Genomic DNA, 57671 nt, shown 5'->3' on the forward strand with positions numbered 1-57671 from the left:
CAATCATCACTAAACGACGCGTATCCTGATGGCGACCAAAATCACGGTGATCGGCGGCATGCGTCACACGCTTGGTACTTAAAATCTGACGTGCAATGTTCTGCCCATCTAAAATCAAACACACATGGCCATCACCCAAAATCGTTGCACCCGCAATTGCACCAATGCTGGCAAACTGTTGTCCAACCGGCTTCACTACAATTTGCGCACGTGAACCAATCAGCTGATCAACCAACAATGCAATGGTTTGTCCACTGTTGCCTTTAATTAACAACACTGGCAATGAATGTCCAATATTACTCAAACGCGGAATCGGCTGATTGGATAAAAACTCAGATAAATAGCGCAGTTTATAACTCACACCATCAATTTTGAATTGGTCATCTTTGCTGTGGAAATAGTGATCCAGTGCTGTTGGAGCAATACGCACAATACGATCAATCTGCGCCAATGGAATCGCATATTGTTGATCACCGGCTTTCACCATCAAGGCATCACTCACCGCTACCGTAGTCGGTACGCGAATAATGAAGGTCGTACCGAATCCAATTTCCGATTCAACCGTGACATGTCCGCCCAGTGCTTTAATTTCACTTTGCACCACATCAAGACCGACACCACGTCCAGAAATTTGCGTCACTTCTTTGGCCGTACTAAAACCCGGATGGAAAATAAACTGCAAGATTTCCTGTTTATCTAGCACTTGATCGGTTTTAATTAAACCTAAATTTAGCGCTTTCGCTTTAATCGTGCTTTCATCAATACCCTTACCATCATCTTTAAAGCTGACGATAACATCCGTACCTTGACGGCTAATGTTCAGCTCAATTTGGCCTGTGGCTGATTTTTTCGCAGCACTACGTTGTTCCGCATCTTCAATGCCGTGGTCGATTGCGTTACGTAGCATATGCTCAAACGGTGTAACCAAACGTTCAAGAATCGTACGGTCCAATTCACCTTCGGTGTTATGGACGACCAGTTCTGTCGGACGGTTCAAGGTTGATGCGGTCTGACGTACAATACGCTGCAAACGTGGCAACATACGTGAGAACGGCACCAAACGTGTACGCATTAAGCTTTCTTGAATCTCCGCTTGGATACGGGATTGTTGTAATAACAAACCTTCCGCATCACGAATTTTCTCAGCCAAAGTGCTCTTAAAGTCGACCAAATCCGAAGCTGATTCGGCTAAGGATTTAGACAATTGATTCAGCGATGAATATTGGTCCATTTCCAAGGGGTCAAAGTCTGCGTAGCGCGAGTTTTCAGAACCATGCTTCGCAATAATTTGACTCTCAAGCTCGCCTTCCATTCGACGTAACTGATCTGCCAAACGCTTAATTGCAAGCTCCATCTCGTTCAACGTATTGCCGAGTTGACCTAAATCCATTTCAATACGTGAACGGTTAATTGCATTTTCACCTGATAGGTCGATCATTTTTTCAACCAAATCAGCTGAGATACGGATCATCTCATTACCGCCATCCAAGTGAGTCGTTTCTTTCCACTCACCCAGCATTGCTGGCGGCTCCGTACCATCACCCTGCACAAACTCAAAACTTGGTACCGCATTGAGTAAATCAATTTGAGTTACACGCGTCGGTAATTGCGCAATCACATCCACATAATCAATAGATGCTAAGCTATTTTTCAAACCATCATAATTACTGAAATCACGTTTGAAGATGGCTTGTTTTAACCATTCAAATGCAGTTTGCAATAATGGGTCATACACGTTTGAACTGAAATTATGTACAGCAAATTGCTCAAATGTGGTTTCTAGTTCATAAGCAATCGCACCAACGGGTTCATTCTCCGCCATACGCGCGCCGCCTTTTAAGCTGTGCGCAGCACGTTGCAATTGTAGTAACACACTACGGTCACTACGTTGTTCAGTCCACTGTTTCAGTAAGCCATCCGTAGTCGCTAAAATTTCTTCAGCTTCTTCCAAGAAGGTTTCTTCAACAATTGATAAAAGACTAGCTGCTTCTTCAACAGCGCTGACTGCTTCTTCTTGGACAGGTGACGGAGTATCCAGCTGTTCAACGACAGTAACGTCAGTGTTATCAACTACACTCGGCTCTTCAATCGCAGTTGCTGACTCAACCGCAGCTGCCTCAGCTTCAATCGTTCTATCTATATTAGATAAAGGTTCTTCAACTGCCGCAACAAACGCTTCAACTAAAGGCTCGGATACTGTAGTTGTAACAGTCGTACCCTCAACTAAGCTCTGAATGTTATGCAGTACATTGATCGTCGCTGTTGCTGGATAATCAACCTTATCGGTACGAATGACCTGAATTCGGTCTGCGACGTCATCCTGTACTAAGCGAATGATGCTGATCAACTGTGGCGTTGTGGCTATTTGCTGACGAATCACACGTTCATAAATAGACTCTAATTCGTGTGCAATCGAACCAATAAAAGGTGCAGAAATCATATTGGCACCACCTTTTAAGGTGTGCAAATAACGCATTAAATTATTGAGTGCCGCGGTATCATTGCCATTTTTAGACCAAGTATTGAGATCCTGATCCATCCCCATCAATAATTCTTCGGCTTCTTCCAAGAAGATATCGAGCAAATCATCATCAAAATCGGTATTGGCTGTATTCGATTGCTTGTACTGATGATCCGAGGCAATTTGCTGCGAAATCTGCGCAAGATCAAGGCTTGGTTGTAAAGTATTTCCAGAAACAATAGCCTCAGCAACAGGTTCAACTACCGTCATCGAAGTCGAATAAACATCTTGCTGTACAAAGGCCATTAATTCATTCAGAACTTTATGCACTTCTTCAGTCAGAATGACGCGCTGACCCGCAGCTAAAGTGTCAAATAAATGGATAAATTCTTGATGTGCCTGACCAAATAATTCGTATGCATAATCTACATTGAGTAATTCAGGCTTTACCAGTAAGGCTTGATAACCCGCGTATAGCTCAGAAGTAAAGTCATGAATGCCTTGAGCAGCACGGTTATTGGTGAATTCCAGCAATTGTTTGGCTTGTTCACCTAAATGCTGAATATAGTCTGGATATTCAACTTTCGCACGCTGATCAAACTCAAACTCGGCATCAAGCAACAGATCAATATTTAACTCGATCAGCTTCGAGACCATACCTTGTGGGTTTAGCTCATCATCTACGTCTTCTATACTGAAACCATAGTTATCCCAAGCCGTAGTGAACGTGGCGTAAATTACATCAAGTTGTTCGTTCGTACCACGCCCAAGCACGTGTAAATAGTCACGTACAAATTCAGCATATTGGGTGAGTAAAGAGATTTCCTTCGAGGTAGAAACGATCTCTTCTTGAACCAAGGTTTTAAATAGATTTTCGACTTTTGAGCTCGCATTAAAAACATGCTCAATTTGCGCCATAGACGAACTACCGCGCAATGTATGTAAAGCACGGATTAAACCATTGTAATCTTGTACTTTGGTTTCATCTGCATTTAGGAACCGATCGATAGTCGCTAAATGGTCTTCCGCTTCTTCAATGAAGATCGCTAAAGTTTCTTCAAGGACATCATGCACTTGATCATCCTGTTCAGAAGCAGCTGCAACTTGTGGCTCAGAGTCAACCACATCGATATCGATCAACTCTAATCCCGTCACGACATCATTACTATTTAGATGATTAGACAGTTGTAGCAACTCTTCTAGAGCAGGTTCTAAACTTTGATTTTGTTGTAATTGTTGTCCAATTAAAACCAGTGGACGAAGATCAAGATCAATTTCCTGCACCGCTTTAAATATCGAATACAGTTTAAATTGATACAGTTTGAATACCGTTTTAGCAAACTTTTGAACCGTTGCCGTGAGCGGCACAGCCCCTGAAATCACACGATTTAAGGTATCTTCAACCGCCCATGCTGTTTCACCTGCTGACTTTGCCCCCACCATACGACCAGAGCCTTTTAAGGTATGGAAGTGACGACGTATGCTCAACAAGGTTTCTTGATGGGTCGGTTCAGCGTACCACTTTTCAAATAATGGATCTAACTCAACGAAGATTTCTTCAATTTCTTCAACAAAAATTTCAAGAATTTCTGCATCTTGATCTAGATAACTATCTTCCGGAAGCGTTGTCGTTTCAACTAAATGTTTTAATATTTCTTTCATAGCTAAGGCTTCTTGCGTTGTCAGCTACCCAAAAAAGGTGCATAAACTTCATTATAACCATCATCCCAAACCAGCCTTTTGGCTCAAGCTAATTGAGTTGATGTGTATCCTGATTTTGGTATGCTACTCAAGCGATGAGCAGCATACCTCCCCCAAAGCAAGCGCTTAATCAGGCAGTTTAAAGTCTGTTACAGACTCACGTAACGCTTCCGCCATGTTCGCAAGTTCAGAGACTGAACGTGCTGTATCGAACGTCGCAGTAGTGGTTTGTGAGGTAATTTCTTGTACGACGTTCATCGTAGTGGCAATATGACCTGCAGACGCTGACTGTAGCTTTGCTGCATCCGAAATGTTTGCAATCAATTTCGCCAAATTACCTGATACGTTTTGAATCTCATCCAGTGCAACACCCGCATCCTTAGATAAGTTCGCACCGCGTACAACCTCAGACGTGGTTTGTTCCATCGAAATTACAGCTTCGTTGGTATCGGTCTGAATAGTTTTTACCAGTGTTTCAATCTGCTTGGTTGCTGAAGCTGAACGCTCTGCAAGACGCTGTACTTCATCTGCAACCACGGCGAAACCACGACCTGCTTCACCTGCCATCGATGCTTGGATCGCTGCGTTTAAAGCCAAGATGTTCGTTTGGTCGGCAATATCGTTAATCAAGGCAACGATGTTACCAATCTCTTGTGAAGATTCACCCAAACGTTTAATACGTTTAGAGGTTTCTTGAATCTGCTCACGAATGATATCCATACCTTCAATTGAACGGTTTACAACGTTCGCGCCATTTGCAGCAATTTTTACTGAACGTTCTGCTACCACCGCTGATTCTTCAGCGTTTGAAGATACTTGGTCAATTGACATTGCCATTTCATTAATCGCAGCAGATGCACCCGCAATTTCTTGCGCTTGGTGTTCAGATGCTTCGGCTAACTGGTTGGTAATCCCCTGCGTATTTGCCGTATATTGCGCAACCTCTTGAGATGTTTCGGTAATACGCGATACAAGGTCACGCAATTGGTCAATTGCGAAGTTAATCGAGTCGGCAATTGCACCCGTGAAGTCTTCAGATACCGTTGCATATGAACGTAAGTCACCATCTGCAAGATCGGCAATCTCATCCAGTAAACGTAAAATCGCGTTTTGGTTACGGTCATATTCATCTTGTAGGCGAGATACACGTTTTTTATCTGATTCGCCACGAAGTACGAGTAATTTAAATACACAGAATAAGAAAGCAATCAGGGCTAGAATTAAACCTAAGGCAGGAATTGCAATGGCTAAACCTGTACCACCTGACAATTTGTTCAAATTGCTTAACAAAGCATCCGACTGTTCAAAAATCGATGATGACGCTTGGCGTACTTTAACGATTTGTGATGAGTTCTTTAAGACGGTTGCTGCTGCTGACTTCAGTACAGCATCATATTCAGACTGAATACTGGTTAGAGAGTCGCGCATTTCAGGATCATTAATCCGTTCCACACCTAAGTCAGCACTGCCATTTAACTGCGCATTTAGGTAAGAAGCGAAAGTTTCTGTATCTGAGCTAAAGTCATCTGCAGATTCACGTGAGTTGTCTGAACCCGTCAATACCGAACCAATCGAACGAAGAATACGTTCAGCAATGAATACTTGGTTCTTTGCAATCACGACTTGGTTGGCTGGCACATTTTGACGTGCCATTTGGTCAACCATTAAGTTATATTCGGCCTGAATACCAGGAATTGTTTCACTAATTGCGATGTTGGTATCGTACAATTGATTAATAATTTTTTGTTGTGAGGCAATTAAATCAATATTTGCAGAAACTTTCGTCCACTGCGCATCTACTTCACGTAGCGCATCTGTACTTGCATGAATATCTTTAACAATTTCTAGGTTTTCAGCAAACGACTTTTGCGATTCGGTCAATTTTTTAATCGCTTCAGGCGTACCTGATGCTGTAGCTTCAGTCGCTTGACGTGAAATGGTTTGCGATAAAAGACGTAAATCACCCAAGCTACGGGTGAATTCGTTATTTCGAGGTACGCTATAGAATAGGTACAACAGCAAGAAAATTGCCAGTACGATACAAAATGCCGCACCCAAAATTAATGGCTTGGACTTTTCACTATCACCAAATACACGTGAAAACTGTTCCGTCTGTGATTGAAGTTTTGCTACTAAAGCATTTCCACCTGAGCGGTTACTGCTTCCATCCGTATTTTTCTTTTTAAGTTTAAAGCCCATGCAGCTTCTCCCCGATTTACGCCCTTATAATTTCGCGCGCGACAATGATATTAATTTATAAATTTTATAGATGCGTTCATATACTTTGGATTGTCTAATAAGCGACTGAATAAGAAAACATGCCATTGTTGGTTGTGTTGGTGAAAATACCCTTGGCAATATTCTTTTAAATTCCGATCTAAATCTTCATGTTTAGAAAAGAAACTTTTCTTATTAAAGTGCTGAATCCCCAGAACCTGATCTACAACTAAACCGACATAGTGGTCATTGTGACTAATACAGAGTACTTTTTGAGTCGGCGAATATGCACTGCGATGCCCTGATACATAGTGCGCTAAATCGGCAACAGAAAGTAAACGCCCCCGAATATTGGCCAAACCCACAACCCAAGGTTGAGTATTTGGCACTAAGGTATATTTCGGAGGATAAATCACCTCTGCAACTTCACCTAATGGCGCAACGAAATATTGCCCCATCATCTCAAAAGCAATGCCCGACCAGCGGTTTACCTCATTTTCGTTTGAAACGTAGTTTTTATTACCACGTTTAGCAAGTCGAAGTAATTCGATAAATCCATTTGCTGCCATAGAGCTTATCCTGCGTTCAGGTGTTGCTTAATCACATCAATCAGTTGGTTTTCATCAACAGGCTTGGTTAAATAATCACACGCACCTTGACGCTTACCCCATACACGGTCTGTAGCCTGATCTTTAGTACTGACGATCACTACGGGAATGTGTTTTGTTGTTGCGCCACGCGCAATTTGACGGGTTGCTTGAAAGCCATTAACGCCTGGCATCACCACATCCATCAAAACAAGATCAGGAAGTTCAGCTTGAGCCATGGTTACACCATCGGCACCATTCGACGCTTCAATCACTTCAAAACCGTGTTTCCCCAAAATTTCTTTAAAGCGGAATGTCTCTGTAGGTGAGTCATCCACAATTAAAATACGCGCCATAATTTTTTCCCCCAATTACACTTATATTATTTATGCTGAAACGTGATTACGAATCGCATTTAATAATTCATCTTTACTAAACGGCTTTGTTAAATATTCATCTGAACCGACAACACGCCCTTTGGCTTGGTCAAATAGACCATCTTTGCTAGAGAGCATTACGACAGGAATATTTTGATAATTTTGTGAATTTTTGATTAATGCACACGTTTGATAACCATCTAGTCGTGGCATCATAATGTCGACAAATACGATATCAGGATTGGCTTGAGCAATTTTTGACAATGCGTCAAAACCATCGACTGCAGTCACCACTTCACAACCTTCACGTTGCAATAATGTTTCAGCTGTGCGACGAATGGTTTTTGAATCATCAATGACCATTACTTTTAGATTCTGGAATTTATCGTCCATTTAATATGACCCTTCCCATTTTTAGAATGTTTGTAGAAACAGATTCGTAGACGCTTTACAAGTTACGTACACTTTTAACATATATTTACTTATATTTTCAACGAACAGTTTCCGCATAAAACCACACTTCATCTTCTTTTTAAGAACGGCTTCACACTTTCCTATACCCGTCGATTTTTTTTTGACTGATTATATTTTTTATTCCTAAATTTAGGACTAATATAGCACTATTTATTGCTTGTAAATAAGTAATTTAGTCAACTTTAAACTGGGGGTATCGATGCTTAGGGAGTTTAATCACAAACTTGCTTTGATCGTGAAAAAAAGGATGACTGCGAAAGTCATTTTGCTGGCTTTGCTAAGTTTGCAGACCATCTCGATTATGGCCGATCCACCTAAAGCGGTCTGGTATCGATATTACGACAGTAAAGGCATCGCGAACGTCAGTAGTAGTGTCACCCCCAACCATATTCGTTATGGTTATGAAGCACTCGATAGCAACATGCAAGTGATTCAACGGGCTCGTCCATACAACGCAGAAAAAGATGCGCAATATGCGCCGCAACGTGCAGCAGCAGCCAAGCAACGCGAGTCAGATCTTAAATTAAAACGCGCTTATACCAGCAGCCAAGTCGCCACTCAAAAACGCAATACTGCCCTTTCCTATATTTTAAAACAGATTAAGTTCCAGCAAGATGAATTAAAACAATTACAGAATGACCGTATTGGATTCTTACGCCAAGAAAAAGAGAACATGCGTAAAGGCAAAAGCAATCCGAAACCACTCCAAGATATGATTGACTATAATTCCAAAAATATTGTGATGAAAAAAGAGCAAATACAATCGTTACAAAGTCACTATCGTAATACCAAGGCTGAATACGACAGAATTATTGCTCGTTTAAAAACACTTGAATAATCTGCGTCTTATTTACAGTGTGCTGACTTTCGCCGCTAGACCAAAGGATTTGACTCAATGCAGGCTGCACTACGTATAAAAAACAAATTAAGCCGCCAAGTGCTCCCTATTTTAAAACTCAGTCCGCTGTGTTTGTGCTTACTCCTCTCTGCCTGCCAAAAACAAGATGAAGTCACCTCCCCTACTTCGTCTACAGCTAAAATCGAGCTGATAGCACAAGACTTGGTCCAGTTCCAAGAAGGGCCTTCTATCCAACGTACAGCCTTTACTGGTACTATTCGAGCCGTCAATCAAAGTTCCATTCAGGCTCAAGTGACAGCGACAGCCACCGCCGTCTCCGCTCAAGTTGGACAAGCCGTTCAAAAAGGCCAAGTACTGGTTCGATTGAATAATCAAGATAATGCTGCGCGTCTTGCCCAAGCTCAAGCCAATCTTGCATCAACCCTAGCCCAAGCCAATCTTGCAAAAAGCATGGTTCAAAGGAAAAAACGTTTACTCGATCAGGGCTTTATTTCTAAAGTGGAATATGAACAAAGCCTTGTAGACTATCAAGCTCAATTAGAAAGTGTTCGCGCACAACAAGCCAATGTCGATATAGCCGAAAAAGCAGATCGCGATGGCACTATTGTAAGCCCGATTTCAGGGTTTATTACTCAACGTCAGGTAGAACCTGGACAAACAGTATCCGCAGGACAAACCCTATTTGAAATCATTGACCCGAGTCATTTAGAAATACAGGCCAAAATTCCAAGTGATCGACAAGCAGCTTTAAGTTTGGGAGAAAAAATTGAATATCGGCTGCAAGGCAATCCCCAAAAACTGACAGCCAAACTTATTCGTATTTCCCCAATTGCTGACCCCGCAAGCCGTCAAATTGAGTTTTTTGCTCAGCCAAATGAAAGTATTAACTCATTAAGTATTGGAACCTTTGTAGAGGGGGATCTCCTTGGTTCACAGTCCATCTCAGGGCAAATTATCCCGCTTGATACCATTCAGGATATACAAAACTCACCTTATGTTTGGGTGATTCGCCACAATAAAATTGAACGTGTTCATATAAAAGTATTGGAACAACACTATAGCAATAACAGCGCTGTGGTACAGGGACTACAAACTAGCGACCGCATCAGTCGTATAAAGTTTAATGAAAAAGATTTGCATCAAATGGTGACAATCAATCCATAAAATAAGAAAAGGTTGTTGCTATGTGGTTAACCCGTATTAGTGTGAAATATCCTGTTTTTACCATCATGATGATGTTTTGTCTGATGGTTTTAGGCTTAGCCTCTTGGCAAAGAATGGGAGTTGAGGAGTTTCCTGATGTCGATTTCCCCTTCGTGGTGGTGTATACCACCTATCCAGGCGCATCCCCTGAAACAGTTGAGTCTGAAATCACCAAGAAAATGGAAGATCAAATCAATACCATTTCAGGTTTAAAACAGGTCATTTCTCAGTCTAGCGAAGGCTTATCGACCATTATTGCTGAATTTGATCTCGATGTTTCTTCCGCTATTGCCGCGCAAGATGTCCGCGATAAAATTGCACCGGTCACCGCTGAGTTTCGAGACGAAATTCAAGACCCGATTGTTGAACGTTACGACCCTTCTGCCAATGCCGTGATGTCAATTGTATTTGAATCACAAAACATGTCACTAAAAGAGCTCAGCTCTTATCTGGATCAGCGCATCGTTCCACAGTTTAGAACCGTTTCTGGTGTAGGGATAGTCAACTTATTGGGTGATGCCAAGCGACAAATTCGCATACAGATTGAACCCCACAAATTACAAAGTTTTGGGATTGGTATTGACCAGATCATCAACACGCTAAAAGCTGAAAATGTCGAGGTTCCGGGTGGAACGTTGAAACATGGTAACAGTGAACTTGTGGTCGAAATTAAGTCTAAAGTGATTCATCCTTTAGCCTTCGGCGATTTGGTGATTGCCAATAAAAATGGTGTACCGATTTATTTACGTCAAGTTGCAAGCATTTCAGACAGCCAAGCCGAACTTGAGTCAAGTGCCTATTTAGATGGTAAAACCGCGGTTGCGATTGATATTTTACGCAGTTCCGATTCAAATGTGATTGATGTAGTCGATGGTGCTTATGAGACCTTAGCAGATATCGAAAAACAGTTGCCTGAAGGCACCACAGCAAAAGTGGTGGTAGATTCATCCAAAGGCATTCGTAACAGCATCACCGATGTTGCACGTACAATTATTGAAGGTGCAGCACTTGCCGTTTTGATTGTCCTGCTGTTTTTAGGCTCGTTCCGTTCCACCGCCATTACAGGCATGACGTTACCAATTGCTCTCCTTGGCACTCTGACGTTTATTTGGATCTTTGGCTTTAGCATCAACATGATGACCTTACTGGCATTATCACTCAGTATTGGTCTACTGATTGATGATGCGATTGTGGTCCGTGAAAATATTGTGCGACATGCAGACATGGGCAAAGACCCTGTCACAGCAGCCCTTGATGGCACCAAAGAAATTGGACTCGCTGTTTTAGCCACCACCTTAACCATTGTTGCGGTGTTTTTACCTGTGGCATTTATGGGCGGTATTATCGGTCGCTTTTTCTATCAGTTTGGCGTAACCGTCAGTACTGCTGTGCTGATCTCCATGTTTGTCAGCTTTACTTTAGATCCAATGCTATCTGCACATTGGGCTGAAAAGCATAATCCACATAAACCACCCAATCGAGTCAAACGTTTCTGCAATTGGATTTCTGGCAAACTAGATAATCTCAGCCACGGCTATGAGAAATTACTCAAGCTTGCTCTGCGCTTCCGATTCATCACCCTCATGATTGCTGTGGCTTCGCTATTCGGCGCATTAGGCTTATCTAAACTAATTGGAACAGAGTTTGTCCCTGTTCCAGATAAAGGTGAGATTCGGATTAAGTTCGAAACACCTGTCGACGCCTCTTTGGAATATTCACAAGCCAAACTGCTGCAAGTCGATAAAATTATTCAGCAGCACCCTGACGTTCGAGCAACTTATGCGGTGATTAATGGCGTTACGGATCGTGGTAAAAACCATGTCAGTATTCGCGTAACCGTTACGCCACGCACAGAGCGTAAGAAAAGCTTAACCGACTTAAACAATGAGTTCCGCCAACGCCTACAACAAGTAGGTGGCATTACTGTGACCTCAATTGCCTCCGCAGATGAAACGGTATCGGGCGGACAAAAACCCGTGATGATTTCCATCAAAGGTCCAGACTTAGCCGAACTCCAGAAGATATCAGACCGCTTTATGACAGAAATTGCGCAAGTCAAAGGCATTGTCGACTTAGAAAGCTCACTTAAAGCCCCTAAACCGACTTTAGGCGTGCATATTAATCGGGTCTTAGCCAGCGATTTGGGCCTATCGGTCAACCAAATTGCCAATGTCATTCGCCCACTGATTGCAGGGGATGATGTCACCACATGGCAAGATGACAAAGGCGAAACCTATGACGTTAACCTGCGCTTAACTGAAAATGCGCGTAGCTTACCTAGTGATGTACAAAACCTTTACCTCACATCGCAAAAAACGGATGCCAATGGTCAAGCTTTATTGATTCCCCTTTCTAGCGTTGCGCATTTAGAGCAAAGTCTGGGGGCATCGCAGATTAATCGTCGCGATCTAGCACGGGAGGTTTTAGTCGAAGCCAACACCGCAGGTCGCCCTGCAGGCGATATTGGCGCCGATATTAAAAAAATTGAAGACAACTTTGACCTTCCAGCAGGTTATAGCTTTGACACGCAAGGTTCAAACAAAGACATGGCTGAATCTGCAGGTTATGCCATGACCGCAATCACCTTATCGATTGTGTTTATTTATATTGTGCTAGGTTCGCAGTTTAATAGTTTTATTCACCCTGCGGCGATTATGGCTTCCCTGCCACTATCATTGATTGGGGTGTTTTTAGCGCTCTTCTTATTTAACTCCACCATGAACTTGTTTTCTATTATCGGTATTATCATGTTGATGGGTCTGGTGACCAAGAATGCAATTCTATTGATCGATTTCATTAAAAAAACCATGGATCACGGCGTTGATCGTTATCAAGCGATTATTAATGCGGGTAAAACACGCTTACGACCTATTTTGATGACTACTAGCGCTATGGTAATGGGCATGGTACCTCTGGCTTTAGGACTAGGTGAAGGAGGTGAACAAAGCGCACCGATGGCACATGCAGTGATCGGCGGTGTCATTACATCGACACTGCTGACCTTAGTGGTGGTTCCTGTGATCTTCACCTATTTAGATGACTTTAAGAACTTTATGCTGCGTCAAGTACGTAAAATCATGTCATAATAATCGACATTTTTCTGAGGTGGTGTCGACATGCCTCCTCATTTTTTATCGTATAATCTTTGACTTTCAAAGTTTAAAATTTTAGGACAGTTTCCATGCGCGCGAGTCGCTTTTTATTTGCAACGTTAAGAGAAACCCCAAATGACGCAGAAGTGATTTCACATCAACTAATGCTACGTGCTGGGATGATTCGTAAATTGGCTTCAGGTTTATACACTTGGCTGCCGATGGGCGTTCGCGTATTAAATAAAGTTGCAGCGATCGTTCATGAAGAAATGAACAATGCGGGTTCACTCGAAGTCCTGATGCCCGTAACTCAGCCAGCGTCTTTATGGGAAGAATCTGGTCGATACGTCCAATATGGCCCTGAACTGCTTCGTTTCAAAGACCGCCATGGCAACCCTTTCGTGCTTGGTCCTACCCACGAAGAAGTCATTACCGATCTTGCGCGCAATGAACTCAAAAGCTATAAACAATTGCCTGCAAACTTCTATCAAGTACAAACCAAATTCCGCGATGAAATTCGTCCACGTTTCGGTGTAATGCGTTCACGTGAATTCATCATGAAAGATGCTTATTCTTTCCACGCAAACCAAGAATCACTGCAAGAAACCTATGACATCATGTACGGCGCGTACTGCAAAATCTTTAGCCGTTTAGGTTTAGATTTCCGTCCAGTACAAGCCGATACAGGTTCAATTGGTGGTTCAGGCTCACATGAATTCCACGTGTTAGCATCAAGTGGTGAAGATGATATCGCCTTCTCGACTGAATCTGACTATGCGGCAAATATTGAAATGGCTGAGGCCATTTTAGTCGGTGAACGTGCAGCGCCAACCAAAGCTTTAGAAGTGGTCGATACACCAAATCAAAAAACCATTGCAGATGTCTCTAACTTCTTAAAATCTGATCCTGCACACTCTGTAAAAGCCTTGTTAGTGCAAGGTATTGCAGCCGAAGAAGGCCAAGCAACACCGGTAGTGGCATTGTTCTTACGTGGCGATCATGAGCTTAATGAAATTAAAGCGGAGAAGCATCCGCGCATTGCATCACCATTAACTTTTGCAACAGAAGAACAACTTGCTGCACTGGGTTTAACCGCTGGTTTCTGTGGACCACAAGGCTTGGTAGAAAAAGGCTTAACGGTCATTGTCGACCGTGCTGCATCGGTACTGTCTGACTTTGTTGCGGGTGCAAATGAGGTTGATAAACACGTGACTGGTCTAAACTGGGAACGTGATGCACAGTTTACCGAAGTCTACGACTTACGTAATGTGGTTGAGGGTGATCCGTCTCCAGACGGTAAAGGTACACTGCAAATTAAACGTGGTATCGAAGTTGGGCATATTTTCCAACTCGGTCAAAAGTATTCAGAAGCTTTGGGTTGTAAAGTTTTAGGTGAAGATGGTAAGCCATTTACTGTAACCATGGGTTGTTACGGTATTGGTGTAACACGTGTAGTTGCCTCTGCAATTGAGCAAAACTTTGACGAAAAAGGCATTATTTGGCCTATGGCAATTGCACCGTTTGAAGTTGCCATTGTGCCGATGAATGCACATAAGTCTCCACGCACTTTGGAAGCAGCTGAAGCACTGTATGCTGAACTTACGGCAGCAGGTTATGATGTTTTACTGGATGATCGTAACGAACGTCCAGGCGTGAAATTCTCAGACCTTGAGCTTACAGGTATTCCTCACCGTATTGTGATTGGTGAGAAAGGCTTGGATGCAGGTACTTTTGAATATAAAGGCCGTCGTGACGCTGAATCTGTAAACATTTCTAAAGAAGATTTGTTGGCGAAAATTACAAAATAATTAATTTTAGATTAAAAAAATCCCGCGTATATCGCGGGATTTTTTATGGAATCATATATTTAACAGAACTTTAAACCACCGTAACAATTTGATCTAAAGTTTTGCCCTTGTAAGCTTAAATTGGTCAGTGGAAAATCCAAAGTCGTCGTATTCATTGGAACATTCCCAACAACTAAGGCAGAACCACCGACACATCCTGTTAAAAGATTACCGCAATTTCGAGGATTGTCCGTTAGATCTTTATTAATACCCGCAATGGTTTGTTTTAAGACTTCATTGGTAATTGCCACTTTGGTCGTTGGACTTAAGCTGCCCAGCTCGACTTCATCTTCCATCGCCAGCCACCAGCCTTTATTTGCTCCAACCGCAGCACCCGTCCATAGGATATCTTGTGATTGCAAAGATAATGATGCTGGGTTGTTTAAATACAGTGCATGAATTAAGCCTAAACTTTGGTTCACAGTGATATCTGTTTTAAGCCCAGTAATATTGCCGGACACCTGTTTATCTAAGTTTAAAAAACCGAGTACTTTAGCTGTTAATTGTCCACTAAAATCAATTTGCCCAACAGTACCCGTCCCTTTTAAAGTTACATCCTTCATTCGAGTCCCCGACACAACTGTCGAATTAATCGTAAAAGGCGCTGTAGTCGAAGATAAATTTAAATTATAAGTATCAGACGTATATGAAATATCATAACAAGGGTCTAAAAAACCACCTACACAAGTTGTCCCAGAACTACTTCCGAGTAATCGTCCTTGCACAATACCATTCATAGTTAATCCTGTATCCGCAAAGGTCATGCTACGAGCTGCTGTCACTGCAGTACCGGATGCAGTTTTGGTTTTCATATATCCACTAAAGGTATTAATTCCATTGGGTATCGCATTATTATTTGCATCTACATCATTATTGGTACCTAATGTCATCAAGCCTTTAATCTTTTCAGCACTCACACGAAAGCCTAACACCTCACGTGTTGCAGCTGAAGTCGGATTTTTAATCGCAAACTGAATAAATGGATTTGTGATTAATGCCGAAGTTGCTGCACGCTGATCCGATGTATAGTTCGCATCATCAGGTAGTCCACTTAAAGAAATATGATCGATATCAATATCACAACTGTTGGCTCGAATGGAATTGTTGTCGCCACCGCACCCCAACTGAAGCTTCTTAATATTGGCATTCAGCTCCAATTCCGCACTAAGGGCTAACTTATAAAAACCAATGTTCGATTGATTATATGCTTTTCCTTGTGCATCGGTTGTATTCGTCCCCTGCTGAAACTCTAGATTCATCAAAGATTGACCTTCAACTTCTGACAATTCCTCGTCATTTAAAGCGGTCATCGCATAACTTTGACTCAAACCTAATGTTGCTGTGATTAGAATTGAAATTAAAGACTTATTCATTTTATTTATTCCTTATCATTCTTTTTAACGCGGTGTAATCCCTAATGTGCTACGCATAGCCCCACCCGTAATAGCAATATCGGCAACCTTCTGCATGGTACCTGTTGGAGACAATGCGACCTCCGTCCTAAAGGCTGCTCCTTGTCCACCTGCTAATGCCTTATAGTTAAATTGCACTTGATTATCTATGACCACTGAGTCCTTTTGCATATGAATTTTGCCATTCAAACCTAAGTGACCTTGCATTTTGTTCAAGTTAAAACTTGAGGTTTTTGTTGTTGTTCCATTGCTATCGGTATTACTGAGGCTAATAAAACTGCCTTTTTTACTTTCATTACTCAGGTCTGTACTACTCAACGTATTAAACTCAAAATTGGATTTAAATGACAGATAATTGCTTTGCGGTGTTCCGCCTACAGCCTCAAGTCCTGGAATAATAAAGAGTTCACCTTTACCATCCAACATAAAAGCAATCGATGCGAGAACATCATCTTTTTTGGCAAAGTTATTAATCGGTACGACTTCTTTGGCACAACTATTTACCCCTGCTGGACAATTATATAGTGCACCTGGAAGCTGCCCAATTGCGATTTCCGCATTGGCAGCAAACAATAAGCTATCGGCTTTGATATAGATTTCATTTTCATTAAAACCAATCACACCATTGGCTTTAAAATATGAGTCAATATTACGTAAACCTGTATAGTAGTTAACTTCTTCGCCATGCTTACTCATTGCACCATCAATAACGATAATAGACGTTGTTTTAGGGTTGCCTTGACTATCTTCCCCGTAACCATCGGTTGATACCGCGATATCATAGCCCAAGCCATCCTTCACCGTTCCAGCGGTATTGGTATATTTCTTGGCAAAAAATGCAGCATTGGCATTCAGGTTATAAATCGGAATACCTAAGCCCCATGTCCCTTCGTTAGTATTGTTTACCGCAATAGAATTATCTGAAATAAAGCGAGCTTTACGTGCAATCGCTTGAAAATCGAGTCCACGTACAGCAATAAAAGCCACATTTGAAGCATTGCCCGTTGGTGATGGGTTATAAATCAACTCATAGTTTTGCGCACCCAATATCGTCTTAATTTGGTCATTGACCACAAAACCCATTGAGTTGGTGCGAATGTTATTGATATAAATCTGGCCAAAATCAATATAGGCATTTTGACTGTTTATTGCTGAATTAGGATCAGTGGAAGTACGTACATTCAGCGGTGATAAGTTTGAAAATTCGATGGCATAACTACCTGTACCAGTATGCCCTAATTCAAACGTTGTCGGTGTGCTAGCACCAAGCAAACTATTCCCTGCACGGGTAAAGTCAGCCGATACATTTAAATGTAAGCCGCCAGCATTCTTAAAACCATAACCTGCAGATGCAACCACCTCATTTTCTTGAACATTACCGTTAACACGGTTGACCGTATTAAACTTAGCAACACCAGTCTGGTCAGCATTTAATGCGATCTTGCCATTGGTTAAAGCACCTGATGCCCCTATCCGAATTAAGTTTCGATGAGTCGAGTTTGCTGAGCCATAACGTAAATCAACGTTTAACCCCGGATTTGTGGCATTGCCTACACGGCTGTCATGTACATCTGTCTTATCTTCCACTCGACCTAAAACAACAATATTATCGCCAACACTACCCTTTGAGGTGAGAACTACACCTTCCGTTTCATCGATATAGAGATATCCATCAGCAGATAAATTGAAGTTGAAATCTTTTAAGGTTAAATCTTGATTATTTTGTCCATAACTAATACTAGCATTCTGCAATTTAAAATCTAAATGCACCTTTGAGTCACGGTTAAACAGACCATTCGTCGTTGCTAAGTACACTTCAAAAGGTGAAATAGTTGAAAGCTTAATACTTCCTAAATTTTGATCCGTTTCACCCGTTGCACAATTTGGTGAACACATCAGCATGATTTGGGCAGCCGTTGCGGTAAAAGGTGACACACTGGCAGAGAGCTGAATGCCGACCCCTTGCGTACCATTGGCTAATTGTGTTGTTCCCACATCAAAATCGAGTTTGGTTTTAATGTTGTTATAACCAGTTGCCGTTTTCATTTCAATATTATGCAAACCCAGTTTTATCGGTGTTTTTCCGACTTCCGCAGGATCGACCCAATTCAATTGTTTAATGTCAACTTTTGAAGCTTCATGGGTAATTGAAATACCATCTTGACCCGTTACATCACTTAAAATCTGATCATTCAAAGCTTGTAATGCATAACTTTGATTCGCTGCACAAATACACAGTGTCAGAAGGTTTAGTTTTATTATTTTATGCATCTCAATATCCTTTTGAAACTATATGTCTAACAGCGGCTACCCGCAGTGCCCGAACAGTTATAGCTAAAGATTTTTAGATTTCCATCCAGATGTAAGTTTCCGTGAACATTTAAGCCCATAAAACCTTGTTCCTGACCTTTATCAAAAGTGGGTACAGTTTTACTCGTACCATAACTGTTATACGTTGAGGTATTGAAATATCCATTTTCACCACTTTCTACTGAAAGGCTGGCAAAACCTAAGTTTCTAATTTTAAGGGGTTTATCATCGAAAAACTTTAACATCATCGCAGTTTGTGGCTTACCTTCTTTATTCAGAATTGTGGTACCTTCCAGCGAAAATTTATCAATTTGCATGGTGCCTTGGAACTGCTTGAAAACCAGCCATTTTCGTTGCCCATTTTCCTTATGATTATTTGGAGAAATAGCGATACGACACAGTTCTAATAAAGCGCAATCTTGATTTGCACGCATTTGATAATAGGCTTCAGTGACAATAGCTCGCCCATTTGCATCTACACCATTGATCCTAGAGATCGTATTTAAACTCATATCATTGGCATATTGGTGGTTGATCGATAGGGTTAAGCTCAAATCTGCACCGCCCTGTCCAGTCACACCGACCAGTTCCTTATTATCCAAATCTACCAAACCCGCTTGAGACAACATGGATACCGACATCAACATGGTTACACATAATTTTTTCATCATGTCAGTATCCTATAACCCTGTGGTCTTAATTTTTAAGTGTTGGATCAATACACCATCTATAGCAACTGACCCTAAATTTACAGGAACTGCTGTTCCAATCCCGCGGAATACCACACCAGTTGACTGTGTTGCCGTATTGGCTTTAAGCGTATTGGTGGTCGGATCTCGTGTCACGCTACCAATCGAAATACTGCTATGTGTTGCGTTATTTCCTTGGTATTGAATCGCAGTACTCCCTGCCCCCGTTTGAACAAAATTCGAACCACAATAGGCCACATTACATGTTGATCCTTTATAGTCAGCATTGTTTCCACCCTGTACATCTGGGTAGTAGGTATAAATCTGCTTATAAATCTCAGGCACATTCGGAATACGCGTGACTTCGAGAATAATATTGCGTCCTTCCGAACCTACAACAAAAGGCTGATACATATTACCCAAGACCAAGTTAATATTTGGGCTGTATAAATAAAGTCCCTCGCTGGCATCAAAAATTGGAGCCAATGAACGATCTAGTGCAGGTGTGACTGCCGTACCGTCGTTGGTCGCAGCTGTGCTCAGACGAAGGACTTTAGCATTCAATAGCGCTTTATTTGCGTCATCGTTGGCATAGACCAATCCAGATGGATCATCATTGGTATTGATCCGAAGTAAGGCTGCCATCCCAAAGGTTTTATTTTGCTGGTCTAAGGTAGATGCTTGAGTTTGAAACATACGCACCTGTGAGCCATTTAAACTCAACCCATTGGCAACGGCCTGTAAACGTATTCTTTGATTTAAATTTAAATCAAGATCTGCTGCCGCGTTGGTTGTTGTTGGCGCACCAGTGATAGGGTCCACTTTATTTTGAGAATTCCAGCTACGCGAAAAAGCATCCAACCATAGACCTAATTTAATATTATTATCTGTGTCACTCGCTACAACCGTTGCTAAAGGCGCTTCCAGCCCTAGAAAACTTACATCTGAACTTGCATTCGACTGATGAAACTGTTTAATCCCCGTGGCTGTGCCAGCGCGAAATAACCAAGGATTAACATCGCTTCCCCATGTGAAGCCCTGATTACTGAAACGGCTATTGGCATTATTATCAGACCGCGAAAGCGCTAAACCATAAATAAAGATGTCTGCTTTGGTTCGTTTCGTGCTCAGATCATCTGCGTCGGTATACTTGGAGTAGTTCTCACCCACAGGAATAATACGAATAAAGCCCGTGTCGTATTGTTGTGGATTGGCCACGCCACGGTTGTAGCTAGAAGCCGTGGAGAGATCATTGGCCCCTTGAAACACCATCTTGAAGTTTTCAGGAAGTAAAGCAATGCCTTCACCCGTAGTATCCGCTAGATATTCATCGGAAAGTGACTCAAGGGCAAATGTAGACTGCGCAAGCATGAGTCCGACAAGACTAGCTAAACAGGATTTTTTCAATCCTGCGGGATATATACGATTCGTCATCTCGACCATCCTTATTATTTGATGCTCCGCATCTTTATGTACTGCATCCTTTGCTTGGCATTCTACTCTGCGCACTATAATTTTTATTTGCGTCAACCAAAGCACTCTAATTCACAATTTATTATGCTGAAACTCAGCACAAATGCAAAACCAACTGTCCGATAATATTTATTTTCCGATGAATGAATTGGCATAAAAAAAGCGGATCAATGATCCGCTTTTTTAAATATCTAAAACTTAGGTCTTCGGTAAAGTCACACCTGTTTGACCTTGGTACTTACCACCACGGTCTTTATACGATGTTTCACATACTTCGTCAGATTCGAAGAACAACATTTGTGCAACACCTTCACCCGCGTAAATACGTGCAGGTAAATTCGTTGTATTCGAGAACTCTAAAGTGACATGACCTTCCCACTCAGGCTCAAGTGGTGTGACATTTACGATAATACCGCAACGTGCATAGGTCGATTTACCCAAACACACAGTCAACACATTACGCGGAATACGGAAATACTCAACGGTACGTGCTAAAGCAAATGAGTTTGGTGGAATAATACAAACATCAGCTTCAATGTCGATAAAACTTTTATCATCAAAGTTTTTTGGATCGACAATTGCCGAGTGAACATTGGTAAAAACTTTAAACTCACGTGCACAACGAACATCATAACCATAGCTCGACACGCCATAAGAAATGAGTTTTTGACCATTTTCATCTAAACGAACTTGGTTTTCTGCATACGGTTCGATCATGCCGTGTTTTTCGCTCATTTCGCGAATCCAACGATCGGACTTAATAGCCATTTATTCTTTCCAAAAAGCTTAATTTCAATAATTGCGTTGTACTTTAACTGAAATCGCTTTCAATGAAAATAAGCGCGTTTAAGTTCGCAAAATTTCTGTCTTTAATTACTAAATTAAAAACTTAAAATCGCAGAATAGCTCAGTGGAATCGAAAAACTCATCAAGACCAGCGACGCTGTTTTTTGCAGGTTAGATTGGTTCAGCCAGCGAATTTTATTGGTTGCTAAAATTGACCCGATAAAAGTCCAAAAGAAAGCAATCGGAACAATCAAAACCAAGAACAGCGACATATGTGACAGATAATAATCCAGTTTTGTCCACGCAATAGTCGGGAAAATAGCTGAAGCAAACAATAATGCTTTAGGGTTCAACAATGTTGCCAAAAACAGTTCACGCGCCCGAATAGTCGGTTGATTAAAACTCACTTCAGCATCGGCTGTACGCCATAATTTGATGGCCAAATAAAGGATGTAGCTAGCGCTGAATAATTTTAAAATGATCGGCAATAAAGGTAAGTGTGTCGACACTTTTCCAATGAGGAAGCCCCATGCCGTGATTGAAATGAGATAACCAAAAGCTTCTGCAGGAATAAGACGCAAAGATTTACGAATACCGACTTGAATGCCCGAAGAGGCAAGTAAGGTATTGGTCGGTCCTGGAGTTAAAAGAATGGTTATCACTAAACCAATAAAAAACCAAGTGACCATATTCACAGACCCACATATATATAGCTATAAGCGTAATGACTTGCCTTGCTGAAAGCAATCAAATTTAGTGAACCGTGATAACAGTTTTTTTAATTTTCATTCAATAAGTAACATAAATGAAACGTAAGACCCTTACCCAATCTAGCTTTCATAAATATGACGCCATATGCTTTATTCTTTTTTCAAATCAATGATTTTATAAATCAAATAGACATAACTAATGAAAAAAAACTATTCAAATGATTTTTAATCAGTTACTTTTTAAATCATGCGTATTTTTATTCATCAATCTGATCACGCTAAGTCAAGGATAAAAGAGCCAAGTGAATGGCTTTGAAGATAATAAAACGAGGAAAAGTATATGAAAAAATGGACTCAACTCACGCTACTTTCAATTGCACTTGCAGGTCTAGGAGCATGCTCAAGTGACAATAAAACCACGACTTCAGGCGATGCTCAAACCGAAACCAATGCACAAGCATCCGACAAACTCCAAAGTAAATTTGTCAACATAGCGACAGGCGGCGCATCTGGCCCATACAATGTGATTGGCACCAGTTTGGCTGAAATTTATAATAAAACCTAGGGTGTAAATTCAAAAACCCAAACCACAGGTGCATCGGTAGAAAATCTAAACTTACTCAAACAGAAAAAAGTCGAAATGGCTTTTGTCATGAGTGACAGCTTAACTGAAGCACTGAATGGCACAGGCAGTTTTGCCAGTGGGAAAATTGATAATGTCCAACAAGTGGCAGCACTTTATCCCAACTATGTGCAAATTGTGGCGTCAAAAAAATCAGGCATTAAAAAGCTTGAAGACTTAAAAGGTAAACGCATTGCCGTCGGTGCACAAAACTCAGGGGTTGAAGTTAATGCGCGCACCCTCTTAAATGGTTTTGGTATTACTTACAATGACGTGAAGGTCGACTATCTAGGCTATGCAGAAGCCGCGGATGCTTTAAAGGGTGGGAAAATTGATGCTGCATTCTTAACCAGTGGTATCCCCAACTCATCCTTGATGGAACTGCAACAAGGTTTCGATTTACAACTGGTCGGGATCGATCCTGAGAAAGTGAAACAAATCGCCAAAAACCAAACCTATTTCCTATCTCTAAATATTCCAAAAGGCACTTATGGCAATGCAGAAGATATTCCAACTGCAGCTATTATGAATGCTCTAGTGGTACGTTCCGATCTTTCTGAAGATGATGTTTATAAACTAACCAAAACCTTCTTTGATAGTTTAGGACAGTTGGCCAACTCACATCAGGCAGCGACAGAAATTAATCTAGAAACGGCTCAAAAAGGCGTGGTTGCTCCGCTACACCCTGGGGCTAAGCGTTATTACGACGAACTCGCAGCGAAAAAATGAAGCTAAAAAAAAGTGCAGTGTTTACTGCACTTTTTCTACTCGGTTTATGCGGGCTGTTGTTCTTACCTGTTCGCTATAGCGAAGTGACTGTTGCTCAAATGCAGTGCCGAATTTCAACAGCACAATTTAGTTTGCAATGGAAACATTCAGTTGAAAAAACTCGTTGGGTTGAAAACTATCAACGAGAGCAACAGCACTTTATATTGCGCTACACCGACCTGATTTCTTTCGGTGCAGGCACACCGAATGACTACCCCATCATCTTTCAAAAGGACGGTATGGTCAGAATGAAAGTTAATCGGCGAATTGATCAAATCAACTGGATCATTTCCAAGAATATGCAAGGCAGTATCATTATTCACCAGAGCGTCTGGCCCATTTTTCAACAATATCCAGATTACACCTTGGTGCAAATTACAGCACAACAACAGCCCTTGTGGAAAGCATGGCAGATCGGAGAATGCCGATGACTCAAAATGAAGACAAAGTTACCCCTGAACAATTAGATGAGCAACAACAACAAGCCATTTTGGAAAAATTTGATCGTGAGTCAGTGACTCGTACCCCAAGCAACAAATCTGTGGCATGGTTTATAGCGGCGATTGCTATTTTCTATTCCTTATTTCATTTATTTATTACCTTTAATCCACTCCCCGAACTGATTCAACGTTCCGCCCATGTCGCTATTGGTTTGGTTTTAATCTTTCTACTTTATCCTGCGCGTCAGTCCAGTTCACGACAAAGCATCCCTTGGTTAGATTGGTTACTTGCCTTAGCCTCTTTAACAACCTTTTTATACATTTGGAAAGAATATCAAGCCATTATGACCACACGTGGGGGTATTCCAAACACTTTAGATATTGTTTTTGCCATTTTAGCCGTGGTGCTGGTGGTTGAAGGTGCTCGGCGGGTCATGGGATGGATGCTACCTATTTTAGGTTTAGTCTTTCTGTCTTACCCGTTTTTTAGCCACTATGACTGGGTCCCTGATCGTTTATTGACGCGTCCATATAGTATTAGTGATATTTTCGGGCAAATGTATTTAAAAACCGAAGGGCTTTATTCTTCCGCAATCGGTGCTTCAGTCACTTTCATTTTCCTGTTTATTTTGTTTGGTGCTTTTCTGGCAAAATCAGGCATGGGTAAACTGTTTAATGATCTTGCGATGGCACTTGCGGGACATAAACAAGGTGGTCCTGCAAAAGTTGCCGTCATTTCCAGTGGATTTATGGGCAGCATTAATGGCACAGCCGTGGCCAATGTCGTGGGTACTGGTTCATTTACCATTCCCCTGATGAAAAAAATTGGCTACCACAAAAATTTTGCAGGTGCTGTTGAAGCCAGTGCTTCTGTAGGTGGACAAATTTTACCCCCGGTGATGGGAGCCAGTGCCTTCATTATGGCTGAAACCACGGGTGTCAGTTATGGCACCATTGCCCTTGCAGCCACCCTTCCAGCTTTACTCTACTATTTAGGTGTGATGGCGCAGGTTCATTTCCGTGCTGGTAAAGACAATTTAAAAGGTGTCCCGAAAGCGGATTTGCCACGGGTTAAAGATGTCCTAAAAGAACGAGGACACTTGCTTATTCCGATCGTAGCTTTGGTGTTTTTCCTCTTTCAATCCATTCCTGTCAGTTATGCCGCGGTCTACACCATTGTCTTAACTGTGATTGTGGCGAGTTTCCGCAAATCGACCCGTATGGGCTTCAAAGAAATATTAGAAGCGCTCGCCGATGGTGCAAAACAATCCCTTTCAGTCATGGCAGCCTGTGCTGTGGTGGGGATTATTATTGGTGTGGTGAGCCTGACCAGCTTTGGCTCTGTCATGACCTCCTCAATTATGAGCATCGGTGCAGGCAGCCTATTTCTAACGCTGTTCTTTACCATGATTGCATCAATGATTTTAGGTATGGGACTTCCTTCGATTCCAGCCTATATCATTACCGCGACCATGGCTGCACCCGCTTTGGCAAACTTTGATATTCCCACACTGGTGGCGCATATGTTTGTGTTCTACTTTGGTCTGTTTGCCAATATTACGCCACCTGTCGCCTTAGCCGCGTTTGCAGGTGCGGGAATCGCAGGGGGTGATCCAATGCGCACAGGTTTCCAAGCCTTGAAACTTTCTTTGGCAGGTTTCATTGTCCCGTTCCTGTTCGTCTATAACCCTGCCATGCTGATGATTGATACGGCCAACGTCGCAGTCAATGCACGTGAGTTTGCCTTTCCTGCATGGACAACTATTGTGAGTATTGTCTTTACCTCAGTAGTCGGTATTTTGGCGCTGGGTGCAGCAGTTGAAGGTTACTTTAAAATTGGTTTGAATTGGTTCTGGCGGATTTTCTTAGGTGCAGGTGCTTTATGTATGATTATCCCTGAAACTGTGACTGATATTATCGGGATTGTGATGGTGGTGATTGCGATCAGCATTAATATTATGCAAGCCAAAAAACAAAATCAGTCCTATTCACTCTCCTAAAAAAGTAAAAAAAAGCCCAACTCAACAGGTTGGGCTTTTTTTATGGCTGATTTAGAAAATACGAGTCTGATCTTTTTCAGCCTGAGGCAGTGCGGCTGCAATTTTTTCAGCAATCTGCATATAGCTGTCTGCTGCACTGTCTTCCACTAAAACAGAAGGCTTACCCGCATCCGCATTTTCACGGATTTGTACATTTAAAGGCAAACGTCCCAACAGCGGAATATCATATTGCTCCGACAGTTGATCTCCACCGCCCGTACCAAAAATTTGCTCTTCAAATCCACAATTTGAGCAAATATGGGTCGACATATTTTCCACTACACCCATGACTGGAATGTGTACGCGATTAAATAGCTCAATGCCTTTGGTCGCATCCATAAGTGCCACATTTTGCGGTGTGGTTACAATCACCGCACCTGTCACAGGAATACGCTGCGCAAGGGTCAACTGAATATCGCCTGTACCTGGTGGCATATCAATCATCAACACATCTAAATCAGGCCATAAGGTTTGATTGAACAACTGCATCAATGCCCCTGTCGCTTTCGGCCCACGCCAAGCCACAGGAGTATTATGATCACCTGTTAAATGCCCAATCGATAACACTGCCAAACCATAGGCATCTAAGGGTACAAAATTTTCCGCTTCAATCATCGGCGTTTTGCCCGCATTGCCCAACATAGTTGGAATACTCGGACCATAAATGTCCGCATCTAAGACCCCAACTTTTAAGCCGAGCTTTTGCAAAGCAAGTGCAAGGTTTACCGTGGTGGTGGATTTGCCCACGCCGCCCTTGCCCGAGGACACCAAAATCACATTTTGAATACGCGGATGCTTCGGCACATCACGTTGTTGTGGCGCTGCTTTTTGAATGGGTGGATTGTTTGGATCAGTTTCAACGGGTTGTGCAGCAGCTTGGGCTGCTGAGCCTGAAGCATCAATCACTGGGGGTAAATTGCTTTTCGGTGCAGCCTCTTTTGCTTGGCTTGAACAGCTCTCACCTTCAGCATGCTGATGTCCACAGCCACCTGACTTTTCTTTATGTCCGGTTTTTTGTTGAATCACATGCATGTTTAATTCTTTGATACCGCATGCTTCAAGCGCAAGCGCCAAATCATCATGAATCTGTTGTAAATCATCTGCTTCGGCAGGAAAAGTATTGATGGTAATTTGCAGAATATTGCCCTGCACATTCACTTGAGTAATGCGGTCTTTCAACGCATGGTTTGAATTGGGCAAGATATAGTTTTGCAGTACTGTTTGGATTTCTTCTTCCTTTACCTCCTGCGCAGGAGAAAAAACTGATTTAAGAGAAGAAAGCCACGACATATATGTACTCCAAATTCGAGTATTCAGCTGAATGCTATAGTTTAACCACAAAACGAACTTAGGGTAAGTTCAGTATTTATGGATTATGCCATGAAATTTAGTATTCCTAGCTTTTTAGTTGGTTTTATACGCTGAATATCAAAGGACAAAGCTTAGTCGCTTAAGCTAACTGAAAAAATAAAATCGGTGAATTGGATCAAATTTGAACGTAAAGAATTGTAAGTACCATCCAATCTCCTCATTTAAGGTGATGTTATTGCATAGCAAAATATTTATATTCTGTTGTTCTATCTTTACGCGATTTGGGGAGAAAAAAATGAAACTTTGGGCCGTGGTTGTTTTGGCTTGCACCATCTCTAGCTTTAGTTTTGCAGATACATCAACCAATTCATTTAAAACCCCTGCGGGTCAAACGGTGACTATCGGTGATCAAGTTCAAGACATGCAGAAAAAAATCGATTTATCGCCAATTTCTATGTCCTCTACCCCAATCAGCAGTGCGCCGAATAGCCCACTTGAGACTGTATATGTATATGAAATTGCAAACTATCGTTACACCATCCGCACCGTAAACAATCATATTCAGAGCATCATGTGGTTTAACTTAGACGCAGACCCTGCACTCAGTACACAGTCTACGCCATAGTATTAGCGAACATTTAAGGCCGACATTCGCCGTTTCAGACGGATTAAGCTTGGTCGTCTTTTTTAAACTTTTGCAGTGTTTCTGTGGCTTTCTTTTTCAACTCGTCAAACTTTTCAGTGGCTTGCACCTTAAATTCTTCCAGTTTAATTTCGGCCTCATGCTTTAACTCAGTGGCTTTAAGTTTCGCCTCATCCAGTTTATGCCCTGCTTCAACTTTAAAGTGATCCAATTTCTCCTGTGCAACTTGTTTCGCATGCTCGGCTTTGGCTTGTGCAGACTCCAACTTTTGCTCAAAAGCTGCATCGCCTTCGGCTTTACTTTCTGCTGCGTTCTGCTTTAAGTCAGTCAGCTGCTTTTCAGCATCTAGCTTGGCTTCAGTGGCCTGATGTTTGACATCTTCCAGTACTTTCTCGCCTTCGAGTTTTGCCGCTTGAGCTTTCAACTTCAAATCTTCACCCAACTCAGTCGCTTTGGTTTTTAAATCATCGAGTTTATTGTCATTCGTCATGTCACAGCCCTCTTTCGTATTTAAAATTTTGCTTAACTCAGAGTTATACCTTGCTTTTTAAGTGCTGACGTCATTTGCATCATTTGGAAACAATAGCTGTACAGGATGCATCAATTTAAACTCCATCCTGTACCACTCAACGGAAGAGACTAACGCTTTAAAGTACTGATAAAACTGATGACCGCAAACAGCCAAATAAACAAAATGAAACTGCGTGCTTGCGTGAAATGGGTCACATCCGCACCGTGTACCATATTATGACGGCTAGCGGTGACACTCGAACTCGCATCCATTTTCAATGCTTCAAGGCTCAGAAAATACGGATTGATTTCACTGGCAATTTTAACTTTATGCCATAGGCTTTTGACTTCATGACCTTTCAAACCCGGTACGATTTTATAGACATCGACAAACTTGGTTTGATTTTGCTGTAAATAGCCATGTTCAATCAGCGCATCTGTCAAAATCCCTTCTATTTGACCATAAAGAACTGTAATGCACCCTGCATAACACTGCTGTTGATACAGTTTGAAAGTTTCTTCAATCACGCTGCGGCGTTGGGCTTGGAATGCCCCCAAATCCATCGCGTCGTAAGCGTCAAGCAAAGTCGCTTGGAAATAGTCGGCTTGGATTAAATCGGGCAACTGAAACTTAGTCATATCCGCTTCTTTTTCATTGGCCCTTTGCCAGAAAAACAACAGATTGAGCACATCATTGGCCATTGGTTCATCACTTTCATACTCAAGCTGATCGGCCATTATTGCAAAGTACGGATCTTCCAACTCGAGCTGACGGAGCGACTCGACCAATTGTGCATGTGGTCGACTGCCCATTAAAGCAAGATATTGTTCAGCTTGTTGTAAAAGTCGATTGCCCAGTAGTTTAGTCGCTTGTGGATTTTGCGGAATTCGGGTCACGGGTTGGTCGAAATCAAAATCATCATCGATCATGGACGGCATACTCTTAAAAACGGGCTGAATCTAAGTATTATCGCTGTTAATGGCGCATGAATATAGCGAAAATACGCATTAGTTTGAAGTTCCATCATTTGAGTTTTGGACAATCCATTCAATCTTTCATTAAAAGATGAACAAGCTGCTTTATGCCGTTTTAGTAAAGGTATTTCCCATGATTTTTTCAGTATCTTGCTCAAATTAGCGATGGATGCTCAATCTAGCGATCAATTCATATGGGCTTTAGTCTCATTTGAAAACTTTTCACCGATTCACTTGTGCAAGTCGCGGCTATCTAAGGTAAAATCGTTGACCTTATATAAAATACGAATGAGAGAGTCATATCCGTGCGTAATATTTTAGTCACTAACGCCCTACCATACGCCAATGGCCCCATCCATATGGGACACTTACTCGGTTATATCCAAGCAGATATTTGGGTTCGTGCCATGCGTGCAATGGGACACGATGTGACTTATGTATGTGCGGATGATGCTCACGGTACAGCCATCATGCTACGTGCCGAAGCCAATGGTATTTCACCTGAAGATCAAATTGCCAATGTGCAAAAGGAACACATCCGTGATTTTGACGGTTTCGGTGTGCATTTCGATCATTATGATTCAACCCATAGTGATGAAAACCGCTCTCGTGCTTCTGAAATTTATGTGAAAAACCGTGAAGCAGGCAATATTGCCATCCGTCCTGTCAACCAGCTTTTTGACCCTGAAAAAGGCATGTTCTTATCGGATCGTTTCATTAAAGGTACGTGCCCGAAATGTAAGTCGGAAGATCAATATGGCGATGCGTGTGAAGTCTGCGGTACAACATACAACGCGACTGAGCTGTTAAACCCAAAGTCGACTTTAAGTGGTGCAACGCCTGTAGAGAAATCTTCAGATCATTACTTCTTTAAACTGCCGAATTTCTCTGAATATTTACAAAAATGGACGCGTGACCAAGGTCGCTTACCTGTCTCAATTGCCAACAAACTGGATGAATGGTTTGAAGCGGGTCTATCCGACTGGGATATTTCACGTGATGCGCCATATTTCGGTTTTGAAATTCCAGATGCGCCGAATAAATATTTCTACGTTTGGGTAGACGCGCCGATTGGTTATATGTCGAGTTTTGAAAACTACATCAAAGCTAAACGTCCTGATTTAAGTTTTGATGACTTTTGGAAGAAAGACTCTGACAAAGAAGTCTATCACTTCATTGGTAAAGACATCGTTTACTTCCACGCGCTGTTCTGGCCTGCAATGCTTGAAGGTGCAAACTACCGTACGCCATCAGGTTTATTCGTCAATGGTTTCTTGACGGTGAACGGTCAGAAGATGTCGAAGTCTCGCGGGACATTCATCAAAGCTGAAACGTATTTAGAGCACTTAAACCCTGAATATTTACGTTACTACTTCGCGTCTAAACTGTCAGATAAAGTTGAAGACTCTGATTTAAACTTGGATGATTTCGTTCAGAAAGTAAACTCTGATTTGGTTGGTAAAGTAGTGAATATTGCCAGCCGTTGTGCAAAATTCATCAACACCAAGTTTGAAAATAAGTTATCAGCAACTTGTGCAGAGCCTGAATTGGTACAAAGCTTTATTGATGCCGGTGACTCAATTGCGAAAGCCTATGAAGCACGTGAATTCTCTGCTGCCATTCGTGAAATCATGGCACTTGCAGATAAAGCCAACCAATATATTGATGAGAAAAAACCTTGGGCTTTAGCGAAAGTTGAAGGCGAAGAGCAACAAGTACACAATGTTTGTTCGGTAGGAATTAACCTATTCCGTCAATTGGCAGTGTATTTAGCACCAGTCCTTCCAACCTTAGCGGCTCAAGTGCAAGAGTTCTTAAAACTAGACCGCTTTGACTTTGCTTCTGCTCAAACTGCATTGGTTGATCATGAAATTGCATTGTTCCAACCGTTAATGCAACGTGTAGACCCGAAAGCGGTTGCGGCAATGGTCGATGCATCTAAAGACTCTTTAGCGGCTGCGGCTGAACCTGTAAAAGTTGAAAAGAAAAAAGAGAAGAAAGCTGCACCTGCGAAAGTTGAACCTAAAGTCGGCGAAGCGGAGATTATTGGCATTGAAGACTTTATGAAGGTTGACCTGCGTGTTGCTGAAGTTTTAGAAGCTGCAACGGTAGTAGGCTCTGACAAACTTCTACAACTGACTTTAAATGTTGGTGAAGCTGAACCGCGCAATGTATTCAGTGGTATTCGTGAATTCTACCAACCAGAAGACCTTAAGGGTAAATTGGTGGTGATGGTGGCCAACCTTGCACCACGTAAAATGCGTTTTGGTATTTCAAACGGTATGGTTTTAGCTGCGGGCAATGGCGAAGGTGTTTGGGTGATTTCACCTGAATCTGGTGCTAAAGCTGGTGATAAAGTGTCTTAAGGTTTAGACACCCATAAAAAGCCCTGCTATATTTTAGTGGGGCTTTTTTATGTAAGTTAATAAAATGAGATTAGAATTAAAGAAAATCAACGAAGCTATAAATGCTATTTCTTATTCTATTGATACTGAACAATATGAAGAAGCTTTGTTAGGTTCTGAGATAATGTTGAATGAACTCGAAAAATATGAAAAATCAGAATCAGTATTACGTCTATTCTTTAATTTAGCTGGACAATTTATAGATGCAGGCACATCGTTAAGAAATAAAAGTGCCGTGTCTAAAGGAATCCAAATTTTAGAGACTTACTCAGAGCATTATGAAAATCAATCTAATATTAACTATTATTATAATTTAGCAAATGGAAAATTAGCATTAGCTAATGATTGTGGTTATTCAGAAGATGACGTGAATTTCAAAAATATAGAATTATTTAATGATGTAAAGAACTTATATTGGAAGGCTTATAAATTAATAAAAAAAGAAGATAATTACGATTTATATCAACAAAATATAATTAATCTTGCAAATGTTCTCAAACAACAATTTCGATTTTCGGAAGCTTTAAAACTCTATGATTTAGTAATAAAAGAAAATACGCCCTATCCACAAGCATGGCTTAATCGAACATCTTGTTTAAAGCAATTTGATCAACTATTAGATCATCGCACCGCAAAAATGATTATGGAAATAATTAAAGGGTATAAATTCGCTTGTAACTCACATTTAACTCCGAATACCTGGAAACCTTACTACAAAAATCAAGTCAATTTTTTAACTGAACAATTAGATTCTAAAGACTTAGATTCTGAAGAAGCTGAGACACTTAAAGAATATTCTTCTATGACTCAATTCCGACAATGGTGTATAGAAGAAAATTTAACTCTGAATATTCATGGAATGTATTGTTCATGCATTGCCAATGAACGAGATAATTTAACTCTTTTAGAGGGTATAATTTCTCCGACTAATATTCTTATATATGAACAATATCTCAACCGATTGAAAGCCGAATTTTCCTTGATGCGAGTAATGTTCTATGAGTCTAAATTCACAAATAGCTCTAAGTTTGATTATGAAAGCTGTTATTCGGAACTTGATGACAAAGAAATCATTAATATAAGATCTGAAAAGCTAAGAACTTGTTTCAGACTATGTTTCTCAATATTAGATAAGTTAGCAATCTTCTTGTGTCAGTATTTTTCACTAAAAATTGAGAAAAATACTGCGTTCAATAATTTTTGGCATCAGAATAAATCTGCCCTAGAAAGCAAAGAAAATTTTGCTTTGATTGCAATTAACAGTCTTATTTTTGATCTAAATGAAAAAAATGGACAATTTGGTTTCTATAAAGTTTGGCGAAATGCTCTCGAACATCATATTTTATTTCTAGTTCCAGATACTTTTGAACTCTCTAATGACTCTACACATACTTATGTAAAAATCACTGACTTCGAAAATAGTCTCCTAAATTTAATTCAATTAACAAGATCATCTATATTTTCAACAGTATTTGCAATTGTTGAAGATCTACGTCAGAAAATGCCAAATGATAAAAATAATTCTCTTGAAATAAAAATCCATAAAAAGGAGTTTAAAGGTTCTCCATGACATGCTAAAAAATAGACAATTCAACAAATTTTGTGAAACTTTATAAATGAATAAGTTACTTGCTTCCGCTTTAATTAGCTCCAGTCTCATTAGTGTTTCATCCTTCGCTCTTTCCCCACCTGCCCCAATCCCCCAACAAAAACAAGTCTCAGGCTATTACCAATACCAAGCGGGTGATGTACAAATCACTGCCCTGTTAGACGGCACAAACTTCATGTCGCCTAAATTATTTCAAAATACTCCAGAAAAAGAAGTCCATGAAATTTTAAAGAAATATGCTGCCGACCAAGCCAAAGGCGTACAGACCTCTGTCAATGCCTTCCTTGTAAATACAGGTCATTCGCTGGTTTTAGTGGATAGCGGCGCTGCGAGCTGTTTTGGCGCACATTTAGGTTCAGTGTTAAGCAACTTAAAAGCGTCAGGCTATCAACCAGAGCAAGTCGATACCATCTTGCTAACGCACCTACACCCAGACCATGTGTGTGGTATTAGCCAAAATGGCGTGGCAAACTTTCCAAATGCAACGGTTTATGTTTCGAGCGATGAAGCGAACTATTGGCTAAACCCGAAACAAATCGAAAAACTCCCGAAAGAAAAACAAGCAGGCTACTTAGGAACTGTTGAAAAAATTAAACAAGCCATTGTGCCTTATCAAGCCAAACAACGCTTCAAAACGTATCAATTGGGCGATCAAGTTCAGGGATTTAAAGTCATTAATACCGCGGGGCATACGCCGGGACATTTTAGCTATGAGCTGAAAACCAAAGATGAAACGGTGGTCTTTATTGGTGACATTGTGCACTCTCATACCGTGCAATTCGACAAGCCAGAAACCGCTATTGATTATGACATCGACCCGAAAAAAGCAGTGCAAACCCGCTTAAAGCAATTTGCTGAATATGCAAAAGGCGTGCAAACCATTGCAGCACCACACTTGCCATTCCCTGCTATTGGACATATCTATTCAGCAGATGGTAAAAGCTATCAATGGATTCCTGTGCATTTTAAGGATTAATTTATACGAAAATTATCTCTTCTTTTGCCTGAGAGTTAAAAGTCACTTCAAACCAAATATAAGTTTGTTAAATCATAAAAAATCCCCTCATTTGAGGGGATTTTTTTTACTACTGTGGACTCATCGAGTTTTGTACAAAATGCGGAGAACGAGGTCCATATAGCAACCCTTTTTGCTGCATCAACTGCGGAGCATACAACTGGGTACTCACACTGTTAGACAGTACATAAGCTTTGTCAGATAAATGATTAGAAATTTGGTCAATCAAGGCACCCACCAATATCCCGACCAGACCGGCGTTGTTGTTATTATTGGCTTGTTGGATTTTTTCCTGACCTTCCCATAATAATGCTCCGGTTTTTAAATCCACCAATTTCGCCTCGACCGCAACGGTCGAGGTCGATTGAATCACCTGATATTTAGAACCATATTCTTTGACTTTGACATACAGTGCGGCATCCGCTCCAAAAATTTCATTGAGTTTCTGAATTGGAATTTGCTGCGCATCATAGCCATTGGTTACGCCGTTTTCTTTAAATAGCGTATCGACCACAGAAATGGGGAACACATAATAGCCCGCTTCTGCTACAGGTAAAGTCACGGTAGACCAATACCCATAGGTTGCCCGTGTATCGGGTGACTCATTTACAGGCGGCAACACCAAAATGGATTTTGGCATATTGGCATGATATGCAGATAAGTCACGATTGCTTTTTGGTGTCGTAGCACAACCTGTGAAGAGTGTCATTGCAAGGCCAAGTACGCATAGTTTTTTGAAATGTTTCACTTCACACTCCCTGCCGCAGACTGGGCTGTCATTTTTTTCAAAAGACGATCCATTAATACTGTCGACTCTGGGTAGGTTTGACGTTCAAGTTCAAAATACTGAACAGCACGTGGCCCATTATTGATATTTAAATTCAACAAACCCAAATGTGCATACAAGCCCGGAGGCACTGCTGCATTTTTGGCTTTGGCTTTTTCAATATCTTTTTCAAGTTTGCCAATCTGTTCTTGTGGAGAAGTCTTTTCTGGCAGACTCAACATCAGATAAGTTTGCTGCGGGTATTCGCCCCAGCTATATAACGATTTTGGCGCTGAAACACAGCCCACCAAAGTCATGGTGCAGATCGCACCTAAAACCAATACGATTTTTTTCATTGATTCAAACCAATTACTGCGCAGACCACTTATTGGTTTGAATATCCAACACCAAATTATTAACCGCTTCACGCACAGCCAAATCTAAAACTTTACCGTTTAAAGTTGAATCATAAGAAGCGGTAGAACCAAAACCTAAGATTTCACGTTCACTGAGTGCGTACTCGCCTGCGCCTTGCACAGAGTGAACAATTTCTGCTGTTCTTACATCGACAATATTTAAGTTCACTTTGGCATAAGCAATTTGGGTTTTACCACGACCCAATATGCCAAATAGCTGGTGATCACCGACTTCTTTACGGCCAAATTCAGACACGTCGCCCGTTAATACATAACGTGCGCCTTTGATGGCTTGAGAGGATTTAGTAAAACCTGCTTCTTGTTGTAATTCAGCAAGGTTGTCACGGTTTAGGACAGAGAAATAGCCCGATTGCTGTAAATGCGTTTCTAAAATAGTTTTTGCTTGACCACCTAAACGGTCAACGTTGTCTGAGAAAATGCCACGCATGTAGCTTGAGCGATTGTCAAATTTTCCTACAGATACAGGCGTTTTAGCGCCAGCGTATTTAACGGTCGCCACTGCCGCTGTTACTTGCGGTGATTGAATTGTTTTTGACGTTTCTGTTGTTGAACATGCAGATAATGCTAAGCCACTCAAAACGGCCAAAAATATAGATTTATTCAAAATTTATCCCTCAAATCTTTAATTTAAAAATCATTAAAAAATCAAAGGGATTATAACCATTTAGCTTTTAGTTACCTATACAAAATCCAGTTTTGTTGTTGTCAGACCGATTACTTCATTCCAAAAATCAGTTTTAAACCCAACACCGTCATCACCGCCCCTGCTGCGCGGTCAAATACTGCTTTAAACTTCAAATACACGCGGCGCGGCTTTTCAGCAGACAACGCCACTGCAACCAACGAACACCAACCCGCATCAATAAAGAAACACAGGATAGGCAGTACATAATAGTAATAGGTTGGGATTTCTTTGGGTAAAAGTGCAGTAAAAATACTGGCTAGAACAATCGCAATTTTAGGGTTGGAGAGCTGAGTAATTAAACCAGTCATAAAGGCACGGCGTAAAGTCATTGCTTTTGAGCTGGAATGATCTGCCTCAATTGGCTCTTTGGCATGTTTAATAATTTTAAACGCGAGCCAAAGCAAATAGATCCCACCACAAATTTTTAAGGCCAAATACGCTGACGGCACTGCCAACAAAAAGGCTTGTAAACCAAGTACAGCCAACAGACCAAAAACAGCTGCGCCTGTTCCTGTCCCCAGTGCGGTAAAGAGGCCATGCTTTCGAGAAATCGCAATCGAATTTTTTGCTACATAAATCGACGTCGGTCCAGGGCTCATTGCGCCTAACATTAATGCAAAGGCAATGGAGCCCAAAATCCAAAATGATTCCAAGAGTGACCTCTAAATTGAGAGAATTTATCAGCTGCGATTTTACGCTAAACAAAGTTTTTACGATATTCACTTTATCAGTTATTTTTCACATTTATATCGTAATCAAGCCACAGCTTGTACACCCATTATATTTTTTAATGATAAATAAAAAGCCTATTTTTAAGTAAATTCGGCATAGGCCATAGTGAAAACAATAATAGAGCAATTACTCAACAATAAACTTCAACATCAGTTATTTAGATCATATTCAATTTTAATAAAAAGACAAATGTGTATTAAAAATAGCCATCATGTTCTTATTTTTGATTACAAAATATAATGGGGGAATTGCTTCCCTTTTCATACATTTTTCATATATAAAAAGACTTACTATTTATAAGGTTTTATTTCTAAAAACCACATTTTTTAACTTCATAATTTTTAACATCATAATTAAAGGTGAACCATGCAAAATAAGAAGCGCACCCCATTAGACGCTCAACAGTCCCATCTTTGGATCATTGGTGGTGGTATTGCAGGTATGGCTGCTGCTGCATTTGCGATCCGTGATGCCAAAGTCCCTGCCAAAAATATCCATATTTTAGAAGAACTCGATATTTCAGGCGGCTCGATGGATGGCGGACATACACCGCATGCCGCGCAAGCTTGGGTAACACGTGGTGGGCGGATGCTGACCGATGAAACCTATCTGTGCCTATGGGACTTATTTTCCAGTATTCCATCCTTGGAAAATCCAGACATTTCAGTGCGTGAAGAATGTCGTGAGTTTAATGAACAAGTGAAAACCCACGCCAATGCACGTTTAATTGATGCCAAACATGTCATTGCGGATGCGGCAAAGCTTGGTCTGAATACGCTACATCGTGCACAGATGCTGCGCCTATTGGCTTCAAAAGAAGAAAAAATTGGTAGCCGCCGCATTGATGAGTTTTTTGATGAAGCCTTTTTTGAAACCAATTTCTGGCGCATGTGGCGCACGACTTTCGCTTTTCAAAAATGGCACAGTGCAGCAGAGTTAAGACGCTATTTCTTGCGTTTTATTCAAGAATTGCCACGCATTCATACCTTAGCAGGTGTGAAACGTACCAAGTACAATCAATATGACTCGATGATTCTGCCCCTACAGCGTTGGCTAGTCGCACAAGGCGTCGATGTGCGTTTTGGTCACTATGTCACAGATGCGGACTTCATTACCAATGCTGAAACCCAAGAACGCCATGCTTCACGCCTATATGTACAATTGCCTGAAGGCTCAGAGCAAATTAATCTGAAATCCAATGATTTAGCCATTTTCACTCTAGGCTCCATTACTGCGGACTCACGTTATGGCGGTAATCATGACGTGCCTGCCCTCGTTCGTCATCGAGAAGACCATGGCTGGACACTTTGGGAAACGCTAGCACAAAAAGCCCCAGACTTTGGCCGTCCAATGACCTTTTATGGCAATGTCGATGAACATAAGTGGGAGTCTTTCACTCTGACCATGAAAGATGACGTGCTGCTTAAACGCATTATTGACTATACAGGCAATGAACCAGGCACAGGCGCACTGATGACTTGGTATGAGTCGGGTTGGCATTTATCCATTGTGGTTCCTGCACAGCCACACTTTGCCGACTTACCTGAAGGTTTATATACCTTATGGGGCTACGGTTTCCAAATTGACCATATAGGCGATTACATCAAAAAACCAATGTCCGAAGCCACAGGGCAAGAAATCCTAACAGAACTGATTAAACAGCTCGGTTTTGACGACATTTTAGATCATGTTTTGACAACGACTGATGTTACCACAGCCATGATGCCATACGCCTCTGCCCTGTTTGCCTGCCGTAAACCGGGAGATCGTCCTCAGGTGATTCCTCAAGGCTCACAAAACTTTGCTTTCCTTGGACAGTTTGTGGAAATTGAAGACGATGTGGTCTTTACTGTGGAATATTCAGTTCGTGGGGCGATGCTTGCCATTTATGAATTCTTTGGGGTGGAACGTGAAATCCCTGAAATTTACAATGGTCTGCTTGATCCGAAAGTCGGTTTGAAAGCTTTGGAAACCGTGTTCCACTAAACTTCTAATCTATAGCGATAAGAGCACATTTATGTCGCTACTATTACATAGTTTAATTTAAGCAACGTTTGGATACGCGAGTGTGGCAGGGATGCCACACGTTATCCATCATAATAGGGATGTTATGTATGGATAACAAAGGCTTTTGCTTACTTTTGGCCTATCAAAAGTAAGGGTATTACCTACATAAACACCTTTTATACTTTATTGAAAGTTGAGGCCGTGTACACACCTAATTTTAAATTGGATAAAAAGAAAAATTAGATAAAACTTTATACCTCATTAGTAAATAAATTGACTAATCAACATAGGAAAAACATCTCCACGTTTTAAATAAAATACCGAAACTGACTAAATACTTTTCTATCGTTTTCTCATGATTTTAGATTTCATAAAAATTACAAAACTCACTTGCAGCTTTGATTGCACAGATGCAGCATAAGACTCATCTAAAACTTTAAAAATAAATCTATGAAACTAGCAGAAGCACTTTTATTGCGTAGTGACTTACAAACCAAACTCGCCTCTTTACAACAACGCATCAACAATAATGTGCTAATCCAAGAAGGCGATGAACTGAGTGAAGACCCGAATGCGCTGATTGGTGAGGCTTTTAGTGTGAATACAGAGTTACATCATCTGATTGAAAAAATTCATGCGACCAATGCTCAAGCTAAAACCAGCACGGGTCAATCCATGCTCAGTGTTTTAAACACACGTGATTTGCTCACACAACAGCATCGTATTATTCAACAGGCCATCGACAGCTCACGACATGAAAATGGTCGTTATAGTTCGAGTGAAATTCGCTGGGTTAAAACTATTGTGGTTGCAGACTTGCAAAAACAAGCGGATGCAATTAGCCAGCAACTCAGGCAAAATAACTTAGAGATTCAAGCTTCAAATTGGCAAATCGAACTGATCTAGCCAATTTGAGCCACAACAGTTTGGGCATATTGGGCGAGTACAAGGCCTTTTATACGTTTGTAAGGCTTTAATTCAACAAACGTTTGCAGGAAGTAAGACGTCTACTTCACATTTTCACAAATCTGACGTAGCACAATGCATCTTTTATACTGCACATCGCACCTTGCACTACCATGTACTGACAATATGCCTCCCTATTTTCACCTATTAGTACGTATCAGCCTGTGTAGGCGTTTTCTGATTAAAAGCCATTTCTTGTGATGGTAGTTTATAGTCACGATCATGCACAGGAACACCACCAATAATCATGGTACGAGCCTCAGTTCTAGGCTGATTCAAATCCTTTTTTGCATCACACGCGGTCAGTTGAGTGAGCAATAAAACCAATACTAGGGTAGATAAGGTTTTCATTATATCCCCTCATTTATCATTATTGTTCTTTCAGCATAGCACTTTTATTTTTCCAATCCTATCGACTTTGTTACAACTCTTATCCATCTAAATGATGGTTCTCTGCGAATTTTCTTTATAAAATAAATATCAATCATTCATAAATAAAACAATAACATGAGTAATTTAAGCTCACTAAAATTAGACTTAAACATTTATCCGATGTATTGAAAAAACTATCTTGTTTTATTCAATTTCTTCATCAGCCTGCGGCTCGCCCTACTTTTGTTTAGTCAAAAGTAGGTAAAACCATTGTCATCTGCAAAACCTGTTCATTCCTTGGATTTATTCAAATATAGCGAATAAAACATTATCTTATTTACACCATGCAGGTTGTAGATAACGTTTCCGAGTCGCCTATTTCTTATCGAAATTAGATTAAATTAGAAAAAGACAACCTGATTTACAAAATCTTACAGGATTGAATATTTACAACGGACACTTTTGTCCGTTAAATAATAGCACTCCCCAATTAAATGAAATAATCACCATGACCAGTCGCCAACAGCGCGCTGCACAAAACCGCGAGGAATTGCTGGAAGCCGCAGTTCAGGTTTTTCGTACACACGGGATAAATGCGCCCTTACAACAGGTGATTGACGCAGCCAATGTCGGACGGGCGACTTTTTATCGTAATTTTGATGACCGTCGTGCTTTGGTGATTGCCTTAATGGAACAAGCTTTGGAACGCCTCGCAATTCGTGCAGAAGCATTTTCTCAGTATGAAGATGGTTTTATTCGTTTAATTGAAAACCATGTCTATAACTTACCGTATTTAACTGCACTGATGGAATATTGGCGAGTGATTGAGCGTAATGATCCCGTCATGGTCGATATCTACGCACGCCGCGATGCGATTTTACAGCCTTTGATTGATCAAGCCATTCGGCACGGCGTATGTCGCCCCGATTTAACCACTCAAGATTACGCCATGATTACGGCCATTTTAAGGACTTCATTCCAAGGGCTGACCGATATAGAGCAACAACAACTTGCACAACGTGCGATTGAGCTCTTACTCAATGGTATTCGGGCATAAAAGGTCACCACTCATGACACAGCCACCACGTTTACTCGAACCTGCGCCAAACTGGACAGCCGAAGAAAAACCAACCCTACCCGGCTCTCCTGCCGTGATTGCGCACTCCACGCCTAAGCGCTTCATATATTTTTTTATTGGTTTGTTTGTCGCACTGTCTGCCAGTCTCAGTAACGGTTTCATTACTGCAAATTTACCCTTAATACAGGGTGAATATGGACTAACACCCTCTGAGGTGGCTTGGATCCCCGCAGCTTATGTGATGGCCAATGTCAGTGCGAACCTGATTCTATTTAAAGCCCGCCAGCAATACGGTCTGCGTCTATTCTCTGAAATTGGCTTACTGATTTTTATTGTGGTTTTGGTTTTACACGTCTTTGTAGATACCTTTGAAATGGCCGTACTGGTGCGTTTTATCAGCGGCATGGTTGCCGCACCGCTCAGCTCTTTAGGCATGTATTACATTATGCAGGCCTTTAAGCGGGAAAATTTTGGTCGCAGTATCTATTTGGCTTTAGGCTTCCAACAGCTCGGCATTCCACTGGCTTGGATCATTTCGCCTTATCTCATTGATGTGAATAACTGGAATGTCCTGTATACCTTTGAAATTGGTTTAGCCCTGTGCTGTTTCGCAATGGTGGTGTCGCTTAAGTTGCCCCGTAGTTTAAGAATTGCTGTTTTTGAAAAGCAGGACTTTTTCACCTTTGCCCTGCTTGCGCCCGGTTTTGCCTTTTTGTGTATTGTGCTGACTCAAGGGCCTATCTTGTGGTGGTTTGAAGTGAAATGGTTGGCCTATTTGCTCATTGCAGGGTTCAGCCTGATTGTGATTGGTTTGGTCTATGAGCATTATCGGGTCAATCCACTGATTATGACGCGTTGGCTGGGGACATCATCCACGCTTCGTTTTATCATCGGAGCCTTTGCAATTCGCTTTTTAATGTCGGAGCAAAGTTATGCTGCCGTCAGTTTTCTCAAAACTATGGGCATGGGCCCCGATCAATTTGTCCCGCTCTATGTGGTGATCTTTTTCGGCATCGTGTCTGGAACCTTATTTAGTGCCATCACTTTTTCACGTGAACGGATTATTTGGCACTTACTATTAGCAGAAGTTTTGGTGTTGATTGCTTGCGGGCTAGATTTTCACCTCACCAGCGATATTCGCCCTTCCAACTTCTACGGCAGTCAGTTTTTGGTGGGCTTTGCCAGTGGTGTATTTATTGGTCCACTCTTGATCACGGGTATCTTAAGCGCCATGCAAAAAGGCCCCACCCATATTGTCACGTTCATTGTTTTATTTTCAGCGACCCAAACTTTTGGTGGCTTAGTCGGTTCATCGTTTTACTCCACCTATCAACAAGTCCGAACCCAAAACTATCGTGCTGAGATGATTCAACAACTTCCCGAAACCAATCCATTGATTGCACAGCGTCTTTTAGCGTATCAACAAAGTTCGCATACTTACACGCTCGATCAGCAGTTAGAGCAACAACAAGCCTTAAAAAATCTCAATCAAGTGGTGACTCGAGAGGCTCAAGTTCGTGCCTATAACGATGTGATTAGCTTTAATGGCGTTGTTGCTATGCTGTTGTTGTTGTGGGGGACATTCCTGATTGCACGGAATCAATATCAACTGCGACAACAAGCGAAAATCGGTCATGTCTAATGCCATTGCTCCCTATTTATTGAGAAATTGTTATGTCTGAAGATCAAAAACCAGCAGCTCCCGCTGAAACAACCGCAACGTCTGAAAATGCCTCTCAGTCGGAACAGCCCGCGGTAGCAGCAACACCGATTACGCCACCTTCGAGTAAACTGATTCCAACAGCGAAACGTACACTGATCTTGATGTTTTTAGTACTGATCATCGGTATCGGAATCATTTTATGGGCATGGAAAATTGGACCATTTGACAGTGCGGTTGAGTCCACTGACAACAGCTATGTCAAAGGCAAAACCACAGTGCTTTCTTCGCAAATTAATGGCTATGTCAAAGATGTATTGGTCAGTGATTTTGATCACGTCAAAAAAGGACAGGTGTTGATGCATATTGATGCCACGACTTATGACCAAAAAGTCACACAGGCTGAAGCTGGCGTGGATCAAGCCCAAAATAACCTCTCCAATCAAAGTCAAAATATTGCACAGCGTAAAGCCGATATTGTGGCGGCAGAAGCCAAGGTCGAACAAGCGCGAGCAGCGTATCAACTGTCATTGGCACAACAGCAGCGCTATCAACAGTTGGGCGACTCTGGCGCAGCGTCTAAATCGGAACAAGACAAAGCCTTTGCCGATACCCAAAATAATTTAGCCTTACTGCAACAAGCACAGGCCAATGTCTTGGTAGCAAAAGAAGCGCTCAAAACCGCACAAGTGGCTGAAACAGGACTCAAAGCTCAAGTGACCAATGCCGCTGCGCAACTGGATCAAGCCAAAACCACCAAAAACTACAGCAGTATTATCGCCCCGATGGATGGACAACTGGGTGAAGTGAACCCACGCGTGGGACAATATGTGGCAGCAGGCACACAGTTGCTCTATCTGATTCCACAACAGACGTGGGTCACGGCTAACTTTAAAGAGACTCAAATTGCTAACATGAAAATTGGACAAAAAGCATGGTTCACGGTGGATGCCTTAAATCATCAAAAATTTACAGGTCATGTCGAGCAAATTTCCCCAGCGGCGGGTTCAGAGTTCAGTGTACTTAAAGCTGATAATGCAACAGGTAACTTTACCAAAGTGGTACAACGCATTGCGGTACGGATTGCAATTGATCCGAATCAAACAGGTATTGAAAATTTACGCCCAGGCATGTCCGTGATTAGCTCGGTCGATACCCACTCTGCACAGCGTTAATTCTGTGCAGAAACCACGACTTTTCACTTACACTAAGCACTCAACCTGATTGATTAAAGTCCTATGTTTGAACAGATTGTACAGTCCATTCCCTATCAGCACATCAGAATTGACGGGATCAATATCAGCATCAAACGTTTAGACTTGGTCCATCCACACATTTCAGGCAATAAATTTTTTAAACTGAAATACAATCTGTTGGCGGCGCAGCAACAAGGCTATAAAAAACTGCTGACTTTTGGCGGTGCCTATTCCAATCATATTGCCGCAACGGCTTATGCAGCGCAGTTATTTGGTTTTGAGAGTCTAGGCATTATTCGAGGCGAAGAACTGGCCTATAAACCCCTGAATACAACTTTAAATACAGCACAGCAATTCGGCATGCAATTGCAGTTTATGACGCGAGAAGCCTATCGGCAAAAGCAAAGCCCAACCTACTTAGCACAGTTACAACAAGATTACCCTGATTATTATGTGATTCCCGAAGGAGGAACCAATCCCCTTGCCATTCAAGGCTGCTCAGAAATTCTCTCTGATACGGATCGAGAAAATTATGACCTGATTTGTTGTGCCGTGGGCACAGGTGGCACCATTGCGGGTCTGATTGAAGCCAGTCATTCACAGCAACACCTTTTGGGTTTCTCCGCGCTCAAAGGTAATTTTTTAAGTCGAGAACTAGAGCAACTGACTGAAAAACGGAATTGGCAAATTACCGATCAATATTGCTGTGGTGGTTATGCCAAAACTACTCCCGAACTCTTACAATTTATCCGTACCTTTGAGCAGCAATATAACATTCCACTGGAACAAATTTACACAGGTAAAATGCTGTTGGGCTTAATCGATTTAATTCAACAAGGTACATTCCCCAAAGATCATCGTATTTTGGTGATTCATTCAGGTGGGCTACAAGGTCGTTTAGCCACACTTTAGATAGTCCTGAAAAAGCAAAAAAGATGGTCTATAATGCCCTGCTTTATTCTCCCGTGAGTGTGTCATGTCCGCAAATCAATATGATGTCTTAGTTTTAGGTGCAGGTGCATCTGGCTTAATGACAGCCTATATGGCAGCTCAACGCGGACGAAAAGTGGTCATTGTAGAAAAAGCCAATAAAGTCGGCAAAAAAATTCTCATGTCAGGTGGGGGTAAATGTAACTTTACCAATCTGTATGTCGAGCCAAGCAACTTTATTTCACATAATCCACACTTTGTGATTTCAGCCCTCACTCGCTATACCAATTGGGACTTTATTGGGATGGTTTGTGAGTATGGTATTGAATATGAAGAGCGTAAACACGGTCAGCTGTTCACCCTCAAAGGTGCCAAAGAAATTTTAGCCATGCTATTGAGCGAGTGTGAAAAAACAGGTTTGGTCGACATTAAAACCAACTGTGAAGTAAAAGCAATTACCGCACTCGATGAGCAAGGTTTTCAAATTGCCACGACACTAAGGTATTTTGAAGCCGAATCTGTGGTCATTGCGTCGGGTGGTTTATCTATTCCGACCTTAGGTGGCTCAGGTATTGGCTATGAAATTGCAAAGCAATTTGGTCACCATGTTTATCCAACTCGCGCAGGTTTAGTGCCTTTTACCTTTTCAGATAGCTTTAAAGAAGTGACCACACGCTTAAGTGGCAACGCGGTCGATGCGACTTTATCGAATGACTTAAACGCTTTCACCGAAGCCCTTTTATTTACCCATCGTGGGCTCAGTGGGCCAAGCTCGCTACAACTGTCGAATTATTGGGATGTAGGACAAAGCTTCAAAATTGACTTCTTGCCAAATGTGGATTTGCACGACTACTTAAAAGCCAAGAAGCACAGTCAATCCAAAGCCCTGCTGCGTACTTTACTGGGTGAACATTTCCCTAAAAGTGTGGTAGTTGAACTGCAAAACCTCATTTGGCCAGAACTGGCTGAAACAGCGATTGGCCAACTGTCGGATGAAAAACTGGAGCACATTGCAACACGCTTGCATGCGTTTGAAGTCAAACCATCAGGAACTGAAGGCTACCGTACTGCTGAGGTGACTTTAGGCGGTGTAGACACCACTGAAGTTTCATCGAAAACCATGGAAAGTAAAAAGCAAAAAGGCTTGTACTTTGTCGGTGAAATATTGGATGTGACAGGACATTTGGGTGGTTTTAACTTCCAATGGGCATGGTCATCTGCGCATGCCGCATCAGAATATGTTTAAGCCATGTGCTTAAAACTGTAAATTATTCTAAATAGTCCGTGCGTAGCAGTACGCACTGCTTTTGCTTCTGTTGACGGGCAAGCGCTAAGTCCATTTTCGCAATGGCAATATGGACATGGCTCGGCTGGATCACTGAATGTTTCGTCATCAATGTTTTTTTTAATATTTGCATCATCTGTTTTTTCCTTTTTAAACTGCAATTTATAAAAATAAATCGTGAAATGTCCATGCAGCTATCACAAAAGTATAGGCATGTAAGTATTTCTAATTTATGAAATATCCATATTCCACATGCATCAAACATACCAAATTAAAGTTCATTCCACACTATAGACTTTTGTATTATTTTTCATCAGATTCATCCGCATCACAACCTTCAATTGCCGCAGTCGGTATTCTTTCAGCATTAGCGTGTGTTGTTGTATCGATTTTCGGTTTTGCAAAGACAAATTTATAAGCACTCACAAAAAATCCAACCGTAATACCCGCAATGATGATTGGGGCAAAATATTTATTTGGGGCTTTTTTTGACATCAGTTTACTCCAATAAAAAACACCAACCGCCATCAGCGGTCGGTGTTTAGTGTGATTAATTTAGTCTGGATCTTTGGGGTGAACATCAATATCTTGTTCGGCCTCACCCGTTGAACCAAAAGGTTTATTTAAAGGTTTATGTGCAGGATCGACCTCTGCTGTAGTTGGAATATCATCTGCATGTTGATATTCCTCTGCAACCGTTGGTGTATCCATTTGCTCTTTCAGTGAGGCATGTTCTTCTTTGCCTTGTGCGGATTGCGTGCTTTCAGCTTTGGCCTGATAAAGTGGATTCGGTTGCGCACCTTCTTTTTTGGCTTTATCCAACAAATCGGTCAAAACCCGTTCCGCAGGTTGACGCCCACCGAGACCAAAAGCCAGTGCAAATGCAATGGCAACCGCACCCAGCGTTAAGCCAAAGGCCAAGTTTACGATTGAATCTGCGATACCCATTGCACGCAAGCCCATCGCCAACACCAAGCCAATGATCAAGACACGTACAATGTTCGCCACCCAACGAGAACTATTGTATTCACCACGCTCAATCACCTGTGCAACCAAGTTCGCCAACCAGAAGCCCACACCCAAAATGACTGCACCCAATAGGATGTTTGCACCAAACTGGATAAACATCGCAATCAAACCACTGATCTGTTCAAAGCCGAGTCGATTTGCTGCTTCAGAGACCGCAAATAACATGGTAAAGAACACAATGAAATAACCCACAACGCAAGATGCTTTGGTGTTTCCTAAGAAACGTTGCAAGCCAACTTTGTTTGGAATGTCATCTACACCTGTTCCCGACAAGACTTCAACCACAAGACTTGCGACAAAACGTGACACCACATAGGCCAAAATTAAAATTAATGCCGCTGCAATGATGTGCGGAATTGCATTCATGATTTCATACAGCATGGCCGTCGCTGGTTGAGAAATTGCATCAATGCCTAAAGCTTCAAACGCAATAATCAGCGCTGTGATAATAACCATTGCAAAAACAAAAGATCCGAGCACTTTAGCCAAATCTGAGTTTTTAAACAGTCCTACTTTTTCAACCTGTTTTTGTACATCTAGGCTTCTCAATAAGCCCTCAATAATGCCCCGTACAATTTTGGCTAGAATATAACCTGCAAAAACAATTACACCCGCAATAAAGATATTTGGTAGATACAGTACGGCTTCATTGACCATATTTTGGATCGGAAAGAGCAGCCCAGTCAGACCGAGTATCGACAAAACAATGGGTAAGAATAGTAATAAAATCAACCAATAGACAATTTCACTGATGTTTTGACTCAGCGTACTGACTCCGACATCCTGACTGAGTTTTTCATCTAACTGAGTTCGATCCAATCCTTTTTGTAAACCCACTTTGACCAGCTTTGCCACAATCCAGCCAATAAAGCCCACAGCAACAGCAGCCAACAATTGTGGTATAAACAACAAGAACTGTTGAACCATATTACTAAATGGCCCACTTACACTGGTGAGATTGAGAACATTGAGTGCACCGATCACCGCAATAATCAAGATGAGCCAAAACACAACTCGAGAAATAATATTTTCAATATTCGAGCGATGGCCAGTAGCACTGGAAAGTTTTTGGTTGGTCCCGAGTTTGGTTAAAACCTTTTTCACAGCACCTGCAATCAATAATGCAATAATCCAACCAATGATCAGGATGGCGATTGCGGACAGGATTGGGTGAAACTGGTCCCAATAATACATCGCATCAAATCGACCCTGATGCCCTACATAATCATTCATTTTGTTCTCCCTCTTGTTGTGTCTACATCACAGCGACCTTTGCTCAACTACAGATTTTAGTTTTGAAGTGATTGTCTGCCATGAGGTATGAATGAGAAATGGAATACCTTTTGATGACTGCTAAAGAAAAAACCCCTGTACATTACAAGGGCTTTAGTCACATTTAGCGGTCAGTTGCAGTCGCCGTATTGCTATCGTTGGCTGTCGCTTCGTCACCTGCTGTTGCAGTGGTACTGTTATTTGGTGTTGCAGGCTCTGCACTCGGATTCGGATGTCCTGGAGGCGCCTCATTCGGATTTGGCTTGGTATCTGCAAACATATAAAATAATAATGCGATTAAGAAAATTCCGACCAATGCCAATATATACAAGGGCACGCGTTTTTTCTTCTGCCGCTCCTCTGGCGTTTGTACATGGGACGGTTTATTGAAATCATGTGTCATAGCTCCCCCTCAATTTTCTATTATCAAGTTGTCGAATTCTCATACTAACAACTGCTTGTGTAGCATTGTGTTTCAAAGCATAGTGAGATAGTAAACAAGCGCTTTATTTTAAGTTAAGTTGTTATTTTTTATGGTTTTAAAAACAGTCACTCTTCTGTCAAATCAATGTTAAAGGTCATATAAAAAGTATTTCATATAGGCGTAGACAAAAAGAGTCTGGCGAACAGCGCTCTTCAACTGAATTTGCGCTATAATTATGCACCTTGTTTTAGCTGTTTTTGGACTTTATGGCATATCGTCAACAAAGTGTAACGCTTGATTTAGACACTGATGTTACGCACCAATGTCATTTGCACTACACGCGAGACCAACATCTTATTGGTATTATTGAATTTTCTAAGCCTAGTTATATTCTAAAATGGGGCGATCTGGAGTTTTTCCGTCGTCGTACTGAAGAGTTTTCAGTGATGCCTTTTCCTGAATGTGTCAATGCCATGATTATTGACATTCGAAATGTGCAAGCCTTTTTAGACAATGAAACACCCATCATTCCTTGGCGCTTACTGGAAGAAGAATGTCCTGTGCGTTTAGTTGTACCTCAAGACCGTTTAGATCACTATATTGGACTGTTTGAGCCAACATGGCTGACGACTGATATTGAAACGGCTATTTCTGAAATCCGTGAATATATGGATATGTTTGTGCACTAAGCACTTCTCGATACACACCTGCTCATCTCCTCCCCTTGCGATTGTGCCCCGTCATTTGTTCATAACGTACAGTCGCTTTTATTTTTAGTTTTTAATACTCTGCGAAAAACGTAGGACAGTAAAAAAAATCTAACTGATCTTTTATGCTGCGTCATAAAACGGATCATCTTCAAAATAAAGCACTTTTCTTTGCTATTGCAGTTTTAGCATGTTCTACACGAACAAAATCCATTCTGTCATGCATCCATAACGAAACGCATAGCCAACCCTGTGGCATTAGACATTAGCCTAATAAAATGAATTATAAAACTTGAAATGGCACGCATTATGCATAATTTTCTTTTTAATATCAGAGGAATATAGCGATGCACTTATTTAAAGCATTATTAACAAAATATTAAAAATCCCACTTGAGCAGCAAAAGCAATCTCGATTAAGATGCAGACTAAGCTGTAAAAAAATACCATAAAAAGAACATCTTTTGCACAGAATAAAGCTTTAACCCAATTCTGACGTTTTTGATAAAAACAATGCAATTGATGCTGCAAACAAAAGGAGTTTGTACATGACCATGCAACGTAATCTTTCTGCCCTATTTTGTGCAAGTGCACTTGCGCTGAGCCTCAGTGCATGTAGCGACAACAAAGCACCTGCAACGGATGCAGCTAGCACTGGCGCAGATGCTTCACAGTCAGGCACTTTAGATAAGATTAAAAAATCAGGAACCATTGTTTTAGGTTACCGTGACTCCTCTATTCCATTCTCCTATATCGCAGACAACCCAAATCAACCTGTCGGTTATGCACATGATTTACAGCTCAAAGTGGTTGAAGCTGTTAAACAAAAACTAAATATGCCTGATTTAAAAGTTCGCTATAACTTAGTCACCAGCCAAAACCGTATTCCATTGGTTTCAAATGGCACAGTCGATCTTGAATGTGGTTCAACCACAAACAACAAAGAACGCCAGCAACAAGTTGATTTTTCTGTGGGCTTCTTTGAAGTGGGTTCACGTTTACTTACTGCAACCGATTCAGGTGTGAAGGATTTTGCTGACTTAAAAGGCAAAAAATTAGTAACGACAGCAGGGACAACCTCTGAACGCTATATCCGTCAGCATGAAAAAGAACTCGGTATTGGTGAAGTGATTTCTGCCAAAGACCATGCTGAATCATTCTTGATGCTCCAAAGCGGTCGTGCTGCTGCGTTTATGATGGATGACATTTTACTTGCTGGAGAAAAATCGAAAGCCAAAGATCCAAACAAGTGGCACATTGTTGGTACAGCACCAATTCAAGAAGTTTATGGCTGTATGTTGCGTAAAGGCGATACTGGCTTTAAGCAAGTGGTTGATGATGCAATTAAAGCCACTTATAGCTCAGGTGAAATTAACAAAATGTACAACAAATGGTTTGAACAACCGATTCCACCGAAAAATATTAACCTGAACTTTGCTATGTCAGACCAACTTAAAGCCTTAATTGCAAACCCACATGACCGTGATCAGTAAACGATAAAGGAAAGATTAATGTTCACTCAGGCAAAGTTTCTTTGCCTGACCTATTTTAGGGGATTGTCATGAATTATACCTGGAACTGGGGCGTCCTTTGGCAATCCACAGGCGTCGGAGATAGCACCTATCTCAGTTGGATTTTAATTGGTTTAGGCTGGCTGGTTGTTATTGCCATTGTGGCTTGGAGCATTGCAATGGTGCTCGGAAGTATTCTCGGCATTATGCGCACGCTTCCCAATAAAACCGCACGTGCCATCGGCACTGGCTACGTCACCATTTTTCGTAATGTACCGCTACTGATCCAATTATTTATTTGGTTTTATGTTGTGCCGAATTTCTTACCTGGCCCGATTAAGTCATGGTGGATTAACGATTTAAGTGCAGGAACAACAGCGCTGATTTCAGCCAGTATTGGTCTTGGACTGTTTACCGCAGCACGTGTCTGCGAACAAGTCCGCACAGGCATTGAAGCTTTACCTACTGGACAGGTCAATGCAGGTTATGCCATGGGTTTTAGTACCGCACAGCTATACCGCTATGTCATTTTACCGCAGTCCTTCCGTACGATTTTACCGCCTCTGAGTTCAGAGCTGACCAACTGCGTCAAAAATACTTCTGTGGCCTCTTTAGTTGGGGTCTCCGAGATTATTTCGCAGATGAAAACCATCAGCGAATATACGCAGAACACCATTGAAATCTATACCTATGTCACGATTATTTTCATCGTTATCAACGTGTGCTTAATTACCTTAATGACGCTGCTGGAAAAACGTTTACGTGTCCCAGGTTTAATTGCAGGAGCTAAATAATGGAATGGCTCACCGCATTTATCCATGATTTGCAGTTATCTGCACCCGCCCTATGGCATGGTTTAAGTATCACTTTAAAAGTGGTCATCATCGCCACCATTGGTGGTATTTTCATTGGCACGCTGTTGGCACTGATGCGTTTGTCTTCAATTCGCATCCTGAATTTAATTGCCCAAGGCTATGTCAATTTATTCCGCTCGATTCCTCTACTGTTGGTATTGATGTGGTTCTACTTTGCTGTACCGTTCATCTACACCACAGTCACGGGAAATTACCTGACCATTGATACCGCTTTGGTCTCAAGTATTGTGGCGTTCATGCTGTTTGAAGCGGCTTATTTCTCGGAAATTGTACGTGCAGGGATTCAATCGATTCCTAAAGGACAGTCTGCCGCGGCTTATGCACTAGGCATGACCTATGGTCAGTCCATGCGCTTAATCATTTTGCCGCAAGCCTTTCGTAAAATGACACCGCTGCTGTTACAGCAAACCATCATCTTGTTCCAAGACTCGACCATGGTGTACGCCATTGGCCTACTCGACTTTTTCCGCACCAACTACGTGCGGGGCGATTTGATGTCTCTATTAACGCAATATATTTTATTTGCAGGCCTAGTGTATTTCACCATCAGTATGCTAGCCACATATGCAGTAAAACGATTACAAAGGAGGTTAAGCGTATGAGCGACCAAAAAGTAATGATTGACCTCCAAAATGTCAGTAAATGGTATGGCGATTTTCAAGTCTTAACCGATTGCACCACACAAATTTGCCAAGGTGAAGTGGTGGTGGTCTGTGGCCCATCAGGCTCAGGCAAATCGACCCTGATTAAAACAGTGAATGGATTGGAAGCCTTCCAACAAGGTCAAATCACAGTCGATGGAATTCCCATCAAAGACCCGAAAACAGATTTGACCAAATTACGCAGTCGCGTAGGCATGGTGTTTCAGCATTTCGAGTTGTTTCCACATCTCAGCATTACTGAAAATTTAACCATTGCCCAAATTAAAGTATTGGGACGCTCTGAAGCTGAAGCGAAAAAGAAAGGCTTAGGCTATTTAGAGCGGGTTGGGCTGAGTGCACATGCACATAAATTTCCAGCACAACTTTCAGGTGGACAACAACAACGTGTCGCAATTGCCCGTGCATTAAGCATGGATCCGATTGCCATGTTGTTTGATGAGCCTACATCGGCGCTTGACCCTGAAATGATTAATGAAGTTCTTGATGTGATGGTCGAGTTGGCACATGAAGGCATGACCATGATGTGTGTCACCCATGAAATGGGCTTTGCCCGCCAAGTGGCCAACCGTGTGTTGTTTATGGATCAAGGTAAAATTGTCGAAGACTGTAGCAAAGATGATTTCTTTAACACCAAACGTGGTGATCGTGCTCAACAGTTCTTAGACAAGATCTTGCACTAGCACAGACGTGTTATCCCACATTAAAAAAGCAAATCACATGATCTGCTTTTTTAATTCACGCTCTAGTCTAAAACCAAGCGCGCATTGGTGGCTTGAACAGGACGATTATTCGGATACCCCATCAGTGCAGCGAAGTTTGCGATTTGCTGTGCTGATGCCTGCTGAATATCTTTTAAGACCACCCAACGTACACCTTCAGTACACGGTGGTGTCGTGAGCGAACCATTAAAACGGTAGTACTCGCGATGTGTCGGCAGAAATTGATCTGCGTTTAAATTGAATACTTTCTGGGGTTGCCTGTACTGCTGCCACAGTCCATCAAGTGCTTGATTCTTTTTCCCTTGTTCATACATCATCGCAATCACAGCCAGCTCGCCTTTTTCAGAAGCATGGACTAAATGTAATTCCATCGGAAAGCTTTTACCGTGAACCGTATTTTCTGAAGGGCTATGTAAATGCATTTGCAATAATTGAAATCGTTCTCCCTCTAAACTTAAATAACTGCCTTGATGAAAATTGGCTTGTAAAGTATGAGGGAGCTTCACGATACTCGTTGCAGCCGTTTTATAATCAAAATCAAGTGGCGCAAGGTCTGCTGAAATAACATGCTCAATATTAATGGGCGATTGATTATGCCCCGCACAAGTTTGGTATTTGCTATTGAGCTGGCTCCAATACTGCGGTGCTGTTTGTGCTTGATAACCCCAATCCGAAGTTACTTCACTACTGGCCCAAGCCACTACACATGGGAGACCAAACAATGTTGCTATTACTTTTTTATTCATCATAATCCATCAAAAAATATCGGTTTAAAACGTCCCATATCCTCTAAGAAATCACGCTCAAGCAGCAAAACCTAAAATGCCAATTCTGCTGCTTGTCTTTGTTTTTTGTGCAAACTCTGTAATCATGACTTTTCAGCAAAAAGCCAATATTGCCCGACTATTTTGTCTCGCTGTAGATGTAAAACGATCAAATAGGACTGATCATATATGACAATAATTACAATTAATTACATATAGTTATGTGATTATTCATGTTTTATCTGTGATAAATTAAAATAAGAATGAGAAAATACAATCATGTTTAAAAACTTTCACTGATGCACAATCAGCACGCACATTTCATGAGCGTTCCAAAAGAGAACAAAGCAACGAAGACTCAAATAAAAATAGTTGCTGACCGAATTTTTTTATCATTTTTTGAGTTACTGCTTTTTTGGCTTAGCTCAAGAGATAAAATATACACCTGTATATTTAAAATGTAAAAACTTAGATAACCATAATATATTCATAAACTTAATATTAATTTATATTTTAACCCATGCACCACTGCAATGCACAAACACCATCATGGTGCATACTTTTGCTTTATATCGAGTCTTGTTATTTTTAAGCAAAACTTAATCAATATTTCCTTTTTGCTGAGATCTTCACGAAATTACAGGCATCAGTATACTGAGTTTCTTTTTGCAAAATTTTGCACTCAAATGGAACCTAAACATGCAAAATATTGACTTACTTTTTCTTCTTCTTGGTGCGGTTTTAGTCCTTGCCATGCATGCGGGCTTTGCTTTTTTAGAACTAGGGACAGTTCGTCATAAAAATCAAGTCAACGCTTTAAGCAAAATTTTAACGGACTTTTCACTTTCCGCAATTGCCTACTTCTTTGTAGGTTATTACATTTCCTATGGACACCATTTTTTCCATATCGGGGATACCTTAGCAGCTGATCATGGTTATAACCTGATGCGCTGTTTCTTCCTGCTCACTTTTGCGGCCGCAATTCCAGCCATTATTTCAGGCGGTATTGCCGAGCGTGCCAAAATGCGCTCACAAGCGATTGCAACCGTGTTATTGGTGGCCTTGGTTTATCCTTTTTTTGAAGGAATCGCATGGAATGGCAACTTTGGTTTACAACAGTGGCTACAAGATACTTTCGGTGCAAGTTTCCATGACTTCGCAGGTTCAGTGGTGGTACATGCTATGGGAGGTTGGATAGCTCTGGCTGCTGTGGTTCTACTCGGTGCACGTGATGGTCGCTACAAAAAAGATGGTCGTGTCAGTGCGCATCCTCCTTCGTCCATTCCGTTCTTGGCTTTAGGTTCATGGATTTTGATCGTGGGTTGGTTTGGCTTTAATGTGATGAGTGCACAGCGTTTGGATGCTATTTCAGGACTGGTGGCGATTAACTCACTTATGGCCATGGTTGGCGGAACTTTAGCAGCCAACTTCGCAGGAAAAAATGACCCTGGCTTCTTACACAATGGCCCTTTAGCTGGTCTCGTGGCAATTTGTGCAGGTTCAGATGTCGTACACCCGATTGGGGCATTGGTGATTGGCGCTATTGCTGGACTGATTTTTGTCAAACTTTTCACCTACACCCAAAACAAGCTAAAAGTCGATGATGTACTCGGTGTATGGCCTTTGCACGGCGTATGTGGTGCCTTTGGTGGGCTTGCAGTCGGGATCTTTGGTCAAAAATGGCTTGGTGGTTTGGGCGGTGTTGCGATGATGTCACAGCTGATTGGTACGCTCTTAGCAATAGGTATAGCTGTTATTGGTGGATTGGTGGTCTATGGCGCTTTAAAAGCCACGATGGGCATCCGTTTAAGTCAAGAAGATGAATTTCGCGGTGCAGATTTATCTATTCATAAAATCTCTGCCAACTCAGATGACAGTATGTTCTAAACACATTTCCACTTTAATGCGGCTCACATGGGCCGCTTTTTTTATTCGTATTGAACATGATAAGAGGCTTTTAGCGCTCTAAATAATCAAAAATCTCGGACAATGCCGTGATACTCGGTGCAGACATCTGTACTGAAGGAACATGAAAGCCTGATAACCACAGTGCTTGCATTCCTGCCTGCTGTGCACCTTGTACATCATTGATAGGATGATCACCGATAAATAAACACTGCTCCACATCAACAGCCAGTTGCTGTGCGGTGTCAATAAAAATATCAACTTCGGGTTTGGCTTGGCCAAACAATCCAGAGCTATTGATCACATCAAAATAATGCTGAAAACCCAAGCCATTTAATATAGACAGCCGTGTGGTATGACCACCATTTGAAATAATGGCGAGTTTATATCCTGCTTGCTTTAGACGGGTCAGTGTTTGCTCAGCCTCAGGCATCGCCACAGCACTGCGACCAAACTGTTCAAACCAAAAATTGCTTAATTCTTCTAAATGCGGAGCCACCTGCCAGTTTAACTCCTGTAGCAACGCATAAGCCACTGAAGCACCGATGCTGGGATGAGTTAAATACTCTTTTAAGGGATAACCACCATTATCAATCCGATTCACAATCGACTCAATCTGCTCCACATCAACGCAGTTAAGTTGGCTTTGATAAGTATCGGCAAGATCTTGACTAAAAGCCGCAACACTTCGTCCACGATGCGTCAAGGTATTATCCAAATCAAATAGAACAGCACGTATCGACATGTTTAAACCTCATGTATTTGAGAGCAAATGTAACACTGAACCGACACTTTGTATTCGCCATAAAACGATAACCAAAGCACAGATCATGCTAAAGCCGATGAAACAGCGTTTATGTTAAGCCTCGCTTAAGCTGACGCTGTTTGAATAGCGCTTATTTTCAGAACATGGCCTCACTTGTGTCGGATCAGCAACGTTTTTTCATCCTTCAGTTTTTTATTTTGACGCTAGGTTTTGCCGTATTGTGGCTGCTCTTCCCTGTGGCGGGCACCATCGACTTACAACTGATTCACCCTTTTATGGATCAAACAGGTCATTTTCCACTAAAGCGCGACTGGGCCTTAGCAGAACTGAATCACCGTTATGTCAAAGACATCATCATCGCAGTGTATGTGATTTATTTGCTGAAATGG

Annotated in this window: 49 protein-coding genes and 1 pseudogene (2 of these 50 only partly in view); 25 read left to right on the forward strand and 25 right to left on the reverse strand. The window is 41.5% G+C overall.

What is annotated here, in order from left to right; translation table 11 throughout:
- The 5 genes from AC4MC0_RS12440 to pilG form a co-directional block, all read right to left on the reverse strand.
- Window positions 1-4123, reverse strand: the 5' portion of a protein-coding gene (locus tag AC4MC0_RS12440; protein ID WP_335996998.1) for a hybrid sensor histidine kinase/response regulator. 356 nt of this gene lie to the left of the window's left edge; 4123 of the gene's 4479 nt are visible here — the first part of the coding sequence; the start codon lies at window positions 4121-4123; the stop codon falls past the left edge of the window.
- Window positions 4124-4288: 165 nt separating this feature from the next.
- Window positions 4289-6361, reverse strand: a complete 2073-nt coding sequence (locus tag AC4MC0_RS12445) for a methyl-accepting chemotaxis protein (RefSeq protein WP_335996997.1) — start codon at window positions 6359-6361, stop codon at window positions 4289-4291.
- 50 nt (window positions 6362-6411) lie between these two features.
- Complete coding sequence (locus AC4MC0_RS12450; protein ID WP_004694490.1) at window positions 6412-6948, reverse strand: chemotaxis protein CheW; 537 nt, start codon at window positions 6946-6948, stop codon at window positions 6412-6414.
- Between the two features lie 5 nt (window positions 6949-6953).
- Entirely contained in the window at window positions 6954-7322 is a 369-nt protein-coding gene (locus AC4MC0_RS12455; RefSeq protein WP_004694491.1) for a response regulator, read from the reverse strand.
- A 30-nt stretch (window positions 7323-7352) separates the two neighbouring features.
- Window positions 7353-7736 carry a twitching motility response regulator PilG gene (gene pilG / locus AC4MC0_RS12460; RefSeq protein ID WP_004694493.1) on the reverse strand — a complete coding sequence of 128 codons (384 nt, stop codon included), beginning with the start codon at window positions 7734-7736 and terminating at the stop codon, window positions 7353-7355.
- A 280-nt stretch (window positions 7737-8016) separates the two neighbouring features.
- On the opposite strand from pilG, the gene AC4MC0_RS12465 reads away from it, so the two are divergent.
- The 4 genes from AC4MC0_RS12465 to AC4MC0_RS12480 all read left to right on the forward strand — a co-directional run bounded on the left by AC4MC0_RS12465 (window position 8017) and on the right by AC4MC0_RS12480 (window position 14779).
- The gene (locus tag AC4MC0_RS12465) at window positions 8017-8655 is read left to right on the forward strand and encodes a hypothetical protein (RefSeq protein ID WP_010326240.1); all 639 of its coding nucleotides are present in this window, start codon (window positions 8017-8019) and stop codon (window positions 8653-8655) included.
- Between the two features lie 57 nt (window positions 8656-8712).
- A complete protein-coding gene (locus AC4MC0_RS12470; protein WP_335996996.1) occupies window positions 8713-9840 on the forward strand; it encodes an efflux RND transporter periplasmic adaptor subunit in 1128 nt (375 codons plus the stop codon).
- Between the two features lie 20 nt (window positions 9841-9860).
- Entirely contained in the window at window positions 9861-12965 is a 3105-nt protein-coding gene (locus tag AC4MC0_RS12475; RefSeq protein WP_491887117.1) for an efflux RND transporter permease subunit, read from the forward strand.
- A 95-nt stretch (window positions 12966-13060) separates the two neighbouring features.
- Entirely contained in the window at window positions 13061-14779 is a 1719-nt protein-coding gene (locus AC4MC0_RS12480; protein ID WP_335996994.1) for a proline--tRNA ligase, read from the forward strand.
- Window positions 14780-14838: 59 nt separating this feature from the next.
- Here AC4MC0_RS12480 and AC4MC0_RS12485 read toward each other — a convergent pair whose 3' ends face one another.
- The 6 genes from AC4MC0_RS12485 to AC4MC0_RS12510 all read right to left on the reverse strand — a co-directional run bounded on the left by AC4MC0_RS12485 (window position 14839) and on the right by AC4MC0_RS12510 (window position 22177).
- On the reverse strand, window positions 14839-16191 hold the full coding sequence (locus tag AC4MC0_RS12485) for a hypothetical protein (protein ID WP_278344908.1): 1353 nt from the start codon (window positions 16189-16191) through the stop codon (window positions 14839-14841).
- Window positions 16192-16215: 24 nt separating this feature from the next.
- Entirely contained in the window at window positions 16216-18501 is a 2286-nt protein-coding gene (locus AC4MC0_RS12490) for a DUF6160 family protein (RefSeq protein WP_278344909.1), read from the reverse strand.
- Window positions 18502-18527: 26 nt separating this feature from the next.
- The gene (locus tag AC4MC0_RS12495; RefSeq protein WP_114837864.1) at window positions 18528-19211 is read right to left on the reverse strand and encodes a hypothetical protein; all 684 of its coding nucleotides are present in this window, start codon (window positions 19209-19211) and stop codon (window positions 18528-18530) included.
- Between the two features lie 9 nt (window positions 19212-19220).
- On the reverse strand, window positions 19221-20663 hold the full coding sequence (locus tag AC4MC0_RS12500; protein WP_278344910.1) for a hypothetical protein: 1443 nt from the start codon (window positions 20661-20663) through the stop codon (window positions 19221-19223).
- A 237-nt stretch (window positions 20664-20900) separates the two neighbouring features.
- Window positions 20901-21470 carry a dCTP deaminase gene (dcd, locus tag AC4MC0_RS12505; RefSeq protein ID WP_004694514.1) on the reverse strand — a complete coding sequence of 190 codons (570 nt, stop codon included), beginning with the start codon at window positions 21468-21470 and terminating at the stop codon, window positions 20901-20903.
- Window positions 21471-21583: 113 nt separating this feature from the next.
- Window positions 21584-22177 carry a LysE family translocator gene (locus AC4MC0_RS12510; protein WP_278344911.1) on the reverse strand — a complete coding sequence of 198 codons (594 nt, stop codon included), beginning with the start codon at window positions 22175-22177 and terminating at the stop codon, window positions 21584-21586.
- 361 nt (window positions 22178-22538) lie between these two features.
- Between AC4MC0_RS12510 and AC4MC0_RS12515 the strand changes: the two are divergent.
- The 3 genes and pseudogenes from AC4MC0_RS12515 to AC4MC0_RS12525 all read left to right on the forward strand — a co-directional run bounded on the left by AC4MC0_RS12515 (window position 22539) and on the right by AC4MC0_RS12525 (window position 26028).
- Window positions 22539-23549: pseudogene (locus AC4MC0_RS12515) on the forward strand (TAXI family TRAP transporter solute-binding subunit).
- Window positions 23546-24019 carry a DUF1850 domain-containing protein gene (locus tag AC4MC0_RS12520; protein WP_279739618.1) on the forward strand — a complete coding sequence of 158 codons (474 nt, stop codon included), beginning with the start codon at window positions 23546-23548 and terminating at the stop codon, window positions 24017-24019. The pseudogene AC4MC0_RS12515 and the gene AC4MC0_RS12520 overlap by 4 nt, the downstream one beginning before the upstream one ends.
- Window positions 24016-26028 carry a TRAP transporter permease gene (locus AC4MC0_RS12525; protein WP_335996992.1) on the forward strand — a complete coding sequence of 671 codons (2013 nt, stop codon included), beginning with the start codon at window positions 24016-24018 and terminating at the stop codon, window positions 26026-26028. The genes AC4MC0_RS12520 and AC4MC0_RS12525 overlap by 4 nt, the downstream gene beginning before the upstream one ends.
- 51 nt (window positions 26029-26079) lie before the next feature.
- Here AC4MC0_RS12525 and apbC read toward each other — a convergent pair whose 3' ends face one another.
- Complete coding sequence (gene apbC / locus AC4MC0_RS12530; protein ID WP_335996991.1) at window positions 26080-27357, reverse strand: iron-sulfur cluster carrier protein ApbC; 1278 nt, start codon at window positions 27355-27357, stop codon at window positions 26080-26082.
- Window positions 27358-27673: 316 nt separating this feature from the next.
- Between apbC and AC4MC0_RS12535 the strand changes: the two genes are divergently transcribed.
- Window positions 27674-28003, forward strand: a complete 330-nt coding sequence (locus tag AC4MC0_RS12535; protein WP_148826499.1) for a hypothetical protein — start codon at window positions 27674-27676, stop codon at window positions 28001-28003.
- A gap of 43 nt (window positions 28004-28046) precedes the next feature.
- On the opposite strand, the gene AC4MC0_RS12540 is transcribed toward AC4MC0_RS12535, so the two are convergent.
- Both AC4MC0_RS12540 and AC4MC0_RS12545 read right to left on the reverse strand, forming a co-directional pair.
- On the reverse strand, window positions 28047-28511 hold the full coding sequence (locus tag AC4MC0_RS12540; RefSeq protein WP_004981189.1) for a hypothetical protein: 465 nt from the start codon (window positions 28509-28511) through the stop codon (window positions 28047-28049).
- Window positions 28512-28660: 149 nt separating this feature from the next.
- On the reverse strand, window positions 28661-29461 hold the full coding sequence (locus AC4MC0_RS12545; RefSeq protein ID WP_125280382.1) for a hypothetical protein: 801 nt from the start codon (window positions 29459-29461) through the stop codon (window positions 28661-28663).
- 350 nt (window positions 29462-29811) lie between these two features.
- Between AC4MC0_RS12545 and metG the strand changes: the two genes are divergently transcribed.
- From metG to AC4MC0_RS12560, 3 genes are all read left to right on the forward strand, one after another.
- Complete coding sequence (gene metG, locus AC4MC0_RS12550; protein ID WP_078388393.1) at window positions 29812-31872, forward strand: methionine--tRNA ligase; 2061 nt, start codon at window positions 29812-29814, stop codon at window positions 31870-31872.
- A 64-nt stretch (window positions 31873-31936) separates the two neighbouring features.
- Window positions 31937-33481, forward strand: a complete 1545-nt coding sequence (locus AC4MC0_RS12555) for an LA2681 family HEPN domain-containing protein (protein ID WP_010326230.1) — start codon at window positions 31937-31939, stop codon at window positions 33479-33481.
- A gap of 46 nt (window positions 33482-33527) precedes the next feature.
- Window positions 33528-34496, forward strand: coding sequence for an MBL fold metallo-hydrolase (locus AC4MC0_RS12560; protein ID WP_005399942.1), 969 nt, complete (start codon window positions 33528-33530; stop codon window positions 34494-34496).
- 109 nt (window positions 34497-34605) lie between these two features.
- Here AC4MC0_RS12560 and AC4MC0_RS12565 read toward each other — a convergent pair whose 3' ends face one another.
- The 4 genes from AC4MC0_RS12565 to AC4MC0_RS12580 form a co-directional block, all read right to left on the reverse strand.
- Entirely contained in the window at window positions 34606-35283 is a 678-nt protein-coding gene (locus AC4MC0_RS12565; protein WP_491887118.1) for a DUF799 domain-containing protein, read from the reverse strand.
- A complete protein-coding gene (locus AC4MC0_RS12570; protein ID WP_078388388.1) occupies window positions 35280-35657 on the reverse strand; it encodes a DUF4810 domain-containing protein in 378 nt (125 codons plus the stop codon). The genes AC4MC0_RS12565 and AC4MC0_RS12570 overlap by 4 nt, the downstream gene beginning before the upstream one ends.
- Window positions 35658-35670: 13 nt before the next feature.
- Entirely contained in the window at window positions 35671-36342 is a 672-nt protein-coding gene (locus AC4MC0_RS12575) for a CsgG/HfaB family protein (protein WP_491887119.1), read from the reverse strand.
- Window positions 36343-36452: 110 nt separating this feature from the next.
- Complete coding sequence (locus AC4MC0_RS12580) at window positions 36453-37076, reverse strand: LysE family translocator (RefSeq protein WP_078388386.1); 624 nt, start codon at window positions 37074-37076, stop codon at window positions 36453-36455.
- A gap of 445 nt (window positions 37077-37521) precedes the next feature.
- On the opposite strand from AC4MC0_RS12580, the gene AC4MC0_RS12585 reads away from it, so the two are divergent.
- Window positions 37522-39141, forward strand: coding sequence for an oleate hydratase (locus AC4MC0_RS12585; RefSeq protein ID WP_491887120.1), 1620 nt, complete (start codon window positions 37522-37524; stop codon window positions 39139-39141).
- Window positions 39142-39612: 471 nt separating this feature from the next.
- Entirely contained in the window at window positions 39613-40068 is a 456-nt protein-coding gene (locus AC4MC0_RS12590; protein WP_078388384.1) for a DIP1984 family protein, read from the forward strand.
- Window positions 40069-40275: 207 nt separating this feature from the next.
- Here the strand turns inward: AC4MC0_RS12590 and AC4MC0_RS12595 are convergent, their stop codons facing one another.
- Entirely contained in the window at window positions 40276-40479 is a 204-nt protein-coding gene (locus AC4MC0_RS12595) for an NF038215 family lipoprotein (RefSeq protein ID WP_004694549.1), read from the reverse strand.
- Between the two features lie 529 nt (window positions 40480-41008).
- Here AC4MC0_RS12595 and AC4MC0_RS12600 point away from each other — a divergent pair.
- The 5 genes from AC4MC0_RS12600 (at window position 41009) to AC4MC0_RS12620 (ending at window position 46610) form a co-directional block, all read left to right on the forward strand.
- Window positions 41009-41557 carry a TetR/AcrR family transcriptional regulator gene (locus AC4MC0_RS12600; RefSeq protein ID WP_078388383.1) on the forward strand — a complete coding sequence of 183 codons (549 nt, stop codon included), beginning with the start codon at window positions 41009-41011 and terminating at the stop codon, window positions 41555-41557.
- Between the two features lie 13 nt (window positions 41558-41570).
- Window positions 41571-43220, forward strand: a complete 1650-nt coding sequence (locus AC4MC0_RS12605; protein ID WP_078388382.1) for an MFS transporter — start codon at window positions 41571-41573, stop codon at window positions 43218-43220.
- 32 nt (window positions 43221-43252) lie between these two features.
- Window positions 43253-44413: an HlyD family secretion protein gene (locus AC4MC0_RS12610; protein ID WP_335996989.1), complete on the forward strand. Its 1161-nt coding sequence runs from the start codon at window positions 43253-43255 to the stop codon at window positions 44411-44413.
- Between the two features lie 63 nt (window positions 44414-44476).
- Window positions 44477-45346: a 1-aminocyclopropane-1-carboxylate deaminase/D-cysteine desulfhydrase gene (locus AC4MC0_RS12615; protein ID WP_335996988.1), complete on the forward strand. Its 870-nt coding sequence runs from the start codon at window positions 44477-44479 to the stop codon at window positions 45344-45346.
- 64 nt (window positions 45347-45410) lie between these two features.
- Window positions 45411-46610 (forward strand): BaiN/RdsA family NAD(P)/FAD-dependent oxidoreductase, encoded by a 1200-nt coding sequence (locus AC4MC0_RS12620; protein ID WP_335996987.1) that lies wholly within the window; start codon window positions 45411-45413, stop codon window positions 46608-46610.
- Between the two features lie 22 nt (window positions 46611-46632).
- Here AC4MC0_RS12620 and AC4MC0_RS12625 read toward each other — a convergent pair whose 3' ends face one another.
- The 4 genes from AC4MC0_RS12625 to AC4MC0_RS12640 all read right to left on the reverse strand — a co-directional run bounded on the left by AC4MC0_RS12625 (window position 46633) and on the right by AC4MC0_RS12640 (window position 49353).
- A complete protein-coding gene (locus tag AC4MC0_RS12625; RefSeq protein ID WP_162841315.1) occupies window positions 46633-46785 on the reverse strand; it encodes a hypothetical protein in 153 nt (50 codons plus the stop codon).
- Between the two features lie 167 nt (window positions 46786-46952).
- Entirely contained in the window at window positions 46953-47144 is a 192-nt protein-coding gene (locus tag AC4MC0_RS12630) for a hypothetical protein (RefSeq protein WP_201950610.1), read from the reverse strand.
- A 60-nt stretch (window positions 47145-47204) separates the two neighbouring features.
- A complete protein-coding gene (locus tag AC4MC0_RS12635) occupies window positions 47205-48911 on the reverse strand; it encodes a mechanosensitive ion channel (protein ID WP_201950609.1) in 1707 nt (568 codons plus the stop codon).
- Between the two features lie 163 nt (window positions 48912-49074).
- Window positions 49075-49353 (reverse strand): hypothetical protein, encoded by a 279-nt coding sequence (locus tag AC4MC0_RS12640; RefSeq protein ID WP_005399956.1) that lies wholly within the window; start codon window positions 49351-49353, stop codon window positions 49075-49077.
- A gap of 287 nt (window positions 49354-49640) precedes the next feature.
- Here AC4MC0_RS12640 and AC4MC0_RS12645 point away from each other — a divergent pair, with 287 nt between their 5' ends.
- From AC4MC0_RS12645 to AC4MC0_RS12665, 5 genes are all read left to right on the forward strand, one after another.
- Window positions 49641-50063 (forward strand): hypothetical protein, encoded by a 423-nt coding sequence (locus tag AC4MC0_RS12645; RefSeq protein WP_004694572.1) that lies wholly within the window; start codon window positions 49641-49643, stop codon window positions 50061-50063.
- Between the two features lie 565 nt (window positions 50064-50628).
- On the forward strand, window positions 50629-51573 hold the full coding sequence (locus AC4MC0_RS12650; protein WP_010326225.1) for a transporter substrate-binding domain-containing protein: 945 nt from the start codon (window positions 50629-50631) through the stop codon (window positions 51571-51573).
- Window positions 51574-51641: 68 nt separating this feature from the next.
- Complete coding sequence (locus AC4MC0_RS12655; protein ID WP_004981232.1) at window positions 51642-52385, forward strand: amino acid ABC transporter permease; 744 nt, start codon at window positions 51642-51644, stop codon at window positions 52383-52385.
- A complete protein-coding gene (locus tag AC4MC0_RS12660) occupies window positions 52385-53068 on the forward strand; it encodes an ABC transporter permease subunit (protein WP_087010391.1) in 684 nt (227 codons plus the stop codon). The genes AC4MC0_RS12655 and AC4MC0_RS12660 overlap by 1 nt, the downstream gene beginning before the upstream one ends.
- A 14-nt stretch (window positions 53069-53082) precedes the next feature.
- Complete coding sequence (locus AC4MC0_RS12665) at window positions 53083-53808, forward strand: amino acid ABC transporter ATP-binding protein (RefSeq protein WP_010326224.1); 726 nt, start codon at window positions 53083-53085, stop codon at window positions 53806-53808.
- Window positions 53809-53870: 62 nt separating this feature from the next.
- On the opposite strand, the gene AC4MC0_RS12670 is transcribed toward AC4MC0_RS12665, so the two are convergent.
- Complete coding sequence (locus tag AC4MC0_RS12670) at window positions 53871-54593, reverse strand: carbonic anhydrase (protein ID WP_335997054.1); 723 nt, start codon at window positions 54591-54593, stop codon at window positions 53871-53873.
- 717 nt (window positions 54594-55310) lie between these two features.
- On the opposite strand from AC4MC0_RS12670, the gene AC4MC0_RS12675 reads away from it, so the two are divergent.
- Complete coding sequence (locus AC4MC0_RS12675; RefSeq protein WP_058952170.1) at window positions 55311-56498, forward strand: ammonium transporter; 1188 nt, start codon at window positions 55311-55313, stop codon at window positions 56496-56498.
- A gap of 70 nt (window positions 56499-56568) precedes the next feature.
- Here AC4MC0_RS12675 and AC4MC0_RS12680 read toward each other — a convergent pair whose 3' ends face one another.
- Window positions 56569-57261: an HAD family hydrolase gene (locus AC4MC0_RS12680; RefSeq protein ID WP_335996986.1), complete on the reverse strand. Its 693-nt coding sequence runs from the start codon at window positions 57259-57261 to the stop codon at window positions 56569-56571.
- A 164-nt stretch (window positions 57262-57425) separates the two neighbouring features.
- Here AC4MC0_RS12680 and AC4MC0_RS12685 point away from each other — a divergent pair, with 164 nt between their 5' ends.
- Window positions 57426-57671, forward strand: the 5' end (the start) of a protein-coding gene (locus tag AC4MC0_RS12685) for a phosphatase PAP2 family protein (protein ID WP_279698946.1). It continues 465 nt past the right edge of the window; 246 of the gene's 711 nt are visible here — the first part of the coding sequence; the start codon lies at window positions 57426-57428; its stop codon lies off the right edge, out of view.

The sequence above is a fragment of the Acinetobacter sp. CAU_H_S139_7 genome (assembly GCF_058599305.1).

What these genes read in the sequence shown, in the direction of transcription:
- AC4MC0_RS12445 (WP_335996997.1), bottom strand. Translation starts at nt 6,361, where the DNA reads ATGGGCTTTAAACTTAAAAAGAAAAATACGGATGGAAGCAGTAACCGC.
- AC4MC0_RS12450 (WP_004694490.1), bottom strand. Translation starts at nt 6,948, where the DNA reads ATGGCAGCAAATGGATTTATCGAATTACTTCGACTTGCTAAACGTGGT.
- AC4MC0_RS12455 (WP_004694491.1), bottom strand. Translation starts at nt 7,322, where the DNA reads ATGGCGCGTATTTTAATTGTGGATGACTCACCTACAGAGACATTCCGC.
- pilG (WP_004694493.1), bottom strand. Translation starts at nt 7,736, where the DNA reads ATGGACGATAAATTCCAGAATCTAAAAGTAATGGTCATTGATGATTCA.
- AC4MC0_RS12465 (WP_010326240.1), top strand. Translation starts at nt 8,017, where the DNA reads ATGCTTAGGGAGTTTAATCACAAACTTGCTTTGATCGTGAAAAAAAGG.
- AC4MC0_RS12470 (WP_335996996.1), top strand. Translation starts at nt 8,713, where the DNA reads ATGCAGGCTGCACTACGTATAAAAAACAAATTAAGCCGCCAAGTGCTC.
- AC4MC0_RS12475 (WP_491887117.1), top strand. Translation starts at nt 9,861, where the DNA reads ATGTGGTTAACCCGTATTAGTGTGAAATATCCTGTTTTTACCATCATG.
- AC4MC0_RS12480 (WP_335996994.1), top strand. Translation starts at nt 13,061, where the DNA reads ATGCGCGCGAGTCGCTTTTTATTTGCAACGTTAAGAGAAACCCCAAAT.
- AC4MC0_RS12485 (WP_278344908.1), bottom strand. Translation starts at nt 16,191, where the DNA reads ATGAATAAGTCTTTAATTTCAATTCTAATCACAGCAACATTAGGTTTG.
- AC4MC0_RS12490 (WP_278344909.1), bottom strand. Translation starts at nt 18,501, where the DNA reads ATGCATAAAATAATAAAACTAAACCTTCTGACACTGTGTATTTGTGCA.
- AC4MC0_RS12495 (WP_114837864.1), bottom strand. Translation starts at nt 19,211, where the DNA reads ATGATGAAAAAATTATGTGTAACCATGTTGATGTCGGTATCCATGTTG.
- AC4MC0_RS12500 (WP_278344910.1), bottom strand. Translation starts at nt 20,663, where the DNA reads ATGACGAATCGTATATATCCCGCAGGATTGAAAAAATCCTGTTTAGCT.
- dcd (WP_004694514.1), bottom strand. Translation starts at nt 21,470, where the DNA reads ATGGCTATTAAGTCCGATCGTTGGATTCGCGAAATGAGCGAAAAACAC.
- AC4MC0_RS12510 (WP_278344911.1), bottom strand. Translation starts at nt 22,177, where the DNA reads ATGGTCACTTGGTTTTTTATTGGTTTAGTGATAACCATTCTTTTAACT.
- AC4MC0_RS12520 (WP_279739618.1), top strand. Translation starts at nt 23,546, where the DNA reads ATGAAGCTAAAAAAAAGTGCAGTGTTTACTGCACTTTTTCTACTCGGT.
- AC4MC0_RS12525 (WP_335996992.1), top strand. Translation starts at nt 24,016, where the DNA reads ATGACTCAAAATGAAGACAAAGTTACCCCTGAACAATTAGATGAGCAA.
- apbC (WP_335996991.1), bottom strand. Translation starts at nt 27,357, where the DNA reads ATGTCGTGGCTTTCTTCTCTTAAATCAGTTTTTTCTCCTGCGCAGGAG.
- AC4MC0_RS12535 (WP_148826499.1), top strand. Translation starts at nt 27,674, where the DNA reads ATGAAACTTTGGGCCGTGGTTGTTTTGGCTTGCACCATCTCTAGCTTT.
- AC4MC0_RS12540 (WP_004981189.1), bottom strand. Translation starts at nt 28,511, where the DNA reads ATGACGAATGACAATAAACTCGATGATTTAAAAACCAAAGCGACTGAG.
- AC4MC0_RS12545 (WP_125280382.1), bottom strand. Translation starts at nt 29,461, where the DNA reads ATGATCGATGATGATTTTGATTTCGACCAACCCGTGACCCGAATTCCG.
- AC4MC0_RS12555 (WP_010326230.1), top strand. Translation starts at nt 31,937, where the DNA reads ATGAGATTAGAATTAAAGAAAATCAACGAAGCTATAAATGCTATTTCT.
- AC4MC0_RS12560 (WP_005399942.1), top strand. Translation starts at nt 33,528, where the DNA reads ATGAATAAGTTACTTGCTTCCGCTTTAATTAGCTCCAGTCTCATTAGT.
- AC4MC0_RS12570 (WP_078388388.1), bottom strand. Translation starts at nt 35,657, where the DNA reads ATGAAAAAAATCGTATTGGTTTTAGGTGCGATCTGCACCATGACTTTG.
- AC4MC0_RS12585 (WP_491887120.1), top strand. Translation starts at nt 37,522, where the DNA reads ATGCAAAATAAGAAGCGCACCCCATTAGACGCTCAACAGTCCCATCTT.
- AC4MC0_RS12590 (WP_078388384.1), top strand. Translation starts at nt 39,613, where the DNA reads ATGAAACTAGCAGAAGCACTTTTATTGCGTAGTGACTTACAAACCAAA.
- AC4MC0_RS12595 (WP_004694549.1), bottom strand. Translation starts at nt 40,479, where the DNA reads ATGAAAACCTTATCTACCCTAGTATTGGTTTTATTGCTCACTCAACTG.
- AC4MC0_RS12600 (WP_078388383.1), top strand. Translation starts at nt 41,009, where the DNA reads ATGACCAGTCGCCAACAGCGCGCTGCACAAAACCGCGAGGAATTGCTG.
- AC4MC0_RS12605 (WP_078388382.1), top strand. Translation starts at nt 41,571, where the DNA reads ATGACACAGCCACCACGTTTACTCGAACCTGCGCCAAACTGGACAGCC.
- AC4MC0_RS12610 (WP_335996989.1), top strand. Translation starts at nt 43,253, where the DNA reads ATGTCTGAAGATCAAAAACCAGCAGCTCCCGCTGAAACAACCGCAACG.
- AC4MC0_RS12615 (WP_335996988.1), top strand. Translation starts at nt 44,477, where the DNA reads ATGTTTGAACAGATTGTACAGTCCATTCCCTATCAGCACATCAGAATT.
- AC4MC0_RS12620 (WP_335996987.1), top strand. Translation starts at nt 45,411, where the DNA reads ATGTCCGCAAATCAATATGATGTCTTAGTTTTAGGTGCAGGTGCATCT.
- AC4MC0_RS12625 (WP_162841315.1), bottom strand. Translation starts at nt 46,785, where the DNA reads ATGATGCAAATATTAAAAAAAACATTGATGACGAAACATTCAGTGATC.
- AC4MC0_RS12630 (WP_201950610.1), bottom strand. Translation starts at nt 47,144, where the DNA reads ATGTCAAAAAAAGCCCCAAATAAATATTTTGCCCCAATCATCATTGCG.
- AC4MC0_RS12635 (WP_201950609.1), bottom strand. Translation starts at nt 48,911, where the DNA reads ATGAATGATTATGTAGGGCATCAGGGTCGATTTGATGCGATGTATTAT.
- AC4MC0_RS12640 (WP_005399956.1), bottom strand. Translation starts at nt 49,353, where the DNA reads ATGACACATGATTTCAATAAACCGTCCCATGTACAAACGCCAGAGGAG.
- AC4MC0_RS12645 (WP_004694572.1), top strand. Translation starts at nt 49,641, where the DNA reads ATGGCATATCGTCAACAAAGTGTAACGCTTGATTTAGACACTGATGTT.
- AC4MC0_RS12650 (WP_010326225.1), top strand. Translation starts at nt 50,629, where the DNA reads ATGACCATGCAACGTAATCTTTCTGCCCTATTTTGTGCAAGTGCACTT.
- AC4MC0_RS12655 (WP_004981232.1), top strand. Translation starts at nt 51,642, where the DNA reads ATGAATTATACCTGGAACTGGGGCGTCCTTTGGCAATCCACAGGCGTC.
- AC4MC0_RS12660 (WP_087010391.1), top strand. Translation starts at nt 52,385, where the DNA reads ATGGAATGGCTCACCGCATTTATCCATGATTTGCAGTTATCTGCACCC.
- AC4MC0_RS12665 (WP_010326224.1), top strand. Translation starts at nt 53,083, where the DNA reads ATGATTGACCTCCAAAATGTCAGTAAATGGTATGGCGATTTTCAAGTC.
- AC4MC0_RS12670 (WP_335997054.1), bottom strand. Translation starts at nt 54,593, where the DNA reads ATGAATAAAAAAGTAATAGCAACATTGTTTGGTCTCCCATGTGTAGTG.
- AC4MC0_RS12675 (WP_058952170.1), top strand. Translation starts at nt 55,311, where the DNA reads ATGCAAAATATTGACTTACTTTTTCTTCTTCTTGGTGCGGTTTTAGTC.
- AC4MC0_RS12680 (WP_335996986.1), bottom strand. Translation starts at nt 57,261, where the DNA reads ATGTCGATACGTGCTGTTCTATTTGATTTGGATAATACCTTGACGCAT.